Here is a 57,671-nt window from a genome sequence, read left to right as displayed (position 1 = left end):
GAACAAGCAGGAACTAGTCCCATTCTCCGCTATGTGTTTTTGACTGCGATCGTGGTGGTAATTGGTGGAATGGGATGGATGTATACGAGCGCAAAGTCAGAAATTAAGAACACGAATAAGGCATTGGAGCAGGTCAACCTTCAAATTAAAGAAAGTCAAACGAAGATTGCAAGTTCCCCTTCTGCTGGGGCGGTTGCTGATTTCGTTGCTTTACCGAAACAACTCCTCGCAAGCAAGCCTTTAGCGACAGATGTGCTCGATAAACTTTCTGCTCTAATGCCACTTACCTCAAATCTTACCGCTCTCTCCTTCGGAGATGGTAATAAGGTTAAGGTGACAGGGAATTTTGCTACAAGCGAAGATATCATTACATTCATGCAAGCGACGAAAGCTTCCAGCTCGTTTACCTTAATTTCTACCAGTGGGATGAACAAAGTGATAGCGGCACAAGAAGATAAAAATGCTCCGGTTGTTACTGATCCGCCATTGCCTGTCATTCAAGCGACTTTCGAGCTTCAATACAAGTCCGAGCCCAACAAGAAAGGTTGATCGAACGTATGAGCATGCTCAGCAGTAAAAGGAATCAAATCATCGTGGCGTTCATCCTCGCGTTGACGCTTGTGATGGTGTATATCAATTTCATTTCACCACTTCAGAGTGAAAAGGTCTCCAAAGAGAGACTACTTATACAGAAAAAACAAGAGCTAGACGACTTGAATAAACGATCAGCAGGCGGTGGTGCAATTGGGGCTGCGGAACAAGTAAGTCTCTCACAAACACGTTTTCACGTGCCTGAAGAACCGGATGTAGAAGGGCTCATACGTGAGATTCGAATGTTAGAGGTCATTACGAAGATGTCACTGGCCAGTTACAACTTTGAAATTGGCAAGGCGTCCGATGTTGTGAGTAAAGCTCCAACGAGCTCACCAGCCCCTGCGAAAGAAAGTACAACCGTTACACAGGTGGCTCCACCGATGCCATCACTTGCCATTCCGATCAAGCTCAACACAACAGCTAAAGGGGATTATGCGCAGATCCATCGTTTTCTAGATGAACTGCAAACGACCAATCGCTTGATGCAGATTGACAAGTTGACTTTTGCGGTTAAGGGCGGAGCCCCCGTGAAGCTGAATGCTTTGAAAAGAGAAATAACGGTCAATGTTTCCGTAGTTTCCTATTATGCACCAGGGTTACAGAAGTTTTTCAAGAATCCGCTTCAGGTTCCTTATACGAAACCTGCTGGAAAGACGAATCCAGTCTATTAATAAAACCATGTACATATGGGAGGAAATACGATGAGTATGATTTCACCAACGACCTCTGACATCTTATCACTGAAAGATCTGCTGCGTGTTTCTTACGAATCGAAGGCTTCTGACTTGCACATTAATGCAACGACAGAACCACTTATGCGGCTACATGGGAAGTTGATGAAGGTGGTTGATTCCGTTCTTTCTCCTGAGGATACACATCGCATGGCGAAAGAAATATTAACGAAGGAACAATATGAAACATTATCTAAAAAGGGGGAAGTTGACTTTTCGTTCGAGCTGCCAGGTCTTTCTCGTTATCGGGGCAATGTATTTAAGCAAAAACGACATATTAACATGGTGTTTCGTGTCTTGTCGACGACAGTGCCCTCCCTTTTTAGCTTGAATTTGCCTGATTTGGTTCAGGAGTTTGCACACAAGCATCAAGGTCTGGTTCTAGTAACAGGTCCTACAGGCAGCGGTAAGTCAACGACGCTTGCTTCTATCATTGATTTCATTAATGAAACTCAGAAGAAACATATTATTACGTTGGAAGATCCGATCGAGTATATTCATCCAAGTAAAAATTGTCTGGTGGCACAACGTGAAATTGGTATTGATACGTTAACGTTCTCCAATGGTTTGCGTGCTGCATTACGTCAAGATCCTGATGTCATTCTAGTTGGTGAGATGCGGGATTTGGAAACGATCAAGACAGCCATTACAGCAGCGGAAACAGGTCACCTTGTCCTCGCGACACTTCATACCCCGGATGCTCCTCAAACCGTCGATCGGATTATTGATGTATTTCCAACTGAGCAACAACGACAAATACGCGTACAGCTAGCATCCGTACTCATCAGTGTTTTATCCCAACGTTTAGTACCGCGAATGGATGGACGAGGAAGGGCCATGGCGCTGGAAATATTAATCAATACACCCGCTGTAGCCAACTTAATTCGGCAAGAAAAGATTTATCAAATCAAATCGGTCATTCAAACGAATCGACAAATCGGTATGCAAACGATGGTATCCAGCTTGAAGCAATTAGTGGAAGAAGGTATTATCCACCGAGATGCGATCAAAGAATATGAAATGACCTTAGGAGAAGATTAAATGAAAACCAATAAACATGCACTCATTACTGCTCTTCTTGTCGTATCCATTCTCTCACCAACAGCCGTTCTCGCAAGTGAAGCAGCAGTTAATTCAACAGTCAGTGTGCAAGCGAGCAATCCATTCGCCATATTAAAAGGGCTCGATAATGAAGCGCGCAGTCAACAATACGAGAACATGAAGCTTTCACCAGCAGGTTGGCAGGTCGGTATGATTATTTCCAAAGAACCTTATGCAGTTGTTACTAGCGTAGATGCTTCTGGCGCACATGTGAAAATATGGACGGGAGCAATCGCACGAGATTACAATGATTTGCTCGTGTTTTGGGATGAAATCGGTGTAAATGTGTCAGGTAAACTTGATTTCCATGCCACTGACGTCGAAGAGACGACACGTTCGTACTTTGAAAGCGCATCCCAAGAGTCCTATCGTATCAAAGCATACCTTGGCAAAGTGCCTTGGGCGAACATCCCTACGGATGCAGAGACAGCTCGAGATGGCAGTACAAAGGTATCATCGAATGGCTTAATCAACGTGTATGGTATCGTTTTTCAGGATCCTGATCGCGCCGTCGCACCATCACTGGGCTCAGTCAAGAAATTACCTGACATGCCAGATGTTGTACCAACGCTGCGTACATGGAAACAAACGGCCGTAAGCGCAATTCCTAGTGATGCACTAACCCATTGGGCGAAGGATGACATCCTTGATCTAATGCAGAAATCCATTATCGATGGGTATGAGGATCACACCATTCGTCCGAATCGTACGCTTTCGAAAGCAGAGTTTGTCACACTTGTTGTTAAGTCATTAGGGATTGAACCTGTCCAAACACCTGTCAAAGGTTACGAGGATATGGGAAAACATTGGTCAACCAGCATGGTTGCTTCTGCGCAAGCTATGGGTTTGCTGGATTTGAAACCCGTAGATTTGAATTTTTCTCCGGATTTACCCATTACGCGCATTGAAATGGTTGGTCTCGTTGATCGCATTTTGCAAAAATATGCCGTTAAGGGTGGATCTGGCACTGGTGAATTCACAGATATCGCAAGCTTAACTGACGGAAATAAAGCATCTCTTCTAAATGTGATACATGCAGGTATTGTTGGCGGTTATGAAGATGGTTCGTTCAGACCTCAAGGGTCTCTCACTCGTGCTGAAGCTTTCAAAGTCATCTCGAGAATCATTCATTTGGTGTAGAAAGGAGTTCGTAACTATGCATTGGTATCAAAAAGCGAAAAAGAAAAGTGCGATCTTGTTGACGGGTATGTTGCTCACGAGTATGCTTCCTGTCTTCGTTGGAACGAATACCGTATATGGGGCTGAGGTAGACAATGGTTGCTTAGCGATTAGCGGTGTGGGAAATGTACCCGTAACAAGTGTTGAACGGAATCAATTGGTTACTATTAATTACACGCTAGACCCGAGTGGTACACATACAGTGATGCAAACACGGGATGCGGTTGATATTGCTTTTGTAGCTGACGTATCTGGAAGTATGGATTACCATATGAACAAAAATGATAGCAAAACCCCCATTCGTTTGGATATTTTAAAAAGTGCTTCTACTACGTTAACTAATAAGTTTAAAACAGTAAACATGGGTGACCGTCTAGGACTCATTAAATTTAGTTCTGGGGCGTCCAAAGTACTTGATTTGACAACGGATTATGCGAAAGTTCAAACCGAAATTAATAAATTAGTCGCTGATGGCTCTACCAATATTGACGATGGACTTGCGAAGGCAAAGACGATGTTAACGGCGAGTGGAACGAAGCCCGTGAAACAAATAATTTTACTAACAGACGGCAAAGCAACAGTTTGGACGGATGAGAACGACGGTAATAAACAAAAAAGCGGAGAAACAAGTGCTGCGAATGCTGCAAGAGCAGATGCTGATGTACTAGCAGGTCTTGGTATCAAAGTATATACAATTGCTTTGGCTACAGCTGGCTCTGATGAAATTGATCTAGATTTGTTGCAATATATTGCAACAAAGACGGGCGGAACCGCTTATGAAGCGAGTTCTGCGAGCCAACTTTCCGCGATTTTTGACAATATTGCGAAAACAATTGAAGCGCCAGCTCAACTCAAAACCGTGACGCTTCGTCAACCCATCCCAGCTGGGTTCATCTTGGCACCTGGTGAGAATGCCTCGAATGTAAGGTATGAAGCTGCAACACGCGAAGTTGTGGTCAACGTAGGTGACATTAATTTTCCTTTTGACCAAGACAAGATCGATCTAACCATTAAATTAATTCCAGATACAGCAGCAGGTGACTATCCACTGCAAGATGCGAAGGTGACTTACAAAGATGCATGTAATGCTAATCGACAGTTCAATATCAATTTTGGAACGCAACTCTCTGTCAGTGTTCGTGTGGTTGATAAATATGGCAATGTGTATATCGGGAATAGTCAAGGAGAACTGCAACGTCTACGAGCTAGTGATAAACAAAAACAATGGACGATTAATAAGAAGAAGGTAGCCATCTCGGATATTCATTTTATTGATACAGAAATTCATTCCATCGTTCGCATTACTTACAAGGATGGGACGACAGATCAATTTGATTTGAAGCCAACAGCGCCTGGAACCTATGAACTTGTTGATGGGAATGGGAAGCCGATAAGTGAAAATGGTTGGCACAAGGGTCCTGGAAACCTCCGATTGGTATCGGGTTCAAGCACACAACTGCCGAGCACAACTGTGTATGCGAATGATGATTTCCAAGGGGCTTATCTAGCGGGTTATGAGATATCCGTTGATAATGGCAATTGGCAATCACAAACAACAAACGGAGTGGTCATTCCTGATGGTAATAGTGTGAATTTCAAAACGCGTGCGTTCACTAATGCGATAAGTGGTAGTGCTGCGATTCCTATTGCTGGTGCTGTCGCAACCGGAAATGTTTCCTTAGATAGCACAGGGCCTATGATTAGCTGGAGCCATAATATTGTAAATCCAACAGATGACGGCATCATTTATATCACGGCAACCGATAATCTAAGTCCAGTAACGAGTGTGAAAGTATGGTTCGACAACAAATCACTTTCTATTTCTTCTAGCTCATCGAAAATGACGAAGAATGGCAACACCTATGCGTTTCGATTGAGCGATGTGGCAGGTTTCGATACGGCTGAGAAACGGCAAGGCTGGCATCAAATTTATTTTGAAGCCACTTCAATGGGAGGCACAACTACAACAGTTGAAGCACCTGAATATTTTGTGGTTAATCCAGGTTTGGCGGCTACGCTCAAAGGCATGAACTATAATACTGGTGATATTTCAGATAAACCCGTAAGTGTTGCTGTGGTGGACGAGAAGTATCCTGTATCCGATCGTACATTCGGTAGTCACATCGAGCATGGTTTCACGTTGAAAAATATGTATTACGTGATTAAACAGACATCAACGACGCCGGAAGCAAATGGATGGAAACCATTGGCATCGAAGCGATTAACGGTGACAACCAAAACGAACACGACATCCGGAACATATTATGTCTTTTTAAAATTAATCGACAGTTCGAATGTCGAAATGGTTCAGCAGCCACTGATCGTTAAATTCGATACCGAGCAAAACAACAACTAGACTGGCAAATCGGTGAGGTAGTGAGGAGGACTTACGGTGCGCCGCAATGAATGCTTGAAGCAAGTGGGGCCTAATGAAGACGGTATGTCACTCGTGGAAATCTTGATTGCTGTGACGATTATGTCGATTATCAGCGTCACGTTGATGGGGTATTTCACCTCAGCTGTTGATAAATCCGCGCAAGAAAGCCGCAAAATAATCGGTGCCAATTTAGCTCGATTAAAAGCAGCTGAGCTGCGCGATTACTTCAAGAATGGCTATAAAGACGCCATTGTGTCGCAGCTGACAAGCAGTCCCAAATTTTCTGGTGACTTATCGAGTAATGGGTCGGAGTTAATGAAAGGCAGGTTGGCCTCAACGGAGATCAATGGTACAACGTATCGGTATTTGGTTGAACTTGAGAAGAGCTACGCTCGCTGGGAGGCTGCGGATCCGTTTCGTAATGATTCAGATGACTATTTGGCTCAAATGCTCGTTACTGTATATTGGTCGAACGAAGATTCTCTCGATGCACCTTCAGCGAAATCATCAACGACACTCGATACGTATCTTATCAAAAGGTGGTAGCGCCTCATGCAGCGCAATGAGAAAGGGATGACATTAATTGAGCTTCTGGCTGCCTTGCTGATCTTCGGCATGGTAGCCTCCATCCTGTACTCTTTTATGCTAATGGGCGTGTCGATGTATAAACGAGTCACGATGGAAACCCAGATGCGTAATCAAGGAGACGGGTTATACAGCCAGATTATTTCGGAACTGAAAGAAGCGATCTACGTTCAAGATGAAGGGACGGATAAGAAGATTATTCGTTATGCGAAAAAGAATGATGACCCGAACATATATATTGATCTCTATGAAATGGAAGTCATGCCGAATCCAACCGGCGGTGGGAAAATCGAAATTAGGGAAGCTGGAACGAATGTTGTTAAACGTGTTTTCCAATTAGGAAGCAATTTTACAATTCGAGAGGGCAGCTTAAGTGAAGCGAGTCAAAATCATGACCGTGTTCAAGTTACACTTGAGTATGCCAGAATTAATGCGGATCAGTTTAAGTTAGCAGACAACCCGAAACTGATCATTGATTCGCAAATCCCACTATTCCGTAATGATTAAATGTAACGGATTGGAGGAGGCATGTATTGAACGCTATGAATAAAGACAATAACGGCCTCCAACAGAGGATGCATAATGAGGAAGGATCAGCGCTAGTCATCGCTTTACTTGCCGTTGTTTTAATGACCATGATGGGTCTTATCCTTATGAGCGTACTTCGTGGAGGTGCAATTCAAGCAGCCACGACAGAGTCAAGTGTTCAAGCGGAGGCGATTGCACAGAAAGGGCTGGACGATACACTTGCCCAAATCCGCAGAGCCGTCGCCAATGGTGAAACGATTGGTGGGACGAACTATCGGAATCGAGTTCGCAATGTAGAGAATCAACTCTTGTTGATGCTTCCATTTATTGATAAGCATGCAGGAGATTCTCAGAATTCAAATGACAAGAATGGGGTTGTCGTTGAAGCGAAGAAAGGGACATATCAAGTTGATATTGTTCTTGCAGAGCCCACGAATCCAGAATCACCGACGAAAAAGCCTTTGGCAATCCCTGATGCTCCCTACGTTCGCAAATTCACGATAACTTCTCGAGGTATGATGGGGGGCACTCCCACTACGATTGTTACGAAAGAGATGACCGTTTATGTGAGTACGATTAACCCTGTGTTTCGATATCCGGTCTCATCAAGCGGTGATTTGGTACTAAATGGAACACCTTCGATCAAAGGAGACATTTTTGTAGCCAATCATTTGTATGTACGGGATGAGGCTTTATTCACAGGTACAACCAGTGGTGCGAATCGAAGCAAATATGGGATTCAAACAGGACGACCTGAGATTCGCGGTTTCATTCGAGTGGACGGAGACAGCGATACAATAGCGCCAGGGAAATTTAATTTTACCCGGTCGGATGGATTGACTGAATTCCCGCCGCTCACGCAAACAAGTGAATTTGTGCAACCCGATTATTTTAGACCGCAATATTTTCCATTAGAAGATCCAACGCTGGATGCGGACATTGAAGTAGATGTTGAGGGGTATGTCACTAGTAAAACACAGACCGATTTAACAACCAAGTTAGCTGCTTTAGGCGGGTATTCAGCACCGGATCCAGCAATAATTGAGTTGCCGCCATTGTTTCAAAATTTGACGAGTAGTAAGCTGTACAACGATCAATGGGTAACTGTTGATGGTGAGGTGAATGTTTTTGATGAAGCATCAGCCACTAACGAGGCTGATCTGTTCATTAATAATGGTGTGCTTACCATGGCGAACGACGCATCGAAACTCAAACTGAAGAAAGGTTCCCTTTATGTGAAGTCGCCAGATCCTAATTTAGTAGCGACGGATCTTCGCGGCGAACTTTCTGTGGAACCAGGAAAATTCTTAGCCATTGATGGCAACGTGACACTGAATAATGGATTTCGTTTTCCAAATGGCACGATGTATATCAAAGGTGATCTGAAGATCATTGGAAATGTATGGCTGCAAGGTACCGTGTATGTACAGGGTAACGTAGAGTTAAAACAGATGACTTCAATTAATAAAAACACGGAGGAGACCCCAGACCCTTCATTAACACCGCTTATTGTTGTCGCCTCAGGGGAGATCGTGCTGGGTAATAGCACAAACACCGATGATGAGAATGTTCGCGCTTTCTTCTACACGAAGCAAGGAATTCGATTATATGGGGTCATTTCGAAGATGAGACTGACTGGCGGTATACATGGCGGTGCTGGAGGCGTAGAACTCAATGCAGTGAGAGGTGAATTGACTACAGCTGGCAGCTCCGTTTCCAAGTATCAAGGGAGTGCACCATGGACTAGAGAAGTACCTGAAGTGCAATTGGACAATTCCAAACCATCAAGGCTGCAGATTTTCTATGATGATAATCTCTATGATCAACCGCCAGACGGCATCCCAACGACAGACAATTTTAACGTGTTTGTGAAAAACGTCAAATACATCAAGTAACTACAGATTAACCATTCTGGAAGGAGGTACCTTCAATGTCATTCCAAATCCTAGTCGTTGACGATACGAAATTTATGCGGAAAATGTTGACTGATATTTTGAAGCAATATGGTCATGAGGTGGTCGGAGAAGCAGAGAATGGTAGACAGGCTGTGCAAAAGTATGAGGAACTTCAGCCTGATATTGTTCTGATGGACATCACGATGCCCGAAATGGACGGAATTGAAGCGATGAAGGAAATTCGTAAGCTCAATCCATCGGCAGTCGTTCTCATTTGTTCGGCTATGAGTCAGCAGGATCTCATCTCAGATGCATTGAAAGCTGGGGCAAACGGCTATGTGATGAAACCTTTTAAACCAAATCGCGTGAATGAAATTGTTCGAAAATATGGTGTTCCCCGTGTAATAGGCCATCTCATACCGCAAGACATGCAGCGCACGGAAGCTGCAGCCGTAGAAATCGAAGCTGTAGAGGCGACGGTTTTCATTGAGGAAATGGAATTACAGGCTAAGTTAGCCGAAGGTGCTACCGTCCCAACAGCAAGTTTGCATGCCGTTGATCAAGGATATGCTGAGCCGAAGGAGCTACATCTTACGAAGCAAGATGAGGAGATCTTGATAGAAATCTCGTCGAGCAGCGAGTCCAATCAATCCAATCAAGAGATCGTCAGTAAGCTGATTTATGAGGAAGAGCAAATTCCTGAAGTCGTTGAACTCCAACAAAGTAGTGGTGAACCAGAGCCAGTAACGGAAACGGAACCAGAATCTCAGAAGAATTACGTCACGGAGGAAAAGAAAGTTGCAGCCAAACCTGCTCAGGTTGTCAATGCGCTGGAAGTTCTGCTCGCGTTTGCTGAGGTGGAGGAATCTAAGGTTGCTTTGGAGACTTCGGATCACATGCACATGGATGAGACGCCTGAACATTCACAATCAACGGAAGAAGAGGATCGTCTCCTTGAAATGGAGAGGCTGGCCGCTGTGATGCAAGGTGACTTGGAACAGGAATGGCAGCTGGAGCAACAGCAGGTGCTACAACAAATGCAACAGGTAGAAGCAAGCGTTATTGCGTACGAGGATTCTTCGATAACGGTGAACAACCCTATCGCAGAGCAAGAGGTCGAAGCCATTGTAGAAGATATTGATTCGAGCTCAATGGAACTTAGCATAGATGACCTCAATGAGATCACTTTGGAGATGGAATCTTTAGAATCCAGCTATGAAGTGAAAGATCTAGTTAATGAAGTTCCAGTATTCAAAGAAGAAGTTCCCGTAAGCACGTCTTCTAAGTCTCAGGAAGTGGCTGACGTGAATAAAGTTGGCTTTAAAGCTGTGAATGGCGGAAAGATCATTAATTTATTCAGGGGGAATGGACCAATGAAAAATTTCACAAGCAGTGTTATGTGTAACTGGAGCGAGGATTTGAATGGTGAGATGTCACAATACTTGGTTGTATGTACAGAAGCAGAGAATAAGATTGAGATTGATATGACAACGGCAAGCGGGCAAAAGCAATCTATAACTGTTACCATTGAGAGTTTTAATCAATTAGCTGCTTGGCTACAGGTTCAATTGGGGACTGCGCCCGTGAGCAATCGTGAATATGCAAAAAAAGCAGATTTCTAAATAAATATTGCTAAGGTGAGACATCTAGAGGGGGTAAGGCAATGGGGTGGGAAGCATGGAGTTACACAATTCTGTTGTTCATAGTGGGTGCATTGTTCGGTTCATTCTTTAATGTCGTTGGGCTTCGGGTACCGAAAGGTATATCCGTCGTTGCCCCTCGATCTAGCTGTGGAAGTTGTGGGCGCCAGCTTAACGCGATTGATTTAATTCCGATCTTGGGATGGTTTATCCGAAGAGGGAAATGTCACACATGCGGATCATCAATATCCCCTGTGTATATCGTTGGAGAGTTAGCAGGAGGTGTTTTATTTGCCGCTCTTCCTTTCCTAGTCAGCGTAAATGAACTGTGGATTGCTTATCCACTAATATCTGTGCTTCTCATCCTGACAGTGAGTGATCTAGCCTACATGCTCTTGCCCAACAAAATCATTTATCCAGCCATGCTGCTATTTACGGGACTGCGATTGTTCGTGCATCCTCTGCCAATTTGGCACTATGCATTGGGATTCGTAATTGGAGGGGGCACACTGCTCGCAGTGTCTCTTGCTGCAACTTGGATGGGGAAGCCAGCTATGGGCTTTGGAGATATTCGATTGATGGCTTTAGTAGGACTCGTCATGGGAATCAAGCTCGTGCTGTTATGCATTTTTCTGTCGGCGCTGCTCGGCAGCGTCATCGGTGTGGCTCTAATCGCCTCAGGTAAACTGGATCGGCGTTCACCTATTCCCTATGGTCCTTTCATCGCTGTTGCTGGTTTCATCTGTTTTTGTTTCGGAGACCCATTGATGACGTGGTACTTGGACCTCATCGTATGGCAGTAAAACTACATTTTGTAAAAGAGAGGTCGGACTCCTATGAACTGGTTTCTAGCTCAATCGTTTCGTGCTAAGCTTCAGCTCGGTTATTACACTGTTGTTGCCTTTTACACAATTGTTATCCTCATTCTTATGTTAACAGCAGATGTATCCATCATTTTTGCATTATCTTCGTCACTTATTCTCATGGTGTTCAGCTTTCCCTATGTGCGGTTCTTAGAAAAGGCGTTAACAGAACCCATTGATAATGTAACGCGTGTCGCGATGAATATTGCCAAAGGAGACTTCACACAAACCGTGGATGCATCCTCCAAAGATGCGCTAGGAGATATGGGGCGCTCCTTTAATGCCATGATCGTGAAATTGAAGGAACTGCTGAATGAAACGGCTTCGATATCGAAGCATGTCGCAGACTCAAGTCGTGATATTTACCATAAGAATGAAGGTATTAACACGATGATCGTGGAAGCAACAGGCTCGGTCACTTCACTTGCGGAGGGAGCTAATGAGATCTCATCAGGTGTGTTTAAAAGTTTTTCCGTCGTAAAAGAAATCGAAACCAAAATCACGGATTATGTGGATTCTACACATGAAATGAATAATCGTTGCGGGCAAACGCTCGATCTTGTGAAAAAAGGAATGAGAGCGGTAGAAAGTCAATCCGAGAGCGTTTCTCATATCGTACTTGCAACAAGTAATGTTTCGGGGACGATTGATGATCTAGTTAAAGAAGCGGCTGGTATTTCTTCCATTACACGCACAATTTCTGAAATTGCCGAACAAACGAATTTGCTGTCCTTGAATGCTTCCATTGAAGCAGCGCGTGCAGGCGAGCACGGGAGAGGCTTCTCTGTTGTTGCTCAAGAAGTTCGTAAATTAGCTGAAGAGTCATCCAAATCGGCCAAGAGCGTATTCCATATGGTACATAACATTGAGAATAGTATTAAAATGGCCCAGAAAAATATTCAGATCAATGAGGAAATTGCTCGCAGGCAGACAGAGTCCATTGAAGCTACGGAAAAAATATTCGGTGAGATGGTTGAAAGTATTCAATTCATTACGCAGCGTATGAGTGAGTTTACGGGAGAAAGTCAGAAGATGTTGAATGCAGCCCAGTTCATTACGGGCACCATGGAAAATATTTCAGCGATTACCCAGCAATCGGCAGCGGGTACAGAGCAGGTATCTACTTCAATGGTACAACAAACGCGTTCCGTCAAAGCTGTTGTTATTCAGTCCGAACAAATGCTTCGTATGGTGACCCAATTGCAGCGCACGATTCAGATATTCAAGCTTTGAGAGAATGAAGTTGAGATCCAGTAAGCATGCAAGAGGAGAATACCTAAATAAATAACGGTAGAGAGGCGGAACAGATTGTTGATGAGCAGTCGTTTACCTACTTTTGCTGCAATAAAGAAGAGTGAAAGGGGGAGTATGATTTTAATGCCATAGAAGGCAATGTAGCTATGCTCATACAGGAAAGCCATAATCGGATTGGCCTCGCCAATCAATTGTAACCGCAGACCCATATCTGTTAATCCTGCATCCATTAAACTAGCGATACATAGGAAAATAATTAAATTACGACTCAAAGGGACCACTCCTTTTGACAGTGGAGGTTATGCTAACGAATCGTTTGCATAACCTCTTTCATTGTGGAGATAAATGCTTCAGCAGCTTTGGATATATAGCGACCTTTGCGATAAGCAATAACAAGCTTGCGTGTAGGTCTACCCTCTAAGATGACATTTACGGGAGAAAGCTCATGTAAGCTTCTTTTGGAAATCAAGTAGGGTACGAAAGCGATCCCCATGCCAGCAGCAACAAGCGATTGCACGGTTTCCATATTACTCGATTCAAAAACAATATTCGGAGTGAAGCCAGCTTCCTGGCACAGATCGAGGGTCAGCTTTCGGAAGCCTTGTCCTTTTTTCAAGGCGATGAAGGCTTCCTTTTCCAATTGAGAAATTTGAATTGGCTCTTTGCTGGAAGCTAATGGGTGCAGCGGCGGAACGGCTAGGATGATTTCTTCATCTAGCAACGTCTCGTAGACGAGAGATTCTTCACGTAATGGCAAGGATAGAAGAGAAATATCTGTTTGACCATTTACAGTTAAGGTCTCTAGGTTGGAAGAAGTCTCCTCGACGAGTGAAATTTCAATATCCGGATAAGCTGCCTGAAAGACAGGTACCACGTAGGGTAAAATCGTTGATCCTGTTATTGGCATACTGCCGATGACTAGGCGGCCTTTCTTCATTTGAGAAATGTCTTCCATTTCTTTTTTGAGCCCTTCGATCATATCGAGAATCTTCTGTGACTTCTCCACAAACAGAGAACCTGCGTGGGTCAACTCAACTGAATTCGTGCTACGTTGAAACAAAAGGACGCCGAGTTCCTTCTCTAGTTTTGACAATTGTTGGCTGAGTGAAGGTTGGGCTATATGTAACTTCTCCGCTGCGCGTGAGAAATTCCGTTCTATGGCGATCTGGATGGCATACTGTAATTGACGTAATTCCATGCGAAGAAGTGTCTCCTTTATAGATGTCTTGAAGGTTATCATATCAAGCTTTGTGGGGCGAAACAAGCTGGACATAGGAATAAATAACCATAAAGGGCAATGACGACTGGTTTCATCCAGTTTCATAACCCTTTATGGTTATTTTTGGTTACACAACGCTATTTGCGAACAGTACTTCTATACATAAGGAATAATAGATACGGAGCGCCAATGATAGCTACAACGATACCGGAGGGAATCTCTTTGGGTATCAGTATCGTTTTACCAATGATATCAGCACCTGTAAGCAATATGGCGCCGAGAATGGCCGAAAGGACAACTGATTTCTGGTGATGTTGCCCCAAGAATAGGCGTACTGCGTGAGGGGCGAGTAAGCCGATGAAACTGACGGTGCCGACAGATGCAACAGCAATGGCAGCAACTAACACACCGATTATTGCTGAGAGAAGTCTTGTTTTCTGCAACTTAAGGCCTAGTCCAAGTGAAACGTGGTCACCAAAGGCCAACAGATCTACACGTCGACCAAGCAACCATGCACTTGGAAGTAAAATGGCTGTCGTGATCAGGAGTTGGATGCATTCCTTCCATCCCCTAGAGTAAGTACTGCCAGCCAACCATGTAAGGGCAGGGGCAGCACCAAGCTGAGATTTAATAACAAGAAATTGGATGACAGCCGAGCCAAGTGCCGAAACGGCGATCCCAATAAGAATGAGAACTACGGGATTCAGTCCTTTTTTCCAAGCGAAGGCATACACACTTCCTGCAGAGAGGAGTGCGCCAATGATAGCGCCAACGGGGACCCAGGTACCAGGAGCAGATGGCCAAATGGTTAGGACCAATAGGGCGCCCATCCCAGCACCTGAGGTGACACCTACAACGGAAGGATCCGCCAGCGGGTTACGAACCGCACCTTGCATCATGGAGCCTGCGACAGCTAAAGAGGCACCTGCGAGAGCAGCAACGAGAATGCGAGGAAGACGCAAATTCAGAATAACATTGCGAGCCATTTCTTCGCCTTGGCCTGTTAGTACGGCGATAACTTCAGTGAAAGGTATTCGCAGGGCTCCAGCCGTCAACCCGTAAAGCAACAAGAAAACTAAAGCAATGCTCGATACGATAACTAGTATAGGATACGGAATTTTAGTTCCGACATAACCGACACTCATTGAGCTGCTTTCAGCAGAAGATTTCATTCGGGAGCCACGAATGGCTAGCCAGATTAACCATGGAGCACCTAGTAAAGCGGTAACAGAACCCGCGGGCAGCTCTCCGAGTGTACTTCGAAACATTTTGGCAACTAAATCAGCACTAAGTAAGACGACAGCACCCCAAAGAGCACTCCCTGGTATCAATAGTCGGTGACGTTGTAAACCTATTAATCGGACTAAATGCGGTGCGATTAGGCCTATAAAACCTATGGGTCCTACAACGCTAACTGTAACTCCAGCAAGTAGAATGGCAGATATAAGGGCTACCATCCGAACCATATTCACATTTTCACCTAGTGAAACAGCCGTTTCCTCATTTAAGGCAAGCATATCCAGCTTCTGACTGAAAAGAAAAGCTACGACAAGTCCAATGCATACCCAAGGGAGTGCATATTGGACACCTTGCCAATCGTTTTGCCCTAAGGCACCTGATCCCCACATAAATAAGCCATTTGTTTCATTCTCATACATAATTTGCAGACCACTTGTGAAGGCAGATAGTACTAACGTCACGATCATCCCTGCAAGTGCCATGCGAAGCGGTGAACTTTTGCGACCTCCTGACATGAAATAGGCCATGAATGCAGCGCCGCATGCACCTAATAACGCCAGAAGCAAGGAATAATCAGACTTTAGTGCAGGGAAATATACCGCCGCCAAAACGATAATGAAATACGCACCAGCGTTGAGGCCAAGTGTTGATGCGGAGGCTAGGGGGTTCCGGGTGACTGTTTGTAGCAGTGCTCCTGCAACAGCAAGGGCAGCACCAGCAAGCATACCGATGACAGCGCGCGGCATGCGAAGCCCCCGCACCATATGATGGTCGGGGGTATCTTGTGGAGATATCAAAGCTTGGATGACCGTATGAACAGTTATGTTCGCTTCTCCTTGTGTCAAATTGAGGAAAAGGAGAAGGCAGAGTGCAAGCAGTCCGCCGCCAAACACAAGAAGTGATTTCCATTCGATATAAGCGAAACGGTTCGTTTTCGATTTCATCGCGGGTTGGATCATTTGGTTAATGCGGTTGCAGCAAGCTCTGCGAACACTTTAGCTGATAATGGACCACCGAATGTCCAAGTATTGGCTGGCAACTTGAATGTTTTATTTTCTTTTACAAAGGCAAGGCCTTTCCATACAGCATTGTCTTTCAATTGTTTCTCAAATACATTGTCAGTATCTTGAACGATGTAGAAGAAGTTCGCATTTTGAACCGCTGGTAAAGCTTCAACAGAAGCAGTTGAGAACCCGTAAAGTTCAAATTTGCTTGATTTGAAGACATTTTTCAATCCGATACGTTGCAGAATTTGTACAACCATGGAGTTATCTGTGAACATACGCAGATCCGCATTGTTTTGATTACTGAATGCTTGTGTTAAAGCAAATTCAGCGCCATCTTTTTTCGCAGCGGCTAATTTCGCTTTTGTATCCGCTAAGGCTTTGTCAAGATCAGCTATGACTTTGTCTCCTTCAGCTTTCTTACCTATTACATCTGCTATTGTCTTGAATGTCGTTAACATGCCTTCATATTGATCGCCTTTTCCTTCAGCTGGATAGGATTCAAATATGATCGTTGGGGCAATTTTGGAAAGAGCTTCATAATTTTTGCTCGAACGCAAAGTGCTTGTAATAATAAGATCGGGTTTCAAACCTGTAATCGTTTCTAGGTTAGGTTCTTGACGAGTACCTACATCAACAACGGAGGCATCAAGTGCAGGGCTGATATTAACCGATTTAATGTAGCCTTTCGTATCAGCTTGACCAACAGGTTGAACTCCTAGTGCAAGAACATCCTCGGTATAAGCCCATTCTAATGTAACAATGCGTTTCGGTGTACCTTTAATTGTAGTAGTTCCTAGTGGATGTGTAATTGTTTTCACGGCATCTGCAGCAGGTGTAGCGACTGCTGATGCTGCAGGTTGAACAGATGATGCTGGACTTGGTGTAGCAGTTGAAGTTCCGCAAGCTGCGGTAATGAAAAGTAACATGAGTGAAAGTGAAAAAGTAACTGGTTTAATAAAGTTTCGCACAATAAAATCCCCCTGATTGTATGTATTCAAATATTTGGTGAATCGATGGCCAACTCGATGTCGCTAGGAGAATGATAATCATTATCAATATAAATGTCAACCATAATTTTTAATATAGGAATAATCTATCAAGCTTATAGTTATTATATCTTGGAACTATGACGTGATCCGTGCTAAAGTACTATATGAGGGTAAGACATTAGCAAACTAATGCGGATAATGACAAGAGGTGACTGGATATGAGTAAAAAGACAATGTTCGAGAAGATTTGGGATAATCACGTTATTAACCAGGAAGATGGCAAGCCTAGCGTTATTTATATTGATTTGCATCTAGTACATGAAGTAACTTCACCACAAGCATTCGAAGGGCTTCGTTTGTCCGGTCGTAAAGTTCGTCGTCCTGACTTAACTTTCGCAACAATGGACCACAACGTACCAACGAAAGATCGTTTCAATATTACAGATCCAATTTCGAAGCAACAAATCGATACACTTTCACAAAACTGCCGCGATTTCGGCGTTACACTTTTTGACTTGGACAGCCTAGATCAAGGTGTCGTTCACGTTATGGGACCTGAACTGGGTCTTACACACCCTGGTAAAACAATCGTTTGTGGCGACAGCCATACTTCGACACATGGCGCATTCGGCGCACTTGCTTTCGGTATTGGTACAAGTGAAGTTGAACACGTAATGGCAACACAAACTTTGCAACAATCCAGAGCAAAATCCCTTGAAGTTCGTATCACAGGAAACTTAAAACCAGGCGTTACAGCAAAGGATTTGATCCTTGGCGTTATCGCAAAATACGGAACAGACTTCGCAACTGGTTATGTTATTGAGTACACAGGTGAAGCGATCCGTGGTCTTTCCATGGAAGAGCGTATGACTGTGTGTAACATGTCCATTGAAGGTGGAGCTCGTGCTGGTCTAATTGCTCCGGATGCTACTACTTTTAACTACCTGCGTGGTCGTGAGTATGTACCGCAAGGTGCTGATTTCGACGCAGCTGTAGCAGAGTGGACGAATCTTGTTACTGACGAAGGCGCTGCGTATGACTGGGTATTGGAATTCGACGCTGATACATTGATCCCGCAAGTAACCTGGGGTACGAGCCCTGGTATGGGAACAAGCGTTACTTCCTTGGTTCCAGATCCACAAAGCTTCGAAACAGAGAATGAACGTAAAGCTGCTGAAAAAGCGCTTGAATATATGGATTTAACACCAGGAACACCTATGACAGAACTGAAAGTAGATTATGTCTTCATCGGTTCTTGTACCAATGGACGTATCGAAGATCTTCGTGCAGCAGCTAAGATTGCGCAAGGTTACTCCGTAGATCCAAGTGTAACGGCAATCGTTGTTCCAGGTTCTGGACGTGTTAAAATTCAAGCTGAAAAAGAAGGCTTGGATAAAATTTTCTCCGCAGCAGGATTTGAATGGCGCGATGCGGGCTGCAGTATGTGTTTGGCGATGAACCCAGACGTACTTCAACCAGGACAACGTTGTGCTTCCACATCCAACCGTAACTTCGAAGGTCGTCAAGGCCGCGGCGGACGTACACACCTTGTTTCCCCAGCAATGGCTGTTGCTGCAGCAATCAAAGGTCATTTCTATGACGTTCGCGATTGGGAAATTAAAGAATATCAACAAGCTTAATTTCGGCTAATGAATGTAATGTTTAAGATGCTAGTTTTGCTGTAGCAAAACTTTAAGGAGAATGAGAACATGGAAGCTTTCAAACAACATACAGGTCTTGTAGGCCCTGTTGATCGTGTAAACGTAGATACAGATGCAATTATCCCTAAACAATTTCTTAAACGCATTGAGCGTTCAGGCTTCGGACAATTCCTTTTCTTCGAGTGGAGATGGGATGAAGCAGGTAACGTAATCGAGAATTTTCCATTAAATCAAGATCGTTACCAAGGAGCTTCCGTTCTGATTTCCAGAGCGAACTTCGGTTGCGGTTCATCCCGTGAGCACGCACCTTGGGCGATTCAAGATTTCGGATTCCGCGTTATCATCGCGCCTTCCTATGCAGATATTTTCTACAACAACTGTTTCAAAAACAGCATTCTGCCAATCAAATTGTCGGAAGAGCAAGTTGAAGATTTGTTCCAGCGTACTGCGAAGCATGAAGGATACAAATTAAATGTTGATCTAGAAAATAAAAAGCTGACGGATGAGTACGGTCTTGAAATCCAATTTGATTTGGATGAGCACCGTCGTCAATTCTTGCTTCAAGGCTTGGATGACATCGGATTGACACTTCAGCATGAAGCGAAAATCACAGCATATGAGCAAGCACACCAAAAACGTTTAGCTTACAAATAAGCAAATACAAGAAGGCGTATCCCCTAATGGGATACGTCTTTTTTGTTTTTATTTTCAAGTTTAATATATAAATCTTGCAACTTTTGGCAATTTGCTTCGTCTAATAGATTACTAGAATGTCGAAGTAAAGGAGGTTGTGCTGTCAGGTATAGGTTAATTTTGCTATAATATAATGGAAGCTGATAGTTTCGTAGAATTAGCTGATTGGTTGCGTTCCTACATCCCCCCGAATCCCCCAATTCCGACATTACATAGAGGTGAATGATGAAATTTCCTGCATTTTGTTTGTTTTTGCTCGCATGTTTGTTGCTGCTGCCAACTACCGCCTTTGGAGCTGAAGCGCCAAAGCCGATTAAGCTTTATATGAATGAGAAGCAACTTGAAGTCCAAGGTGTTCAGCCGCGAATTGTGAATGATAATACGATTGTTCCCGTTCGAATCATCGTCGAACAAATCGGTGCAAAAGTGAGCTGGGACGAAGCTACAAGTAAAGTTACTATCGTGAAGGACAAAATCAATATCCAACTCGTGATAAACAATGTAACAGCTACCATTAATGGAAAAAAAGAAACGTTAGAAGTAGGACCTAAGATAGAAAATGGCTCAACAATGCTTCCGCTGCGTTTCATCGGTGAAGTATTGGGTATTGAATTTAAGTGGGATGGCGCTACTTCCTCCGTGCATATGTTCAAAGATATTGAAACGGATTCTAAACCAGTTACGGGGCCTGTAGAAGTAGTTCCAGATGGAGGTACAGCTAATCCAGAGACCAAACCTCCAGTAACAAAGCCTTCAACCGGGACAAACACAGGAAACGGTACTGGAACTGGAACTGGAGGTACAGGTACAATCACACCTGACCCGTCTGTTCACGTGATTACTGCGATTTCACTATCCGAAACGGAATTTTCAGTCATTGCAAAGGATGGAAGCCTAACTCCGAAGGTCTTAACTTTATCGAATCCTTCGCGTCTCGTGTTTGATTTCCCGAACACCACATTGGATGAGTCACTGCAGAAGCTACTGGTTAAAAACTCTGGAGAATTGCCATCCAAGCAGCCGTTAGTATCCAAAGTGCGATTTTCAAATTTCAACGATAATCCGGCTACAGTTCGAATTATTCTGGATTTGAACGCGCCAGCGGAGTACCAGACGATTACGTCTAAACTTCCCAATCAATGGAAGGCTTCGATTGGTGAGAGGAAATTAACGGTTGTCATCGATGCTGGTCACGGTGATAACGATCCTGGTGCACTTTCCATTACGGGTAAGCATGAGAAGGAATTTACACTCGCAACAGCGAAGAAGGTAGAGGCACTATTAGCGAAAGATAAGCGGATCCATGTTCTGATGACCCGTTCTGATGATACTTTTATTCCATTAGATGATCGTGTTTCTTTTGCCAATGATATTTCAGCAGACTTATTTTTATCGATCCACGGAAATAGTGCCAAAGCAACTGTATCAGGAACGGAAACATACTATAACAGGCCAGAAAGCTTAGATTTCGCCAACGTAATTCATAAGTACGCTGTTCCAGCTACTGGGTTTGCTGATCGAAAGGTTCGTCAAGCAGATTTCCGCGTTATCACCAAAACTAGTATGCCTGCAGTCTTGCTTGAAGTCGGTTATCTGTCCAATAAAAATGATGAATCTACGATGTACAAAGAGGCATTCCAGGACAAATTAGCTGCTTCACTTGTTGCCGCGATTAAGGAATATTTGAACCTTAAGTAAGCATGTTGACCATCAAGCGGATCAAAATAGGCTAGCCTGTCTAGGCATAACGCTAAGGAGTGAATAAGATGAACAAAACAAGACGCCTAGTTCGAGGAGCGCTCCTTGTAAGTGCCATCACATTGTCTGTTACGGCTTGTGGCCAGAAAATCCAATTATCAGGTGCCGCTACGACAGCGCCGCAAGCAACTTCTACACCAATTGCAACACCTTCCACACCAACGATCACACCAAAACCTACAGTTGCGCCTCAGAAGCAGTTGCAGGTAAAAGCTTATTACAGTGACCAAGATGAAATGAAGCTCGTAGAAAAAGTGGTCACAGTGAGTGTCGAGAAGGACTCTGATGTCTATGAGGCTGCTCTTAAAGCTCTTCAGAAAAGTGATGATCCGAAGGCTATTCCCTTATTCGATGATTTGAAATTCACAAGTGTGAAATTTGATGCTGTCAAAGGTGAAATGAAACTGGATATGTCATTCGGTCCCAAAACGCAATTAGGTGCTCCAGGGGAAGAGTTATTCTTACAAGCACTGAAGAAAACGATTTTTCAATTCCCAGAAGTAAAGACCTTGTATGTACTTAAAGATGGTAAGCAAGTAGATAGTTTGATGGGACATTTGGAGCTTCCTTATCCAATTAAACGACCTAACTAAATAGGAACTGAAGAGGAGTTAACTTTGATTATGAAAAATAAGAAATTGGCGAGTGCTATCGTAAGCTCAATGATCATCACAAGTCTAGCAGGCACGCCAGTCCTTGCAGCACCCGTGAATACTTCAACAACTTCAACGACAACCGCCAACGCGAATGTTCGTTTATCTTTCAACGATGTAAGCAGTAACTATTGGGGGATTCGTCATATTTCCAAGCTTGCTTTGGAAGGCGTGATTGAGGGAGTAGGAGATGGCATCTATTCACCAGAAACTTCAGTAACGCAACAAGATGTTCTCATTATGGCTACACGGATGATGGGTCTGCAATCGGATGTTGATACATTGGCTACTGAAACCGTATTTCCTGATTTCATGTTAGTGGATAAATACGCACGGAACTATGTGGCACTCGCGCTGCAAAAGGGCTTAATTTCGACAGAGCAAGAAAAATTGAGAAGCCAAGGTTCGAAGATTGTCGGCAATTGGGGACAACAAAAAGCAACGAGAGAATGGGTAGCTGAAGTCGTCATTCGCGCCATTGGCAAAGCATCTCTTGCACAAAGCTTTTCCAGCAAGGCAACATCATTCACAGATAATACACAGATCAGCAGCAGTGCATTAGGTTTTATTAATGCAGCCGTTGCACTGAAAATTGTAGATGGTTTTGAGGATGGTTCTTTTCAACCGAAAGGCGCTGTAACTCGTGCGCAAATGGCGGCTTTCCTAAGTCGTTCTCAAAAGGATTCGATTTCTTTGCCAGAGCGTGCCAAGAAGGGCTATTTGAGTAGCCTAACGAGCGACAGTATTGGTCTTATGGATAAAGACGGAAATACAAGTACTTATAAGATTTCGCCGAATACGGTATTTTTCGGAAACCATAATGATCTTGCTATTTCATCGAAAGAATTGCAAGAAACGTATGAAGTATCGATTGTTCAAGTAAACGGAACAGCGTATTATGTTGAAATTATAAGTGATGTACTGCGCATGGACATTCACGAAGGTCAGTTGTTAAAGCTAAATCTAACAACGATGAAAGCTACTCTAGATGATTACGAAAGCTACGATTTGGCGCAGAATGTTGCTGTAACCGATATCGATGGGCGAGGACTTAGCTTAAGTGAGATCGTTTCGGGCAGCACGATTCAAATTCGTAAAAGTCAACTTGTAGACAGTGACAAATATACGTCCATCATTGTGAAGCAAGTTCCAGTGAATAAAACAGCGGTTGGAGATATTCAAACGTTAAATAAAGACGCGATGCAATTGACTTTGCTTGGTTCAGCAACAGGTGAGCCTGAGACATTTGGTTTCTCTAGTAACTTAGTTGCGACACTCGCAGACAACACGTTAATTAGTGTGGATGCCATTCATGTTGGTGATACGGTTGAATACACGGTCAAGAATAGTGAAATTGTTAAGATTGTTGTTAAAAAACAAGCGGATGTTGGAACGAGTGTAGAAGGAACGTTCAAACAATTCACGGACGATCATTCTACGATTTTGATCAATAAAACTTCAGGTAAAACAGTCGATGCCTATGAGTTGAGTAATAATACGAACGTTGTTATTAATGGTTTATCGAACGGCAGTATTTATGATTTGGCTGCAGGAGATCAATTAAAGCTAGACGTGTTGAATAATAAGGTTACAACGATTACAGTAATAAATCGATCCATTGAGAATTTATATTTTGCTAAAATCATTGATTATAAGGACTCATCAAAAATTCTAACAGTTACAGATAATGCTGGAAATCCAAATGCTTATATTTTAAATGATGGTATCTCCATCACGTTTAATGGCAGTAAATTGCCGTTTAGCTCTTTTAATGGTATTTTTACTCCTGGTAAATATGTAGATGTTCTGGTTTCTAATAAAAAAGTGTTGAGCATTCAAATGTCCACTCAGTTAGACGGCGCATTGACACAATTGAATTTACAGACGAATGATGTCACGTTGAAAACAGATAGTGGGCAAAGCTTGACGTTTAAACTGAACTATACACCTATCATTGAAGTTGCAAATAAGCCGAACAGTACGATTTCTGATTTGAAAGTGGGAGATAAGGTAAGTCTTCTGCTTAGTTATGATCAAACGACAGTAACTAAAATTGTCACAACGAACACGACGATATATAAAACCCTTCTAACCAATGCGAACTTGAAACAAGCTACGGTTATAGATGGCACGAATACGAACTATACAATCCCATTAGATGGTGTTTCCCTTGTGAAAGCTGACGGTACAAGTGCAGTGTTCACTGACTTGGCGATTGATGACTATGTGAAATTAACATTCAAAGGATTCGCGATCACGAAGGCAGAGTTAGTAACACCGATTCGTGGTAAAGTAACCGCTGTGAATGCTGCAGGGACAAGCTTGACTGTTCAAGATTTTGCGGGGAAAAGTCAAGTCATTAATGTAGGAAGCAGTTACAGTGTGAAGTTGAATGGTGGTGCGGACTTGAGCTTCTCTTCGATTAAAGTGGGGGATCGCGTTCAATTGATGAAGGATATCAATGATAAATTGCTTATCCAAGTAGCTGTTGCTTCTAAACGTGAGTTTGATCAATATAGCTCTACATTGAACCAAGTGTACATGAAAGCTACTAGTGCAGGTGATCGGACTGCGTTCAATTTGTTCCCGAGAGGCTACTTCCATACGGGTTCCACAGTTGTACCGCTGACCTCCTATGCAGCTGGTGATCAATTGAATTTGTATATCCTTGACAATAAAATTGTTGAGATTGAAAAATAGAAATTTGAACAAAAGTTAGAGGACAACCGTCTGTATTTGAGAAGCTAATCATCTCAAACAGACGGTTTTTTACTAATTTTCAAAAAAAAATGTTTATTTTTTAGAAAATGTTCGCATTTTGACGCTTTCAAGGATTGATTATGACCTTACAATTCGCTAAACTGGAGAATATTACGACCTTAAGGAAGATCAGCTATGACACAGAAGACAGTAAGACACATTCTGGATACAATCGGTGAGCTATATCCAGATGCGCATTGTGAGTTGAACCACAGTAATCCATTTGAATTAACGATTGCTGTATTACTATCGGCTCAGTGTACAGATGAAACCGTGAATAAGGTTACTAAAGACTTGTTTGCGAAGTACAAACGCCCTGAAGACTACTTGGCTGTTCCGTTAGAGGAATTGGAGCAAGATATTCGGAGGATTGGACTATTTCGCAACAAGGCTAGTCATATTCATAAGCTGTGTCAATTGCTACTGGACAAGTTCGGTGGTGAAATTCCTGAGAAGCATGAGCAATTGGTTGAATTGCCAGGTGTTGGACGTAAGACAGCAAATGTCGTTGTATCGAACGCTTTCGGAGTGCCGGCGATTGCGGTTGACACACATGTGGAACGAGTCTCTAAGCGATTAGGACTTGTAGGCTTGGATGATTCCGTGCTGGAAGTTGAAAAGAAGTTAATGAAGAAAGTTCCTCGAGACGAATGGACGCAAACACATCATCGACTCATTTTCTTTGGTCGATATCACTGTAAGGCACAGAACCCCAACTGCACTTTCTGTCCTCTTTTGGACAAATGCCGTGAGGGGAAGAAGCGTATGAAACCACAGCCAACTAGGAAAACTATTACAAACAAATGAAATGCTGACAAAGGATGGGATTGAAATGAAATGCATCGCCGTATATACGAATAGTTTCGAATTGTTCTCCGATATTTATGAGCAAGTTATCAACACACCGTTAGCCGATAATGAGGAAAAAGTCATTGAAGGTGTAACTGTCAGTGAATCAGGTGAGGTTCCTCAGAATTACATAGACAAAATGAAAACAAAATCCGAGGTTGTTGTGATGAAAGTGAAGGATTCGGATATTACGATTCTTCAACATCGTGACGTTTTTGAAATTTTCCTACCGGAAAAAGAAAAAATCGCCCTCACGTAAGTCCAGAATCTCCCTTTGGGAGATTTTTTTTCTGTATAGCTGGTAGGTAGTCATAAAGAACAATTCATAGAGGAGCGGAATGAACGAATGACGCAATTAGTAGCTGGAAGCATCACGGTCATGCCGGATGCACTGAAGAAGATGCAGCACGTGCTGGGGCATGCAGGGGATGGTGATAATGCCACGAAAATGGGGCAATTGCTGGATAAGCTCGATAGTGGACGGATGAATATTGCGTTCTGCGGGCATTTCTCTGCTGGAAAATCAACACTTATTAATCAGCTGTGTGGCCAAGCGTTGTTACCATCAAGTCCAATTCCAACGAGTGCTAATATTGTTAGTATTCGTAATGGGCAGCCAGGTGCGCATGTCACTCATCGCAGCCATGATGGGAAGGTTAATCCACAAGGGCAGACGACAACCATTCCACTAAGCGAGCTAGAGGCCTATTGTGTGAACGGAACGGATATCGAAACGGTTGAGATTACTTACCCTATTCCTTTTCTCGGTGAAGATACAGCCTTGCTTGACACTCCGGGCATTGATTCTACAGATGATGCGCATCATCAATCAACCGAGTCTGCTTTGCATTTAGCTGATGTGGTGTTCTATGTCATGGATTATAACCATGTGCAATCTGAAGTGAATTTAGCGTTCACGAAGAAAATGAAAGAGTGGGGGAAACCGCTCTATCTGGTTGTTAATATGATTGATAAACATAAGGAGTGGGAGCTTCCTTTCGAGCAGTACAAAAGTGGAACGAAGCAAGCCTTCTTAAATTGGGGCATTGAGCCGGATGATTTGTTGTTTGTGACGATGAAGGAGCCAGATCATCCACATAATGAGTATGCTAAGCTGCAGTGGCTGCTGAGCCGTCTTATCGAGCGTGGCGATATCTTGCGTAGTTATAGCATTGATGCTTCAGCACGTTATCTGGCTGCCGAACACAGCAAATGGATGGCGGAGCAACATGAACCGCAGAAGGCGGAGTTGCTGGAATCGATCAACGAGGAAGGCGATGTTGAGGACGTTCAATTATTGGCTGTTACAAAGCAAAATGAGCTAAACAACTTGAATAACTTGCCTGAATTGTTAATTACAGACCTTCGTAAAGATGTTGGCGCCATTATTGAGAATGCGAATATTACGCCTTCGCTAACAAGGGATTATGCGAATGCTTATCTGGATAGCCGTAAGCCCGGATTTAAGGTTGGATTTTTCGGGGGCGCAGCAAAGACCGCTGCAGAGCAAGAGAAACGGCTAAGCGCGTTTCAGGCCGATTTGGCAGAGCAAGTAGAAGCACAGCTGGATTGGCATTTGCGTGATGCGCTGAAAAAGGCCGCAAGCGAGCAAGGTCAACATGATGCTGCGTTAATTGCACAAATTGAAGCGTTGAAGGTTGAAGTTACTGGCGCTTTGATCGGTTCACAAGTGAATACAGGAGCGACGTTTGGCGGCGAGTATACGCTGAACTACATGAAGCAGCTAGCTGGGGAGCTGAAGCTGCAGTACCGCAAACTGGCGTTTGCGGTGATTGACATCATCGCGGCCTCGGTCCGCGATAACTCACGCCCAGCCGCCGCTGCGCTAGCGGCTGAGCTGCAAGCCTTGAGCGGCCGGCTGAGCGCCTGCCGCGAGCTCGCCCGCCTCGAGGAAGCCGAGGCGGCGGCAGAGACCCAGCTGCTGCGCATAGCCAGCTGGGAAAGACCTTCTGCGCCGGCGCTGCCGGATGCGCAGCAGTACACGGCCATGGAGGAGCCGGCAGCAGCCCCGCTGAGCGGGGCTAACCTGCACGTGACCTCCATGGGCACGATCCTGCAAGCCGCGGCGACAGCATCGGCTGCAGCAGGCACGGACGCGGCCGCCACTGTGGCGGCAACGGAGCCGTCCGCAGTGCCGTCATCCGTGTTCACCACGGGTGAACACGGCAGGCGCATGGAGCGCAAGGCCGCTGACTTGCAGGCGGCCTCGAGCCTCATCGACGGGCTGCCGTCGATGCGGTCGCTCGCGCGCTCCATGCGCGAGAAAGCGGATCGTCTGCGCCAGCGGACGTTCACGATTGCGCTGTTCGGCGCGTTCAGCGCTGGTAAGTCTTCGTTCGCCAATGCGTTAATTGGTGAACGGGTGTTGCCAGTGTCGCCAAATCCGACGACGGCGGCGATCAACAAGATCATGCCGCCAACGGAAGGCTGGCCGCATGGCACGGCTAAGGTCAAGATGAAGAAGGCAGACGCCATCTTGGAAGATGTTCTGTACTCGCTTCAAATCCTTGGCGTAGAGGCGACCGATATGACTAGCGCGTTGAAGCGGATTAGTCAGCTTTCACCTGCTGACGTGACAGCCAAAGGAAAACCGCATTTTTCGTTCCTGAAAGCCGTTGAGAAAGGCTGGGAAGCAGCCTCAGGTCATTTGGGGACTGAACTGCGGATCACGAAAGAGGAATTCTCAGGTTATGTGGCGGAAGAACATAAATCCTGCTTTGTAGAATTTATTGAATTATACTACTCCAACCCACTGACGGATCAAGGTATCATTTTCGTGGATACACCAGGGGCAGATTCCATTAACGCTCGACATACGGGTGTCGCTTTTAACTATATTAAAAATGCAGATGCCATCCTATTCGTCACTTATTATAATCATGCTTTTTCCCAGGCGGATCGTGAGTTCCTGCTCCAGCTTGGCCGTGTGAAGGATAGCTTTGAAATGGATAAAATGTTCTTCATCGTGAATGCAGCAGATTTGGCGGCAAGCTCAGAGGAGCTGGCAGGTGTTGTAAAGCATGTGGAAACGAATTTGGTGCAGCATGGTATTCGTCATCCTCGTATTTATCCAATTTCCAGTTATTTAGCAGCTGAAGGAAAAATCAATGGCAACGATAGTTTAGTCGCACAATCGGGCATTCAACCATTCGAACAGCAATTTGTTCAGTTTACGTTGAATGAGCTCAGTGATGTAGCGATTCATTCGGCTAATTTGGAGCTGCACCGAGCCATTGGCACGATGCAGAAGTGGCTGGAGCGAGCACAATCCGGTGAGGAAGAACGTAGACTACAGCTCATTATGCTGGACGAGTCGGAACAGCAGGGCTTAGATCTGCTAGATGACACACGGTATGATGCTGAGCTTAAGGAATTGAAAAAAGAAATTCAAGAATTGATGTATTACGTCAAACAACGAACGATGTATCGGTTTGGCGAGCTCTATAATTTCGCTTTCAATCCATCTACGTTCCGTGATGAGGCCAAAGATCCGAAAGCTGCACTCCAATTTGCATGGAATGAACTGTTGCGAATGATCGGCCATGATTTATCGCAAGAAGTGCTTGCGACTACACTGCGTGTAGAAAATCGCATGAATCTCATCAGCACCAAACGGATGAATCGCTGGGGCGAGGAGCTTAGCTTGCTGTTAGAAGGTTTTGAGAAGGCTGCCTATGAGTCCAATGCGTTTGCGACGCCTGAAGTGACAACGAAGCTTGAAGCTTCGGAAGTGAACTTGAAGTTGCTTCAGAGTTATTTCAAAAATGCCAAGCAATTTTTTGAAGGTGATGGGAAAAGTAAGTTAAAGGCTGAATTGGAAAATCGGATCAATGCGCCGGTTGTTGCTTTTATTGAAAATCAAACATCAGAGCTTGAACAAGCGTATGGCATCCAATTAGAAAATTGGTTAGCCCAGCAGAAATTCATTATGGAACAGCAGGTCAAAGAGCATGCAGAAGGGCTTCGTGATGCACTCCAAATGAAGATTGATTTGGATGAACTCATATCCAAACAGCATCAGTTGAAAGCATTTGTTTAGCCATTTAACAAAAGGGGGACTAGGTTCTGAGGAACTTAGTTGCCCCTTTTTTTGGATTGCTCATGTAAGGGCTTTCAATGGCGGTTATCCCGATGATTTAAAAGAATAGGGGGGATTACTACATGATTTTGTGAATTTATGCCTAATTAAGCGTTTAAATCCGAGTATCCTCGAATTGCTCACATATAGTGATGGTGTTAAGATTCATAAAGTGTTCACACATTATAAGCGTTTCAAATCTATCCTTTTAAGGAGGGCCCAAAGTGGATGTATTCAGGCAACTGAAGCCATATTTTTGGCCAGAGAAAAAACTGTTTTTTGGAGCTATTGCATGTCTTGCAATCGCTACCGCGCTCGGCTTGGTGTACCCCAATTTGCTTCGGTATCTGATTGACGAAGTTATCACCAAGAAGCAATTTGACCTGGTGCCTCGACTGGCACTGATCGTTGTTCTAGTCGTTTCTACGAAAGGGATGTTTCAGTTCTTACATGGTTTATGCGGGGGACGCTTAGGAAACCGTGTTGCATTCCACTTACGGAATGCGCTTTACCAAAAGCTGCAATATTTATCTTTCCAGTATTATGATCAAGCTAGAACAGGAGATCTCATGTCCAGGTTGACAGCTGATCTGGAGGCGATTCGCCAATTTATTGGTTTTGGCTTCGCACAAATGCTGAATGTATTGTTAATGCTCGTTTTCGGCATGGGCATGATGTTCTCTATCAGTTGGAAGTTAGCTTTACTTACGATGATCACAATGCCATTTCTGGCATTTACGGCAGTACGCTTTGAAGGCAAAATTCACCCGGCTTTCCGGATGGTACGTCAGTCCCTAAGCACAATGACGACGGCTGTACAGGAAAATATTACAGGTGTACGGACGGTTAAATCTTTTGCTCGCGAACCTCATGAGGTTGCCAAGTTCTCAGCACGTAATGAAGATTACAAGACCATGAATATTGGATCGTCAGGGATTTGGGCGAAGTATTTTCCGATCATGGAAATTCTAGCGAACTTGAGTGTTGTAATTTTACTCGGCGCTGGCGGCTACATGGTTATTGACGGGACGATTTCACTAGGTGAATTGGTAGCTTGCTTTAGTCTCATTTGGTACATAATCGGTCCTATGTGGGGACTTGGTTTTCAAATTAATAACTATACGCAAACGAAAGCTTCTGGTGAGAAAATTCTAGAAGTACTACATCATTACATGCATGTGAAAGATAGCGAAAATGCTGCAGCTCTTACTAAGGTTGATGGGCATGTGCGATTTGATCATGTAACTTTCGCTTATCCAGAGAAACAGCCGGCTCTATATGATTTTACTTTGGATGCGCCACCAGGCTCTGTTATTGGGCTTTTAGGAAGCACAGGGTCTGGAAAGACGACCGTGATTTCGCTACTCATGAGAGCTTATAACGTGAAAGAAGGTAAGGTCATGCTGGATGGGAAGGACATTCGTTCCTTACAACTTGAAAGCTACCGCAGCCAAATTTCAACGGTTTTCCAAGAAACGTTCTTATTTTCATCTACAATTCGTAACAATATCGCTTATGGTCGCAAGGATGTAACGATGGATGAGATTATCCGCGCAGCTAAGCTTGCGAAAGCGCATGATTTTATTTCAGAGTTACCAGAGGGATATGACACGCTAGTTGGTGAACGAGGTCTTGGCCTTTCGGGTGGTCAGAAGCAACGGATTGCTATCGCAAGAGCCTTGATCAAAGATCCGAAAATTCTCGTTCTAGACGATGCTACGAGTGCGGTTGATATGGAAACTGAGCATGAGATTCAAGCTGGTTTCGGTGAAGTTATGGCAGGTCGTACGACGTTTATTATCGCTCATCGAATCTCTTCGTTGAAGCACGCGGATGAAATCATTGTGCTTGATAAGGGGCGGGTCATCCAACGAGGTACGCATCAAGAACTTTTACAGCAAGATGGCCTATACCGTCAAACGTATGACATTCAGTACGCGGATGGACCGCAAAATCAAACGGCACAGAACCAAGCTGCTGTTGCCCGTGAAGAAGGTAGTTCTCAGGAATCGGTTGAAGCCAAAATAAATCCAATCGCTAAGCCAGAAAGAAGGTTGGCAAATTGAGTACTACATCGAAGCAAGCTGATGCAGCTTCAACCAATCCAGATTCTCAAACAGGGCATCGCTTCGTTTATCAAGATGATGAACTGATCGAAAAGCCTTTTGACTGGGGCCAATTAAAACGCTTGTTTGGTTATATGAAGCCTTATCGTAAACAAATGCTCCCGATTATCATCATCATGATGCTACTGGGCGCGATTACCAAATTGACAGTTCCACTTCTCATCAGTAAAGCGATTGACAATGCCATTATACCCAAAGATAAGAACCTACTCGTCCTGATCGTTGGTATTATGCTCAGTGTTTATCTCATTCAATGGATTGCTAACACCTTCCGCATCAAATATACGAACATGATAGGGCAACGCGTAATCTACGACCTCCGTCATGACCTTTTTAGCCATATTCAAAAGCTTTCATTCCGGTTCTTCGATACAAGACCAGCTGGATCCGTACTTGTTCGTGTAACGAACTATGTCAATTCGTTACAAGATTTATTTACGAACGGTGTCGTCAACTTATTGATCGATATTGTACAACTGGTAGGAATCATCATCATTTTGTTATCTTTTAACTTTAAACTAGGTGCTTCGATCATCGTTACAGTTCCGATTATGTTTTTCATATCGACGAAGCTTAGGACCAAAATTCGCCGTTCCTGGCAGGACGTTACGATGAAGCAATCCCGCTTAAATGCCCATTTAAATGAGTGTATTCAAGGAATTCGTGTCACACAGGCGTACACACAGGAGAAAGAGAACATTCAATTTTTCACGAAAATGAATATGACCAACCGGTTATCCTGGAACCGCGCATCCATGTTGAATCAATCTTTTGGGCCACTCATTGAAATAACAGGCGCGATAGGGTATTGCATCTTGTTCTGGTTAGGTGCTCATTTGGTTCAAACGGGGGAAATTTCCATTGGTTTGCTTGTTGCTTTTGCAACGTACATTGGGTACTTCTGGGAGCCAATTACGAGACTCGGGCAGATGTACTCACAATTATTAATTGCGATGGCTTCTGCAGAGCGGATTTTTGAATTTATCGATGAGAAACCAACTGTTTCCGAAATCGAAGGTGCCAAGGATTTACCTCATGTACAAGGAAATGTGAAGTTCAAAGATCTCGTGTTTGAGTATGAGCCAGGACGTCCTGCGCTGAACAGGATCAATTTGGATGTAACCGCTGGACAATCTATCGCACTAGTGGGACATACAGGTTCAGGAAAAAGTACGATCATGAACTTGCTTTGCCGGTTCTATGACCCGAATGAGGGCGTTGTAGAAGTTGATGGTCACGACATCCGTCAAGTGACGATTCATAGTCTTCGCTCCCAAATTGGTGTCGTGCTCCAAGATACGTTTATTTTCTCGGGCACGATCCGCGATAACATTCGCTTTGGCCGTCTAGACGCCACAAACGATGAGATCGAGCAGGTAGCGAAAGCGGTTCATGCGCATGATTTTATTAGTAAGTTGCCCAATGGGTACGATACAGAGGTGCAAGAACGCGGTAACGTTCTATCGATGGGGCAGCGCCAATTGATTTCATTCGCGAGAGCGCTGCTTGCTAATCCGCGTGTGCTCATTTTGGATGAAGCGACAGCAAGTATTGACACAGATACGGAGCTCAAAATCCAAGAGGCACTGAAGACTCTCTTAGCAGGTCGTACGTCCTTTATCGTGGCACATCGTCTATCAACGATTCGTAATGCGGACAAAATCGTCGTGCTTGATCACGGACGCATGATGGAAATTGGTAATCATGACGAGCTCATGAAGGAACAGAAGATCTACTACGGTTTGATCCAAGCTCAGTATAAATTTTTGCAGGATGCTGTGTAAACATAAAGAAGAGGAGCTGCTTAGCCACTTGAATGTGGTTGGGCAGCTTTTTTATGCGATGCGGAGGAAAGTTCATATAGACATTGAGAATGGTTATCATTTAAAATGAGTAGAATGACTTATTCAGCATGGTGGTGCATACGAGGAAATGGAAGACTTAGAGGTGAAGAAAGCTCGCTATAAGGAGCTCGATAGGCTGTGGCTTAAGCTGCGAGAAGTAGAGTGCCTAGATCAGAAGAATTGGCGCCTCCAACTTGACTACATGAAACATCATGTACTTATGATTTCTATTAGTTCGAAGGTGAAAATCGTTGTGGACGGGAACATGTCCACCTTAATACCCGGGCACGCCTATGTGTTTTTACCAGGCCAGCTTATGCAGGCAGCTATCGCAGCCGCACATCCTAAGGGATTGTATGTCTTTCAATTCGATGCGATAGACGAAATAGGCTACAGGGAGTCAATACTAGAAATTACAAGAGCGAGAAGCAATTTCCCGCTGTACGGTGAGATTGGGCTAACCGATGCATCAGCAATAAGCGAACTATGTTATATGATCTGGGTACATTGGCAATCTGTTGAGGCATTAGGTAGAATGCGTTCACAAGCGGCCTTTCAAGACCTGTTATGCCGTATGCTGGAGGATGGACAAGCATCTGACCCAGAAGAGGATCGTCATCAATCGGTGAAGCGCACCATGGACTATTTGGAGCAATTCTCTCATCTTCCAATGACTATTGAGGAATTAGCCGAGATGGCTGGCATGAGTCGATATTATTACATGCGCAGCTTCAAGCAATTGAATGGACGAAGTGTCATGGATTATTTGTCAGATCTTAGAATTAACCAGGCAAAAGTGCTAATGGAAAATCCTAAATTGAAGCTGCGTGATATTGCAAAGCAGGTTGGCTATCAAGACGAATATTACTTTATTCGAAAATTCAAACAGCAAGTAGGTATTCCACCGGCTACATATATGAAAAATAAACAACGCAAAGTAGCCGCGTACAGTTTTCCGAACCTTGGTCAACTACTGGCTTTGAAAATTGTTCCTTATGCAGCACCGATGGATCATTACTGGACGGATCTGTATCGCAGGAAATATCAATATGATGTTATTACGCCGTTGAGTCATGATTATGACTTCAATCGGCAAGCGCTTCAAGCATCGAAGCCAGATTACATCTTAGGTATTGATCATTTCATCCCCGTGAAGGAACAGGAGAAATTGAAGGAAGTGGCGCCGGCTTTTTTCGTACCATGGCTATCGAATGATTGGCGAACACACTTGCGATTAATCGCACAGTTTCTAGGGATTGAAGATGTTGCTGAGATTTGGCTCGAAGACTATGCGCGTAAAGCGGCCAAGGTCAAAGATCTTGTGAATGATGTGTTCAAGGATGACGCTGTCCTTATTGTTCACATTTCGGAGGAGCACATCTATGTATATGGTGAGAGATCGATCGCTAGCGTGTTGTATCAAGATTTAGACATTCGAATGCCCAAGGGGATTGGAGCAAAGACTTCGCATACGCTTGTTACACTGGAGCAATTAGCAGATTATGATGCCGAAAGACTGATGGTCATGTTCACGAACGGGCTCAGCACACAAGAGAATTGGGACCTACTTAAGAAGAAGAACGCTTGGAATGAAATCAAAGCGGTTCGAAATCAGGCTGTCACAAGTATCTCTCCTTGGCTATGGTTTGAGTATTCTGCTTACACGCAAGAACGGTTCCTGAATGAAGTTGCAACGATTGTGAAGGCATAATAGTACATGAAAATAAAGCACGATTGTCTATTTCAAGTTAGGCTACTTATCGGTTATACTCCTTTTAATGATAATGAGAATCATTATTACAAAAAAAGAGGCGGACACAAGGGGTCGCATTCCTAGGAGGCTTTACCGATGTTTACTAAGAAATTCATCTTCACTGTATTAGGATCATTACTGTTGTTTTCATCCATTTTAACAGCTTGTGGGGCTAAAAAAGAAGAATCTATTGCGAGTACTCCTGCAGCGGTTGCTGCAAGTACTGTGAAACCGAATGCTTCAGCGCCAGCAACCCGTGTATACAAAGATAAATTGGGACATGAAGTGACGATCCCTACACATCCGAAACGCATTGTTGTGGATCAATTCATGGGGCATTTACTTGCACTTGGCGTAAAACCAGTAGGGGCTGCATCCTATCAGTTTGACGCTGCATTCTTGAAAGAGCTTGCTGTTGGAGTTGAAAACGTAGGAAGCCCGATTTCCAAGGAAAAAGTTCTAACGCTAAATCCGGATTTGATTATATTGCAAGATGGCGGCGCTGCAGCCAAAATCTATGATGAAATCGCGAAAATTGCACCTACCATTGTATTGGCTTATGGAGATGCAGATTCGAAGGATGTACTTGGCCAATTACGGGATATTGGGGATGTTGTAGGGAAAAAAGAAGAAGCAGAGCAATGGATCAGCAAATATAATGCGAAAGCAACGCAATACCGTGAACAGATTTCGAAAGTCATAGGTCCGGATAAAACATTCTCCATTATGGAGCTGTGGGCGAAACAAACCGTTGTATATGGTAAAAACTTCGGTAGAGGCGGCTACAATTTGTACGAAGCACTTAAGTTATCGCCGCCGAAATCGGTTAAAACAGAGATGTTTGACAAAAATGAAAGTTTTCTAGAAATCTCGTTAGAAACGCTGCCGAATTATGCGGGAGACTATATTTTCTTGACGGCTAACGCAGGTGAGAATAGCTCAGCTCGATTGAAGGAATTGACGGATAACCCGGTTTGGAAGAGCTTGCCTGCTGTTAAAAATAATCATGTTTACCAATTGAATACGAGTGAGATCTTCCCTGGTGACCCTGTTTCCATTGATAAACAGCTCGATATTCAATCTAAATTATTGTTAAACCTTGAAAGTAAATAAAAGCATAAGAAGCGGCCAACCTCTTGAAGGGTTAGGCTGCTTTTTTGCCTTATCAACTGTCATTAAAGTTCGTGGGCTGATTTACTGAATTAAAAATGCTAGCTTTGATAGCATAATCGAGCACCTTGGGCACAATAGCTGGGAAAACATACATCTAATTTAGCGTGTATCATCGAAAAAATTCGAACAGATGTATAAAGCTCCAAGGCCCCTCATTCGCCCTGAACCCCACAGACATGCGTCTAAAGCTCATGTCACATCCTGTAAAACCGACGAATCTGTACAATGTTTGCAAATTTTGACGAGAAGCTATACTCTTAAATTGGAAATATGCCAATTATTCGCAGGAGGGGACAGCATTGAAATCATCTCGCTTCATCTGGGGTGCCATTGGTTTAACCGCGTCAATTTCTACGATTGTTTTCGCTGTTGGCTTTGCGTACGCAGCGAATCAAATATGGTTTCCTAAAGCGTCTGGAGATTTGCAACTTGCTACTCCAGCACCTACGAAACCATCGATTATTGAAAGCAGCAGCAAGCTGCAAATTGTCGCTCTGGGGGATTCACTCACTGCTGGAACTGGCGACAATACGGGCAAAGGCTATGTCGGACGCGTCCGTGAAAAGCTGGAAAAAGCAGTCGGTAAACCCGTCTTTGTGCTTAATAACCTCGCAATTCCTGGCTACAAAAGCGATCAGCTTCTTGCTGATTTAGCATTGAAGAAAACACAAGATGCACTAGCGCAAGCAGATATCATTTTGCTTACGATCGGTGGAAATGATATTTTTGCTGGAGGGGATGGGCTCTTCAAAGGAGATAATCAGACCGAATTTAATCCTGAAGCAGCAGAAAAACGAGTAGACCCAGCACTAGCCAAAATGGAAAAAATCATCTCGTCCATCAATCAAGCGAACCCGAAAGCAACGCTCTTATATATCGGTTTGTATCACCCTTTTCTTGATCTAGATCCATCGAGACAGGGTTCCTTAACCGTGCAACGCTGGAATAATGGCGTGTTTAAACTGACAAATCAATATCCACAGATGCTCATCGTTCCTACTTACGACCTATTTGAGCAAAATTTGATTAAATATTTATCATCTGCCGATCATTTTCATCCGAATGGGGATGGGTATGAGCGAATTGCGGATCGGATCGTCCAAATTTTAAAATAGGGAGGACATGCTATGGCTATAGCAGCAACGCCTAAAATCGTTTTATCTGTCAATAATCTTAAAAAAAGCATCAAAAACAAAGAGATCATTAAAGGCATTTCTTTCGATGTCTATGCTGGCGAAATATTTGGTTTTCTTGGGCCTAATGGATCAGGCAAAACAACGACAATTCGTATGCTCGTGGATTTGATTCGTCCTACGGAAGGGACTATTCAAATTTGTGGGTTTGATGTACATAAAGAGCATGACGAAGCGATGAGAAAAGTGGGCTGTATTGTTGAAAATCCAGAGCTTTATTCCTATCTGACAGGTTGGGAAAATCTCGAGCATTTTGCCCGCATGCTGCCTGATGTCGATGATAACCGGATTAAGGAAGTCGTGGAAATTGTCTCGATGGATCAGCGGATTCATGATAAAGTACGTACCTATTCACTTGGCATGCGCCAACGCTTAGGGATTGCACAAGCTTTATTAGGTCGACCTAGTTTACTGATTCTGGACGAGCCTACAAATGGACTTGACCCCCAGGGGATCAAAGAAATGAGGGAGTTTATACAACGATTAGCTGCAGATGGACTTAGTTTATTCGTCTCCAGCCACTTGCTAAGCGAACTTCAGCAAATGTGTCACCGTGTAGCGATTATTAGTCATGGTGAAGTGATTCAAGTTGGTGCTGTTGATGAACTCATTGCGCAAGGCGGCAGGGTGGTATGGACGGTTTCACCTAGTGAACAAGCGCAGCGCATCTTGCAATCTTCGGAGTTTGTGAGTTCTGCCATTGCGGTAGACACGGATAACCTATCTAACTTGCCAACAACGGTTAGGCAGATTTCAACACAAATGAATCAAGAAGACATTCCCAAGCTAAGTCATCTCCTTATCGAACAAGGAATTAGTTTATATGCTGTAGAAATCAAAAATCCAACACTTGAAGATTTGTTCTTGCGTCTAACCGAAGGGGAACGAATCGAGTAGGAGAAGGTGAATGAATTGACAGGACTCTATGCTTTAGTTAAAAATGAAATGATCAAAATGATTAAGAAAAAGCGATTTTATGTCATTCTACTTATTCTTCTTGCTTTAATTCCCATGTTCACTTATGCTCAAATGCGAGTTGCTCAACATACACAGAAGCAATTTGGTACTTCGGATTGGAAGGCAGATCAGCGTCAGAAAGTGACTGACTGGGAAAAACGTCTTAGCTCCGCTCGAACGCCAGATGAGTGGAAGCAGCAACTTCGCGTTCAAATTCAGATTGCAAACTACTATCTGGATCAAGATGTGAATCCAAGTTCGCCGAATGCGGTTACATTTACACGTGAATTTGTGAAAAATGCCGTAGGTTTATTTATTCCATTGATTATTATGGTCATTTCAGCAGATATCGTATCATCCGAGCATTCTACGGGGACTATTAAATTATTGTTGACAAGACCGGTCAGGCGTTGGAAAATCCTATTGAGTAAATTAATTACCGTTATCTTCTTCACCTCACTGACTGTTTTGTCGACGGGATTGATTTGTTACTTGATTTCTGGCGTTGTTTTTGGTTACAACGGATGGCACATGCCGATCTTCACAGGCATACAGTTGACAGGGGCAGATGTCGATTTTAGTCGTGTTCGCGCCGTGGATCAATGGTTCTTTCTCTTGATGGAATTCGGCTTAGTATGGTTTACAGCAATCGTAGTAGCGATCATGTCGCTGATGCTTTCTGTACTAATTCGATCAACCGCAGCAGGTATGGGGGTCATGCTTGCCGTATTAATATCAGGAACCATTTTATCGAACATGGTTTCCTCGTGGGAAACGGCTAAATATTTGTTTATGGTCAATTTGGACCTGACAAAGTATTTAACTGGAGGGATCCCACCTATTCAAGGTATGGATTTAGGGTTCTCGCTTAGTGTTCTAAGCGTATGGACTGTAGTAGCGCTTATCGTCTCGTTTACGGTATTTTCGCGCAAAGATATATTAAATTAGAGATTAAATAGATAAAGGAGGGCTCCAATGGCTGAGCAGCTAGAATTTGCGAAAGGGAAAGCCCCGACACCCACGACAGATTACGAAGCAGACGATATTCAAGTCCTGGAAGGGCTTGTTGCTGTTCGTAAAAGACCAGGGATGTACATTGGCAGTACCAGTTCTTCAGGTCTTCATCATCTGATCTGGGAAATCGTAGATAATGCAGTCGATGAGCATCTGGCTAAGCATTGTTCCAAAATTAATGTCACGATACATAAAGATCAATCGGTTACCGTCCATGATAATGGCCGCGGTATTCCAACTGGCATGCATAAGACTGGTGTTCCTACGCCACAAGTCGTATTTACCATCCTCCACGCAGGCGGTAAATTCGGTGGTTCGGGCTATAAGAAATCTGGAGGCTTGCATGGTGTTGGTGCTTCGGTAACTAACGCGCTTTCAGAGTGGTTGGAAGTAGAAATTAATCGCGATGGCAAAGTGCATAAGATGCGTTTTGAATATTGGGTTGATGATAAAGGCATTGAACATGTTGGTGAACCTGTAACAGGACTTGAGGTTATCGGCAACACCAATCGCACGGGGACGAAAGTAACATTCAAACCAGATAAGCGCGTCTTTCAAGGTGGAACGACGATCAATTACGATACACTAGCTGAGCGTTTGCAGGAAATTGCATTCCTTAACTCGGGTCTTCAAGTCAATTTGAAAGACGAACGCACTGATAAAGTGGATTCGTTTCAGTATGAAGGCGGTGCGAGCCAGTTTGTAGCCTTCCTGAACGAAGAGAAGACCGTTCTGCATCCTGTGATTCATTTTGCCTCGGAGAAGGATGAAATTGAAGTTGAAGTCGCTCTGCAATACAATGATGGCTATACGGAGACGATTGCATCCTTCGTTAACTCGATTCCTACTCGCGGCGGCGGAACCCATGAGACGGGTTTTAAGACTGCTTATACGCGTGTGATGAATGAATATGCCCGTAAAGGGGGCATTCTCAAGGAAAAGGATAAAAACCTCGATGGGACAGATCTCAGAGAAGGTATGATGGTTGTCATCAATATCAAAATGGGCGATGTCGAATTCGTAGGTCAAACCAAGGACCAACTAGGAAGTGCTATTGCACGTAGTGCAGTGGACGCCGTTGTATCCGATAAAATGACGGTTTTCCTCGAAGAGAACCCTCAAATCGCGCAAATGATGCTGAAAAAGGCCGTACAAGCATCCAGAGCGAGAGAAGCTGCCCGTAAAGCACGCGAAGAGATTCGCAGCGGCAAGAAAGGGAAGAGCGAGAGCTCGAACCTGAATGGGAAGCTTACACCTGCGCAATCGAAGGATTTGCAACGGAATGAGCTATTCATCGTGGAAGGTGATTCTGCTGGTGGATCAGCGAAGCAAGGTCGAGATTCAAAGCATCAAGCGATTTTGCCGCTCAAAGGTAAGCCGATGAATCCCGAGAAAGCCAAACTGTTGGATATTATGAAAAATGAAGAATATAAAGCCATTATTGCTGCGATCGGTGCAGGCGTCGGTTCTGAATTTGAATCAGAAGAGACGAATTACGGCAAGATTATTATTATGACGGATGCCGATACGGACGGAGCACACATTCAGGTCCTTCTGTTGACCTTCTTCTATCGCTATATGAAGCCGTTGATTGATGCGGGGAAAGTCTACATCGCTCAACCTCCTCTTTATAAAGTGACTAGGAAAGGGAAGGGCGGAGGTCACAAATATGCATGGACGGACGATCAATTAAACGTTGTAGTCAAAGAACTCGGCAAAAATACCGAGCTACAGCGCTATAAAGGATTAGGCGAGATGAATCCGGATCAGCTATGGGAAACAACGATGAATCCTGAAAGCCGGACGTTGCTGCAAGTACAGATTGAAGATGCCGCGAAAGCAGAACGACGTGTGACCACGTTGATGGGCGATAAAGTAGATCCACGTAAGCGTTGGATTATCGAGAATGTTGATTTTACGGAATATGTTGAGTAGACCAAAAAGAGTGGTGACGTGAAATTGGGTATTTTAGAAGAGTTTTTACCAGCCTATTTGGAGGAGATCGTGGGTGATCGCTTCGGTAGGTATTCCAAATATATTATTCAGGATCGCGCGATTCCCGACGTTCGAGACGGCTTGAAGCCTGTTCAACGTCGTGTTCTGTACGCCATGTACGACTCAGGCAACACACCTGATAAGCCTTACCGGAAGTCTGCAAAAACCGTAGGGGACGTCATGGGGAATTATCATCCGCACGGAGACGCGTCCATTTATGACGGTATGGTTCGTATGGCGCAGCCATGGAAAATGGGGCATACGCTCGTGGATGGTCACGGAAACTGGGGTTCATTAGACGATGATCCACCTGCGGCTATGCGTTACACTGAAGCACGTTTATCTGAAATCGCGATGGAATTACTCCGTGATATCGAGAAACGTACGGTTATGTTTAAAGATAACTTTGATAATTCCACTAAAGAGCCTACTGTCTTGCCTGCCAGATATCCGAATCTGCTTGTAAATGGGGTTAGTGGTATCTCGGCGGGGTTTGCGACGGAAATTCCGCCACATAATTTGCGTGAAATTATTGACGCTTGTACAGCCATGATCGATAAACCTGACGTTACACTAGATGAATTAATGGCGATTGTAAAAGGACCGGATTTCCCTACTTCAGGCATCATCATGGGTGAAGAAGGTATCCGTGATGCGTATCGGACAGGTAAAGGCCGTATTTATATCCGCTCCAAAACCGCGATTGAAGAAATGCGCGGAGGCAGACAGCAGATAGTAATTACGGAAATTCCGTATCAAGTGGTGAAATCTCGTTTAGTAACCGCGATGGAGAACATCCGTCTGGAGAAGAAAATCGAGGGAATCGCGGAAGTTCGGGATGAAAGTGGAAGAAATGGACTTCGTATCGTAGTGGAGCTCAAGAAGGAAGCGGATGCACAAGGGATTTTGGCCTATTTGCTGAAAAAGACCGACCTGCAAGTGACGTATAACTTCAACATGGTGGCCATTGTGAACAAAGCACCTCGTCAACTCGGTATTCGCGAGATTCTGGAAGCTTATATTGAGCACCAGAAAGAAGTGGTGACATTCCGCTCACAGTATGAGCTGGAGAAGGCAGAAGATCGCGCACACGTCCTTGAAGGGCTCGTAAAAGCCTTAAATATTTTGGACGAGGTTATTGCGACGATTAAAGCTTCGAAAAATCGGCAGGACGCACAAAATAATCTCGTAGCGAAGTTTCAATTCTCGGAACGCCAAGCTGATGCGATCCTTGTCCTGCAATTATACCGTTTAACGAATTTGGAAATCACAACGCTGGAGAAGGAATTGAAAGATGTTGAGAAAACAATTGCGTACTTGCGCGGGATTCTTGGCAGCTTGAAGAAACTACTAGGCGTTATTAAAGATGAGATGGGCGAGATTCGCAAGAAATATGGGATCGATCGCCGCTCCGAGATTCAAGGAGAAGTCGATGAACTGAAAGTTAATCTAGAAGTTCTTGTAACGGCGGAAGATGTGCTTGTCACCTTGTCCAATGAAGGCTACTTGAAGCGTACAAGCAAGCTTTCCTTCACACGTTCAGGTGGTGAGCTTGAGAATACTGGCTTGAAGGATGGCGATTACCTTCGATTCTTGCTGGATGTCAATACGATCGAGAGCTTGCTGATCTTCACGAAGAAGGGGCAATACTACTTATTGCCTGTCCATCAAATTCCAGAGTATAAGTGGAAAGAGAATGGAACAGCGATCGTGAATGTCATCCCGATTGCGAAGGAAGATCGCATCGTGAATGTCATTCCTGTGAAGGGCTTCGAGGATCCGACGAAGTCACTCGTATTCGTTACACGAAAAGGTCAAGTGAAACGGACAGAGCTGAAGGAATATATGACGAATCGCTCTAATGCGATCGTTGCGTGTAAACTTGGTGAGCAAGATGAAGTGCTTCATGTTCAAATGAGTGACAATACGAAGGAAATTCTTCTCGTCACGAAGCAGGGCATGAGCATTCGTTTCCGTGAGGAAGAAGTAAACCCGATGGGCCGTGCAGCCGCGGGTGTACGCGGCATCCAGCTCAAGGAGGACGATGAAGTCGTATCAGCTGAGTGGATCTATGGGGATGAAGGGGAAGTACTGGTGATCTCGGACCTCGGGTATGCGAAGCGATCTCTCGTTGTAGACTATCCAATTCAAGGTCGCGGCGGGAAGGGGATTATTACCTTCGAATTCAAAGAAGGTAAGCGTGTCAGACCTAACGGTTCAGCTTTAATCCGGACATTTATTGTGAAAATGGATTACTTGATTACAGCTGTGATGAGTAATGGCGAGAAGCTGCGATTCTCAACAGAAACAGCTCCGTTAGAAGATCGCAAAGCCCAAGGCAAATCACTAATTCCTGTGACGAAAACAGAATCGATTGTTGAGATTTTACGCTTTCCTCAATCGTAACTAACCGTTGGTGGATCCAATCTTTCAATTAATGCAAAAGCTAACTCTAATAAGACCCACAGAGGCATCGGTTCATCTAATCGATCCAGCCACTGTGGGTCTTTTAGCATACCGGCTTCCAGCGCTTTTTTGCCTAGCTCCACTTTCCAAGCTTCCAATCCAATCACTCCTTGAAAGTAAGTTTACAGCCTTGCACGGTCACGTTTCTCCGAAAGTATAGGGACTCGTTGTTGATTACAAGGGTGCATGACACCTTCGATCAGTATATGTAAGTACTGGGCAACTTGTTAAAAGAAGTCGATTCGCTTGACATTCCACACATGACTAGACAAACTCTGTGATGGCTCGACATCAGGTATCAGCAAACCACAGCAAGTCTATGAATCTCGCAATTTTTGTAAGAAAATATTAATGGCATTAATCTTTAAAGTAGAGAAAAGGCATGCTATACTTGCTGTAAATAGGTGAAAATGGAAGCGAGTTGATGAGGATGTATTCCGATGAATTCGGAAAGCTATGGCTAAAATTATCGAAGGAATTGAAAAATCAGATGGAGGTAGGCTTAGCCCCTACGATTACGGAAGGACAACTGAATGTGCTTGAATTGCTCCTAGTCCATGAACGTATGAAGCCTTCGGATTTAATCGAGTATTTATCCACGACACCTGCTGCCGTTACAACCTTATTAGACCGGATGGAAAAAGCGGAGTTGATAACCCGTGTGCGAGATGAGAAGGATCGCCGAATTGTGTGGATCCATGTGACGGATAAAGGAAAAGCGGAATGCGAGAGAGGCCGTGGAATCCGTGAAGAACTGTTGGATTCGTACCTGAATCGCGTTTCCGCTCATAATCAGAAATTGCTTATTTATTTATTGGGCAAGGTTGCGAATTAAATGGCCTTCATCCCCTCATAGCTCGGGGATGGTAAATTCGTTCCAAGGCCGCTGCACAGGTGGCAGCGACCGGAAGTGCATCTGCTCTCCCCGCACAGGATGCTCAAAGGCAAGGGCCGTGGCCCACAGCGCGAGCTGTTGGCCTGGTTTGTTGACAGCGCTGCCGTAGCGCTGGTCCCCGTACAGCGTGCAGCCAATGGCGGCCAGCTGCACGCGGATCTGATGCGGCCGCCCGGTGTGCAGCTTGATCTGGATCAAGCTGAGCCCGTCTTGGCTGCCGAGCAGCTTATAGTCCAGCACCGCCTCCTTGGCGTCCTGCTGGCCTGCCTTGACCACGCTGACGGTATTCGTCCGCGTATCCTTCCACAGCCAGTGGCGCAGCGTAGCGGCTGGCTGGGAGGGTTTACCGTGCACGACAGCGACGTACGTCTTGTCGAGCTGCCTAGTTCGTACCGCGTCCGATAATCGGGACGCGGCTTTTGACGTTTTGGCGAAGACCATCACGCCGCCAACGGGACGATCCAAGCGATGGACAAGCCCGAGGTAAACATTGCCGGGCTTGTTGTAGCGCTCCTTGATGTCCGTTTTCAAGGCGTTCAGCAAGTCAAGATCACGTGACTCGTCTTCCTGCGTAGGCATGTTGACGGGCTTCTCAACCACGAGTATGTGGTTGTCTTCGAAAATAATCGGTATCTGCGATGCACCGTAATCATCCTTCAATGCCACCGTTTACGCCTCCCAGCGTCCCAGAATACCGCAAGGGAGCATAAGGCCGGAGTGGGTGATCGGAAGGCCGATTTCACCGCTGGAGATCGTACCGCCATGCTTGTCTTTCATCGCCATTGTCAAAATGTTCTGAAGCACAGTTGCCGAGATGCCTGTCGTATAGGAATTGATTAACAGGAACAAGGGGTTGTCCGTCAAAATGGATTGGCAAGTCTGGATGAAAGGGAAGAGGTCATCCTCCAATTTCCAGGTTTCACCGTTAGGCCCACGTCCGTAGGATGGTGGATCCATAATAATCGCATCATACTTGCTGCCGCGGCGTTGTTCTCTTTGTACGAATTTGAAAACATCATCCGTAATGAATCGAACAGGTCTAGAACCCATGCCGCTCAGATGCAAATTCTCCTTCGCCCATTGTACGACCCCTTTAGAAGCATCCACATGGCATACTTCCGCACCAGCATGCGCACACGCAAGTGTTGCTCCTCCTGTGTATGCGAAGAGGTTGAGTACTTTGATCGGACGACCAGCACCCTTAATCTTGTCCATCATCCATTTCCAATTGACCGCTTGCTCAGGGAAAAGACCCGTATGCTTAAAGCTAGTAGGCTTAATATAAAAGGTCAGTTTCTGATCATACGTAATCGTCCAACGCTCGGGGAGCTCTGCATTTTGTTGCCATTGGCCGCCGCCGCTGGAGCTGCGGTGATAATGCGCATCAGCTTGACGCCAAGCAGGCGTTTCTTTCTGTAGTGGCCAAATAATCTGCGGGTCAGGTCTGCGAAGAACAATCGTCCCCCAGCGCTCTAGCTTTTCGCCGCCCCCTGTATCGAGCAGTTCATAATCGACCCAATCTTTTGCATAAAACATGTTGTAATCCATCCTTCAACTTGTAAACTTTTCTAAACATCCATTGTACACCATTTATATAAGTTGTTCAAAAAGTCGTCTTTTGATCACGAAGCAACCCAAGAAGTGTATTCGACATCGAATCTTGCGCTCACCTTCGAAGTCCGGTACTCATGTAGTTAGCCTACACTCCGCTCCTCCTTCTTCAGGTTCTCGCAACCTTCTTGGTGCTGAAAATCCGACTTTTTGAACTCTCATTTATTGACCTAAATCGATCTTTTCAATCAGACCAGGCAGTTCTTTTTCAGTAAATTGTTGGAATTGCGCCTGCTCAAGTGAAGCACGCAGTGATTCTTTTACTGCAGCAAAAGGTTTAACAGAACGAGAGTCAACTTTGATCACGTGGTAGCCAAACTCGGTTTCAACGGGATCACCAATCGTGCCAACCGCTTGAGAGATCGCTGCTTTTTTGAATCCTTCAACCCACTGGCTCACATCGGCATCAGCATAAAGACCACCATTATCCTTTGAACCAGGATCTTCGGAGTATTGCTTAGCAAGCGCTACGAAGTCTCCGCCATTTTTGAGCTTCGTTTGAATATCCTTGGCAAGTGTAAGTGCTTCTGCTTTTGTACGAAGGGTTTTGCCTTCGGCGTCGTTAAGTCCGATCAAAATATGACGTACGGAAGCGATCGTAAACGCATCTTTATTCGCTGCAAGTGCAGCATCGTATTGTGCTTTCAACTGAACGTCTGTAATACTCGATTTCACATAGTTAATCCCTGTCATGCTGCCAACGAGGTAATATTGAAGATTAAGTTCCGTTGAATTCGCTGATTGCAAGTCTGCTTTAAATTTATCTTCCCCAAACTGTTGCTTCCAAGCTGCTACTTGTGCAGCTGCGGCTGTTTTTGCTGCAGCCTGATCTGCTTCGGATGAGCGACTATAGAGAATTCGGTTCGTCACTAATTCTTTAAGAACACTAGTCTGATACTCAAGATTATCCTTCGAAGCAGCATGCGAACCATTGAACAAAGCCTTAAGGTTAAAGAAAGCATCGAATTCTGCCTTCGTCACCGTTCCGCCTGTGTATGTTGCAACGACTTGATTCGGATTGTTTCCAACCCATATTGTGCTTGTTGCATCATCCCACGTAACTTTCTTGCCAAGTGCGTCGCTCATAAAGCGCAGGGGTACATAGGTATCCCCTTCATAAATGAAACCTTTACCAGCCGTTGGTGTTTTTTCGACACCATCAAACATATACGTCAGATTACGGAAAGCTACTTCGATTTGTGTACCAGCTGCCAATGCTACAGTTCCACTTAGAACAGAACCAATGGTTAAACCTACGATAAGTCCTTTTACTTTATCTTTCATTATGAGTGATCCACCTTTCATTTCTTGTCCTATCAATAATTCACCGAAGGTTGAGAGATTTCCTTTTTTTTATTCGTATCGAATTGAAGGAATTCCTTACCTGTTTGTTGTATTTGTAGAGGTAGAGCCGAATTGATACACACATCTTAGTTCAAAGACATGTCGAAATAGGGGGGATAATGTGGGAGCAAATGTTGGTATACCCAGCTCCGAGGATTTGTTTCTGCTTCATGAAGGATCCCTTTTCCACAGCTATCGAATCTTAGGGGCACATGTTAGCAAAGAAAAAGGTCATGAAGGTGTTCGATTCGCCGTATGGGCACCGCATGCGAGAACCGTGTTTGTACTTGGAGATTTCAATGATTGGCTATCCGGCGAGCATAGGATGGAAAAAATTAGTTCATTAGGACTCTGGATGATCTTCATTCCAGAAGCACGTGAAGGCGACTACTACAAGTTTGAAATTCATAGTCAGACAGGACAGATTTTGTTAAAAGCGGATCCCTATGCTTTCTATTCTGAATTAAGGCCCGGTACGGCATCGCGGGTGGTTGATTTAGAAGGGTATGATTGGCAGGATCAAGCCTGGCAGCAGCAGAAGAAAGAAGTCCCCGCTTATAACAAGCCGCTGTCCATTTACGAAGTACATTTAGGCACTTGGCGTAAAAAAGATCGTACAAGCGAGGAGCAGTACACGTACGAACAATTAACGACTGAATTGGTGGATTATGCGGCTGATATGGGGTATACGCATATTGAAGTCATGCCGCTAGCGGAGCATCCTTTCGATCGTTCGTGGGGTTATCAAGCAACAGGGTACTTTTCGGTAACTAGTCGGCACGGTGCCCCTAAGGATTTCATGCGATTCGTAGATCGCTGTCATCAGAAGGGAATTGGGGTCATTATGGACTGGGTCCCAGGTCATTTTTGCAAGGACAGTCACGGTCTTCGTCAGTTTGATGGCAAGCCTTTGTATGAATATGAAGACCCGCGCAAAGCAGAGAAGCTGGAGTGGGGGACACTTACCTTCGATTTCGGCAGGCCGGAGGTTCAGAGTTTCTTAATCTCAAATGCCTTATTTTGGATGGACATGTATCATATGGATGGGATCAGAGTAGATGCTGTTGCTTCTATGCTGCACCTTAATTTCGGCAGATGGAATGAGGAGCCCATTCGAAATCAACTCGGTGGCGAGGAGAATTTGGAGGCAGTTGCGTTCATCCGCAAGCTGAATCAAGTTGTATTCTCCTATTATCCAGACGCGCTGATGATGGCGGAAGATTCGACGGATTGGCCGCTTGTTACGGCACCTGTGCACGAAGGTGGACTTGGATTTAACTACAAGTGGAATATGGGCTGGATGAACGATATGCTAAAATATATGAAACTGGATCCCATCCACCGCAGATATAATCATAAGTTGATTACCTTCTCGTTCATGTATGCATGGAGCGAAAATTATGTACTGCCTTTGTCACATGACGAGGTCGTGCATGGTAAGCGTTCACTCCTGCATAAGATGCCAGGAGACTATTGGCAGAAATTTGCTAATCTTCGTGTATTATATGGCTATATGTCGGGGCATCCAGGGAAAAAACTGCTCTTCATGGGAAGTGAATTCGGTCAATTCGATGAATGGAAGGATCTCGAAGAGCTGGATTGGTTTCTGTTAGACGGTTACGAGAAGCATGAGCAGATGCATCACTACGTGAAGTCGCTCAATCAATTTTATTTGAACGAATCCGCCTTGTGGCAGCTGGATCATGATCCAGAAGGCTTTGCATGGATTAATCCCCATGACGAGAGCCAAAGTGTTGTCACTTATATGCGAAAAGGGAAATCGCCGGAGGATGAACTTATTCTTGTGTGTAATTTCACACCTGTTGTTCATCCGGATTATCGGATCGGCGTTCCGAAATTAGGTCTCTACGAAGTTGTATTTAATAGCGATGCTACAGAATTTGGTGGTTCCGGACAAGGAAATACGCTGCCAATCACAAGCAAGGCAAGTCCCATGCATGGTATGCCATACAGTTTATCGTTATGTATTCCGCCGCTTGCGGCTGTCTATATCAAGTGTGTGAGTGAATTCCAATCAGAGATTGATGAAGGTGAAGGGGGAAATCAAATATGCGCAGTAAAGAATGTGTTGCTATGCTCCTCGCTGGAGGAGAAGGGCGAAGATTAGGCGTACTGACGAACAATTTAGCTAAGCCAGCTGTTCACTTTGGCGGCAAATATCGCATCATTGATTTTACACTCAGCAATTGTACGAATTCAGGGATTGATACCGTAGGCGTTCTTACACAGTATCAGCCTCTTGTTCTCAATACGTACATTGGTATTGGAAGCTCTTGGGATCTTGACCGCAAGCATGGCGGTGTAACTGTACTGCCACCGTTCATGGAGCAAAAAGGCGGAGATTGGTACAAAGGAACTGCAAACGCGATTTATCGCAACATCGGCTTTATCGAACAGTATGATCCAGAATACGTCTTGGTCATCTCGGGTGACCATATTTATAAAATGGATTACGATCTCATGCTTTCTTATCACAAAGAGAAAAAAGCGGACGCAACGATCGCTGTAATCGAAGTGAAATGGGAAGAGACTAGCCGATTCGGCATCATGAGCGTAAATGAGAAGCAGGAGATTACTGAATTCGCTGAAAAGCCGAAGGAAGCAAACTCCAACCTGGCTTCTATGGGGATTTACATTTTTAACTGGAAAGCATTGAAATCGTATTTGCTTGAGGATGAAGCGAATCCTGAGTCTAGTAAAGACTTTGGGAAAGATATCATTCCGATGATGCTGAAGGATGAAGCGAGAATGTTAGCTTATCCATTCGAAGGCTATTGGAAGGACGTCGGAACCATTGATAGTCTATGGGAAGCGAATATGGACCTTTTAGATGACAATAATGAGTTAAACTTAAATGATAAAGACTGGCGTGTATATTCACAGAATCCGTACCAACCTGCACAATACGTAGCGCCTACGGCAAATATTAAACGTTCATTGGTGAATGAGGGCTGTGCGATTTTTGGAGATGTCGATCATTCCGTTCTCTTTTTCGGTGTTCAAGTTGGTGAAGGCAGCCATATTAAAGATTCAGTCATTATGCCGAATGCTAAGATTGGTAATAACGTAACGATTATCAAAGCGATTATTGGTGAGAATACGGTCGTTGAAGATGGTGCGGTTGTTGATGGCAATGGTGAAATTGTACTTATTGGCGGTAACGAACGGGTAACAGGCTACGCTAATCAGAAGGGATGATGTCAGATGAAACATGTGATGGGAGTCATTAATTTAGTCAATGAACCGGATGATTTGGAGGAACTGACTTATTTCCGCTGCCCGGCATCTGTGCCTTTTGGTGGTCGTTATCGGTTAATCGATTTTGCACTCTCGAATATGGTGAATTCAGGGATTGACAATGTAGCTGTATTCACACAACACAAATATCGTTCGCTCATGGATCATCTGGGATCTGGAAAAGAGTGGGATTTGGATCGTAAGCGTGGGGGACTTTTCGTCCTACCTTCCGTACTGGATGAACCGACGGGCATCTCGCGCGGTGATTTGTATCAGTTCTATAGTCATCGTGACTATTTCTACCGCGGTAAAGAAGAGTTCGTCATTATTTCCCGCAGCCATATGGTGTGCAATCTGGATTTGAACGATGCAGTGCGTTATCACGAAGATATGCAAGCGGATATTACCGTGATTTATAAGCAAACCGATGAAGAAGTCCATGGGAAATTCCGTCGGATGGCTGTGAAAGACACCGGTCAAGTTACTTTGATGGAAGATCACACGGGCCGACTGCGGACGAATAACATTTCCATGGAAATGTATATTATGAGCAAGGCTTTACTGCTGGATATGGTCGAATCCTGCTTAGCGCAAGGATATGATCATTTGGTGCGTGACGGCATTATGAAAAACATTGATAAGCTTAGCGTGTATGGCTATAAGTTTGAAGGGCATCTGGGAATTGTGAACTCGATCCAAGGCTACTACAAACACAGCATGCAGCTGCTGAATCCAGCGATTTGGCGCGAGCTGTTCTTCCAGAAGAATAATCTGATCTATACCAAGGTTAAGGATGAGCCGCCTGCCAAATATTTGGACTCCGCTTCCGCTAAGAACGCACTTATCGCAAATGGTTGCCAGATTGAAGGAAAAGTGGAGAACAGCATTCTGTTCCGCGGGGTGAAGATCCGTAAAGGCGCCTACGTGAAAAACAGTATCATTTTGCAAAACTGCGAGATTGAGGAAAACGTAATTATCGAGAATGCGATTCTGGATAAGGATGTCTTCATTAGCCGCGGGCGGGTATTAACTGGTGACAATAAAGCACCATTCATTGCAGCGAAAACCAAAGTGATCTAATCGCAAGTTCGTGTGATAGATCAGGTTATAGCAAAGTTGGAGGAGTGGCAAGATGAAAATACTGTTCGCGGCTTCGGAGGCCGTTCCTTTTATAAAGACAGGCGGATTGGCGGATGTGATTGGCTCCTTACCTAAGGAGCTGACGCGTCAGGGACTTGATGTACGTGTTATTTTGCCCAAATATGGTGATATCCCGGCTAAGTTTAGAGATCTGATGACACACGTGACGTCATTTGATGTGCAGTTGGGCTGGCGCAAGCAATATATCGGAATTGATATGTTGGTGCATGAAGAGGTTACCTATTATTTCGTCGATAATGAGTTTTATTACAAGCGATCTGGTATTTATGGCTTTGGAGATGAATCGGAGCGATTTGGCTTCTTTTGTCGAGGTGTCATTGAGGCCCTGCCGTATCTGGATTTCCAGCCGGATGTGATTCATTGTCACGATTGGCAAGCAGGTATGATTCCTGTGTTACTGAAGGCTCATTATCAGCACTTGCCTTTCTTTAGCGAGATCAAGACGATGACGACCGTTCATAATTTGAAATACCAAGGTGTATTTGGCCAACAAGTGTTCAAGGATTTGTTCGGTTTGTCGGATGACCACTTCTCTGGAACAGCGCTAGAGCTTCATGGTGGTGCAAGCTTCCTGAAGGGTGGACTGTTGTATTCAGATCAGATAACAACGGTTAGTCAGACGTATGCGGAGGAGATTCAAACTCCTTATTATGGTGAATTCTTGGACAGCCTGTTGCGTCACCGCAAGGATCAATTAACGGGCATCGTGAACGGGATTGATTACGACGTGTTCGACCCTATGACGGATAAGAATCTGGTTGTAAATTATCGGGATTCTTTACCGAAGAAGACGCAGAATAAAACGGCACTTCAGGAGCGTCTAGGACTTCCTGTGAACGGAGATATCCCGATGATTGTACTGGTAACTCGTCTTGTACAGCAGAAGGGTCTAGATCTGATTCAGCATGTGCTTCGCGAAATCTTAAGCTTGGACATCCAGCTTGTTGTTCTTGGTACAGGCGAGCCTGTCTATGAGCAAATGTTTCGGAACGCTGCAGTCACACATCCGACCAAAGTGTCGGCGCACATTTACTTTGATGAAGCGTTAGCACACCAGTTCTACGCAGCTTCAGATCTTTTCTTAATGCCATCACAGTTTGAGCCATGTGGGATTGGGCAGTTGATTGCGCTACGCTATCGTTCCGTACCGATCGTTCGTGAAACGGGCGGTCTGAAGGATACGGTGCAGCCATATAATGAGTTTACAGGAGAGGGCACAGGTTTCTCCTTCACGCATTACAATGCTCATGATATGCTTCACATCATCAGGCGAGCGGTTTTCTTTTATAAGAATGACCGTGACAGTTGGATGAAGATTCAGCAAAATATGAAAAAAGGTGACTTTAGCTGGCGCAAATCTGCGCAGCAATATATCACACTTTACAATGAAATGACCTCTTAAATACAGGATGAAAGCCTCTTGATTCGAAAGAATGAGGGGGCTTTTTTCGTTATTATGAAAATTCAGGTATAATAGATACAGATGAGTAAAGAGGGTTGGAGTGGTACAATGGGCATGGATTGGATTTCTCATATGTTGACCGTGTTGTTTGTCGTAAATATTTTATTGGCGCTCACGGTGGTTTTTTTAGAAAGGCGGAATGTGGCTGCTACGTGGTCATGGTTAATGGTGCTGCTATTCATTCCGATTCTAGGCTTTCTATTGTACGTGATGCTGGGTCAAAACTTGAGCCGGCGAAAGCTGTACAAATGGAATAAGCGCATGCAGGAGCGGATGCAGACTGTGATTGGTGAGCAGCGGCAGCAGCTTATGGATGGGACTTTTCCCTATATCGATCCGATGGTAATGGAGTATCGTTATTTAATTTATTTGAACGTAGCTACGAATGATTCATTTTTGTCGCAGGACAACGACGTACATATTTTCACAGATGGGGTCGAGAAGTTTAATGATTTGATTAGTCGAATTGAAGCTGCCGAGCACCATATCCACATGCAATATTATATTGTCAAAAATGATACCTTGGGTCAGCGGATCATGGAAGTGCTCACACGGAAAGCGAAGCAAGGGGTGACGGTTCGTTTTCTATACGATGATATCGGCTCGCGTACGTTGAAAGATTCATTTTTCAAAGATTTTTTATTGGCAGGTGGACACAAAGCGGCATTCTTTCCATCTCGTATTCCTTTTCTTAATTATCGTGTTAACTATCGGAATCATCGCAAGCTCGTGATTATTGACGGGCAGATTGGCTATATTGGCGGATTTAATATTGGAAATGAATATCTAGGACTAAATCCGAAATTTGGTTACTGGCGGGATACACATCTTCGATTGACTGGCAGCGTCGTGCGAGCGTTGCAATCTCGTTTCATACTGGATTGGAATCTTGCATCAACATCAACAGAATCATTGGAAGTAGATGTGACGTATTTTCCAGCCATTTTGGAGAATGCCGTACAAGGTAGGGTCCCGATGCAAATTGTCGCAAGTGGCCCGAATGAAACTTGGCCGCATTTCGTGTATACGTTTCTGAAGCTAATTCATTTGGCCAAAAGCCGAATCTTGTTGCAAACCCCCTATTTTATACCTGAAGAAAGTATGCTGAATGCTTTGCGAATTGCGGCGCTATCGGGGATTGATGTAAGGATTATGATACCTGAGAAGGCGGATCATTTATTCGTCCATTGGGCTTCGTTGTATTATGTAGGCGAACTGCTGCGTGCAGGTGTGAAATGCTATCTGTATGATTACGGCTTCCTACATGCCAAAACAATTATCGTAGACGGCAAAGTGGCCTCAGTGGGTACCGCGAATTTCGATATTCGCAGCCTACGGCTTAACTTTGAGACGAATGCGCTGATGTTTCATGAAGAGACAGCAGCAAAGCTGGAAAACACCTTCTGGAAGGATATGGATGGGTGTATGGAGTTGACGCTGGAGGAATATGAGAAGCGCTCGCTTCGCATCCGTTTCCTAGAGTCGATTTCGAAGCTGATTTCACCAATCTTATAGTGTATATAAAAAGGATTCCGTAAACTCACTTGAAGGAAGTGAGCTTTGGAATCCTTTTTCATTTTAGAAAGCTAAGTGTAGTTCTAGAAACTTTCACCACTATCAAGATTGAACTGCCAAAGAATGCCGAACTTGTCCTCAACTTGACCGTACAATTTACTCCAGTCCGTTGCTTGAAGTTCCATGGCAATTTTTCCGCCTTCTTTGAGCTTATGGAAAGCATTTTGGATTTCATCGGCGTTTGCGCTAACGTAGGAAAGACTGATGTTGTTTCCTACAACGTAAGGCATACCTGGGAATACATCGGAGAACATAAGCGGGCTTCCGTTAATATCTAGACGAGCGTGCATAACGCCATTTTTGGCTTCTTCAGGAAGCGGATAGTCAGGGTGAGCTGGCATGTCGCCAAATGTAATGATTTTGGGAGTGGGCAGATTAAATACTTCTGCATAGAAAGTCACAACTTCGCGAGTGTTTCCTTGGAAATTTAAATAAGCATTAATTGACATGACCATTCTCCTCTAAGTGTGAAATTGGGACAATCTCCTATATTCTACCACTGGTTACATACAAAATCCACCAGCCCTATAAGCTGAATAACAAGGACTGTAGTTGACTTCTGCCTTCAGCGGATAAGGAGTGGAGTACCTGATCAGAGGCTTCGCTCATCGCAGCACGAGCTTTCGCAATTAAGGGAGGTGCTTCATCCGTCAACTGGAGAAAGGTTGCTCGGCGGTCTTCAGGATCCGTCGTACGATGGATGAGCGCCTCTTGTTCAAGTGCGTCAACGAATTGAGTGACCGTGCGCGCTTTGATACCTAATTTGGCCGCGAGATCTGACATTCGAATTCGGCCTTCTTCCTCAATCGCAACGAGGACTCGCACGCGAGGCCCCGTTAAATAAGCTGGGATGCCTAACATCGCTAAGTGCTCCTCAAATTGCGTATGCAAACGATGAGTCGTACGTATCAATAGTTGTAAAATATCTCCTGCCGTTGGCGTGGATGGAGAAAGGCTGGAATCCTTGGATGGTGCCAGTTGATCAGGTGTATTGGTTTGAGTTGGCTTCATAGTCCTCCTTGACATCCGAGAAATTACTGAGTATACTCAGTTTAAATTCAATTGCTGAGTATACACATTAAATATAGCATACAAACGGAGAAAAGAGGAGAGATCCAAGATGAGTGATCCTAAGGACAAGCTAGACGTTAAGTTGATGCGTGCTGTGCGTTACCATGCTTTTGGTGAAGCTGAGGTGCTGCAAGTGGAAACAGTTCCTATTCCGCAGCCACAAGAAGGCGAAGTGCTTGTTCGCATCTATGCCGCTGGCGTTCTACCCGTGGATTGGAAAATACGCCGTGGATTGTTCCCGATGCCGGTTCAATTCCCACATATTCCGGGAACAGCTTTCGCGGGTGTCGTTGAGGCAGTTGGCGCAGGGGTGTCTACCTGGCAGCTTGGAGATCCTGTATTCGGCCGCAGTACGAAAGGCACTTATGCAGCGTACACGACTGCGCATGAGGATGCGATTGCCCGTAAGCCAGCTTCGATATCCTACGAAGAAGCTGCGATATTATCAGGAGGAGCCACAACTGCGTGGCGTGCCATTGTTTCAGAAGGCCAAGTGAAGCCGAATGAGCGTGTTCTGATTCACGGCGCAGCGGGCGGGGTTGGTATGTTCGCGGTGCAGTTCGCGAAGTGGATCGGTGCAGAAGTTATAGGTACGGCAGGGCCGACGAATGTTTCCTATGTGGCTTCCTTAGGGGCAGACAAGGTGATTGACTACACGTCTGAACGATTCGAAGAAATCGTACAAGATGTCGATTTCGTAATGGATACGGTGAGTGGTGACACACTTACACGCACATGGTCTGTTATGAAGCAAGGAGGCAGATTGGCTTCAATCGCGGGCCAACCGCCGTTGGAGAAAGCGAAGCAACACGGCATCGGTTTGATTCGTCCTGGCATCGCGACGAAGGAAGATTTGATTGCCATTGCTGGTCTAATCGATCAGGGAAAGCTAACAATTCACATCGAGCAAAGTTTTGCAATGGAAGATGTGCGCCTAGCACACGAGAAGAGCGAAACGGGGCACGGACGAGGTCGAATTGTGCTGCGGATGATTGATTGAGCTCTTTACATGAAATGCGTAACAAAGTACCTGCCGTCAAACCCTAACGACCTCACTAATACGCCTCTTTATCGAACTAGAAGAGCTCAGCTATAGGTT

At 44.5% G+C, this 57,671-nt stretch carries 44 protein-coding genes and 1 pseudogene (1 of these 45 running past the window's edge); 35 read left to right on the top strand and 10 right to left on the bottom strand.

Annotated elements, in window-relative coordinates:
- The 11 genes and pseudogenes from GC096_RS02670 to GC096_RS02620 all read left to right on the top strand — a co-directional run.
- Window positions 1-549: the 3' portion of a PilN domain-containing protein gene (locus tag GC096_RS02670; RefSeq protein WP_171628764.1), read on the top strand. The gene continues 63 nt to the left of window position 1, outside the view; the window shows 549 of its 612 coding nt (coding positions 64-612); its start codon lies beyond the left edge, outside the window; its stop codon occupies window positions 547-549.
- A gap of 8 nt (window positions 550-557) precedes the next feature.
- Window positions 558-1,265, top strand: coding sequence for a hypothetical protein (locus tag GC096_RS02665; RefSeq protein ID WP_171628763.1), 708 nt, complete (start codon window positions 558-560; stop codon window positions 1,263-1,265).
- 30 nt (window positions 1,266-1,295) lie between these two features.
- Window positions 1,296-2,366 carry a type IV pilus twitching motility protein PilT gene (locus GC096_RS02660; RefSeq protein WP_281366716.1) on the top strand — a complete coding sequence of 357 codons (1,071 nt, stop codon included), beginning with the start codon at window positions 1,296-1,298 and terminating at the stop codon, window positions 2,364-2,366.
- Window positions 2,367-3,566, top strand: coding sequence for an S-layer homology domain-containing protein (locus GC096_RS02655; protein WP_171628762.1), 1,200 nt, complete (start codon window positions 2,367-2,369; stop codon window positions 3,564-3,566).
- Window positions 3,567-3,582: 16 nt separating this feature from the next.
- Complete coding sequence (locus GC096_RS02650; protein WP_171628761.1) at window positions 3,583-5,961, top strand: vWA domain-containing protein; 2,379 nt, start codon at window positions 3,583-3,585, stop codon at window positions 5,959-5,961.
- A 36-nt stretch (window positions 5,962-5,997) separates the two neighbouring features.
- Window positions 5,998-6,528 carry a type IV pilus modification PilV family protein gene (locus GC096_RS02645; protein ID WP_171628760.1) on the top strand — a complete coding sequence of 177 codons (531 nt, stop codon included), beginning with the start codon at window positions 5,998-6,000 and terminating at the stop codon, window positions 6,526-6,528.
- Window positions 6,529-6,534: 6 nt separating this feature from the next.
- Window positions 6,535-7,074: a prepilin-type N-terminal cleavage/methylation domain-containing protein gene (locus GC096_RS02640; protein ID WP_171628759.1), complete on the top strand. Its 540-nt coding sequence runs from the start codon at window positions 6,535-6,537 to the stop codon at window positions 7,072-7,074.
- Window positions 7,075-7,100: 26 nt separating this feature from the next.
- Window positions 7,101-8,990: a hypothetical protein gene (locus GC096_RS02635; RefSeq protein WP_171628758.1), complete on the top strand. Its 1,890-nt coding sequence runs from the start codon at window positions 7,101-7,103 to the stop codon at window positions 8,988-8,990.
- A 35-nt stretch (window positions 8,991-9,025) separates the two neighbouring features.
- Window positions 9,026-9,376, top strand: a pseudogene (locus GC096_RS38575) (response regulator); the annotation flags it as partial.
- Between the two features lie 1,277 nt (window positions 9,377-10,653).
- On the top strand, window positions 10,654-11,433 hold the full coding sequence (locus GC096_RS02625) for a prepilin peptidase (protein ID WP_171628756.1): 780 nt from the start codon (window positions 10,654-10,656) through the stop codon (window positions 11,431-11,433).
- Window positions 11,434-11,466: 33 nt separating this feature from the next.
- Complete coding sequence (locus GC096_RS02620) at window positions 11,467-12,726, top strand: methyl-accepting chemotaxis protein (RefSeq protein WP_171628755.1); 1,260 nt, start codon at window positions 11,467-11,469, stop codon at window positions 12,724-12,726.
- Here the strand turns inward: GC096_RS02620 and GC096_RS02615 are convergent.
- From GC096_RS02615 to GC096_RS02600, 4 genes are all read right to left on the bottom strand, one after another.
- Entirely contained in the window at window positions 12,708-13,019 is a 312-nt protein-coding gene (locus tag GC096_RS02615; RefSeq protein ID WP_171628754.1) for a DUF5658 family protein, read from the bottom strand. The genes GC096_RS02620 and GC096_RS02615 overlap by 19 nt on opposite strands.
- Before the next feature lie 32 nt (window positions 13,020-13,051).
- Window positions 13,052-13,945: a LysR family transcriptional regulator gene (locus GC096_RS02610; protein WP_171628753.1), complete on the bottom strand. Its 894-nt coding sequence runs from the start codon at window positions 13,943-13,945 to the stop codon at window positions 13,052-13,054.
- A gap of 158 nt (window positions 13,946-14,103) precedes the next feature.
- Complete coding sequence (gene fhuB, locus GC096_RS02605; RefSeq protein WP_171628752.1) at window positions 14,104-16,149, bottom strand: Fe(3+)-hydroxamate ABC transporter permease FhuB; 2,046 nt, start codon at window positions 16,147-16,149, stop codon at window positions 14,104-14,106.
- Between the two features lie 11 nt (window positions 16,150-16,160).
- On the bottom strand, window positions 16,161-17,180 hold the full coding sequence (locus GC096_RS02600; protein ID WP_312886169.1) for an ABC transporter substrate-binding protein: 1,020 nt from the start codon (window positions 17,178-17,180) through the stop codon (window positions 16,161-16,163).
- Between the two features lie 239 nt (window positions 17,181-17,419).
- Here GC096_RS02600 and leuC point away from each other — a divergent pair, with 239 nt between their 5' ends.
- The 17 genes from leuC to gyrA all read left to right on the top strand — a co-directional run bounded on the left by leuC (window position 17,420) and on the right by gyrA (window position 44,135).
- A complete protein-coding gene (leuC, locus tag GC096_RS02595) occupies window positions 17,420-18,841 on the top strand; it encodes a 3-isopropylmalate dehydratase large subunit (protein WP_171628751.1) in 1,422 nt (473 codons plus the stop codon).
- Between the two features lie 69 nt (window positions 18,842-18,910).
- Window positions 18,911-19,516 (top strand): 3-isopropylmalate dehydratase small subunit, encoded by a 606-nt coding sequence (leuD, locus tag GC096_RS02590; protein WP_028554372.1) that lies wholly within the window; start codon window positions 18,911-18,913, stop codon window positions 19,514-19,516.
- A gap of 261 nt (window positions 19,517-19,777) precedes the next feature.
- Window positions 19,778-21,253: an N-acetylmuramoyl-L-alanine amidase family protein gene (locus GC096_RS02585; protein ID WP_171628750.1), complete on the top strand. Its 1,476-nt coding sequence runs from the start codon at window positions 19,778-19,780 to the stop codon at window positions 21,251-21,253.
- Between the two features lie 68 nt (window positions 21,254-21,321).
- The gene (locus GC096_RS02580; RefSeq protein ID WP_171628749.1) at window positions 21,322-21,906 is read left to right on the top strand and encodes a GerMN domain-containing protein; all 585 of its coding nucleotides are present in this window, start codon (window positions 21,322-21,324) and stop codon (window positions 21,904-21,906) included.
- 30 nt (window positions 21,907-21,936) lie between these two features.
- A complete protein-coding gene (locus tag GC096_RS02575; protein ID WP_171628748.1) occupies window positions 21,937-24,666 on the top strand; it encodes an S-layer homology domain-containing protein in 2,730 nt (909 codons plus the stop codon).
- Between the two features lie 195 nt (window positions 24,667-24,861).
- On the top strand, window positions 24,862-25,533 hold the full coding sequence (nth, locus tag GC096_RS02570; protein ID WP_171628747.1) for an endonuclease III: 672 nt from the start codon (window positions 24,862-24,864) through the stop codon (window positions 25,531-25,533).
- A gap of 25 nt (window positions 25,534-25,558) precedes the next feature.
- A complete protein-coding gene (locus GC096_RS02565; RefSeq protein ID WP_028554377.1) occupies window positions 25,559-25,834 on the top strand; it encodes a hypothetical protein in 276 nt (91 codons plus the stop codon).
- An 87-nt stretch (window positions 25,835-25,921) separates the two neighbouring features.
- Window positions 25,922-29,635 carry a dynamin family protein gene (locus GC096_RS02560; protein ID WP_171628746.1) on the top strand — a complete coding sequence of 1,238 codons (3,714 nt, stop codon included), beginning with the start codon at window positions 25,922-25,924 and terminating at the stop codon, window positions 29,633-29,635.
- A gap of 263 nt (window positions 29,636-29,898) precedes the next feature.
- On the top strand, window positions 29,899-31,740 hold the full coding sequence (locus tag GC096_RS02555; protein WP_171628745.1) for an ABC transporter ATP-binding protein: 1,842 nt from the start codon (window positions 29,899-29,901) through the stop codon (window positions 31,738-31,740).
- Window positions 31,737-33,584: an ABC transporter ATP-binding protein gene (locus GC096_RS02550; protein WP_246302538.1), complete on the top strand. Its 1,848-nt coding sequence runs from the start codon at window positions 31,737-31,739 to the stop codon at window positions 33,582-33,584. The genes GC096_RS02555 and GC096_RS02550 overlap by 4 nt, the downstream gene beginning before the upstream one ends.
- A gap of 148 nt (window positions 33,585-33,732) precedes the next feature.
- Window positions 33,733-35,355, top strand: coding sequence for an AraC family transcriptional regulator (locus tag GC096_RS02545; RefSeq protein WP_171628744.1), 1,623 nt, complete (start codon window positions 33,733-33,735; stop codon window positions 35,353-35,355).
- Window positions 35,356-35,493: 138 nt separating this feature from the next.
- Entirely contained in the window at window positions 35,494-36,510 is a 1,017-nt protein-coding gene (locus GC096_RS02540) for an iron-hydroxamate ABC transporter substrate-binding protein (protein ID WP_171628743.1), read from the top strand.
- A 359-nt stretch (window positions 36,511-36,869) separates the two neighbouring features.
- A complete protein-coding gene (locus GC096_RS02535; RefSeq protein WP_171628742.1) occupies window positions 36,870-37,685 on the top strand; it encodes a GDSL-type esterase/lipase family protein in 816 nt (271 codons plus the stop codon).
- A 12-nt stretch (window positions 37,686-37,697) separates the two neighbouring features.
- Complete coding sequence (locus tag GC096_RS02530; RefSeq protein ID WP_171628741.1) at window positions 37,698-38,660, top strand: ABC transporter ATP-binding protein; 963 nt, start codon at window positions 37,698-37,700, stop codon at window positions 38,658-38,660.
- Window positions 38,661-38,675: 15 nt separating this feature from the next.
- Window positions 38,676-39,668 carry a DUF2705 family protein gene (locus GC096_RS02525; RefSeq protein ID WP_171628870.1) on the top strand — a complete coding sequence of 331 codons (993 nt, stop codon included), beginning with the start codon at window positions 38,676-38,678 and terminating at the stop codon, window positions 39,666-39,668.
- Between the two features lie 27 nt (window positions 39,669-39,695).
- The gene (gene parE / locus GC096_RS02520; protein ID WP_171628740.1) at window positions 39,696-41,669 is read left to right on the top strand and encodes a DNA topoisomerase IV subunit B; all 1,974 of its coding nucleotides are present in this window, start codon (window positions 39,696-39,698) and stop codon (window positions 41,667-41,669) included.
- A gap of 24 nt (window positions 41,670-41,693) precedes the next feature.
- The gene (gyrA, locus tag GC096_RS02515) at window positions 41,694-44,135 is read left to right on the top strand and encodes a DNA gyrase subunit A (protein WP_171628869.1); all 2,442 of its coding nucleotides are present in this window, start codon (window positions 41,694-41,696) and stop codon (window positions 44,133-44,135) included.
- Here the strand turns inward: gyrA and GC096_RS02510 are convergent.
- On the bottom strand, window positions 44,126-44,293 hold the full coding sequence (locus GC096_RS02510; RefSeq protein ID WP_171628731.1) for a hypothetical protein: 168 nt from the start codon (window positions 44,291-44,293) through the stop codon (window positions 44,126-44,128). The two genes, gyrA and GC096_RS02510, sit on opposite strands and share 10 nt — an antisense overlap.
- A 332-nt stretch (window positions 44,294-44,625) precedes the next feature.
- On the opposite strand from GC096_RS02510, the gene GC096_RS02505 reads away from it, so the two are divergent.
- Window positions 44,626-45,030, top strand: coding sequence for a MarR family winged helix-turn-helix transcriptional regulator (locus tag GC096_RS02505; RefSeq protein ID WP_056621812.1), 405 nt, complete (start codon window positions 44,626-44,628; stop codon window positions 45,028-45,030).
- Window positions 45,031-45,045: 15 nt separating this feature from the next.
- Here the strand turns inward: GC096_RS02505 and GC096_RS02500 are convergent, their stop codons facing one another.
- From GC096_RS02500 to GC096_RS02490, 3 genes are all read right to left on the bottom strand, one after another.
- Window positions 45,046-45,756, bottom strand: coding sequence for an RluA family pseudouridine synthase (locus GC096_RS02500; protein WP_312886168.1), 711 nt, complete (start codon window positions 45,754-45,756; stop codon window positions 45,046-45,048).
- A gap of 3 nt (window positions 45,757-45,759) precedes the next feature.
- Window positions 45,760-46,626, bottom strand: coding sequence for a class I SAM-dependent methyltransferase (locus tag GC096_RS02495; protein WP_056620772.1), 867 nt, complete (start codon window positions 46,624-46,626; stop codon window positions 45,760-45,762).
- Window positions 46,627-46,863: 237 nt separating this feature from the next.
- Complete coding sequence (locus GC096_RS02490) at window positions 46,864-47,985, bottom strand: peptidylprolyl isomerase (protein ID WP_171628739.1); 1,122 nt, start codon at window positions 47,983-47,985, stop codon at window positions 46,864-46,866.
- A gap of 181 nt (window positions 47,986-48,166) precedes the next feature.
- On the opposite strand from GC096_RS02490, the gene glgB reads away from it, so the two are divergent.
- The 5 genes from glgB (at window position 48,167) to cls (ending at window position 55,441) form a co-directional block, all read left to right on the top strand.
- Window positions 48,167-50,173 (top strand): 1,4-alpha-glucan branching protein GlgB, encoded by a 2,007-nt coding sequence (gene glgB / locus GC096_RS02485; protein ID WP_171628738.1) that lies wholly within the window; start codon window positions 48,167-48,169, stop codon window positions 50,171-50,173.
- The gene (locus GC096_RS02480) at window positions 50,116-51,264 is read left to right on the top strand and encodes a glucose-1-phosphate adenylyltransferase (RefSeq protein ID WP_171628737.1); all 1,149 of its coding nucleotides are present in this window, start codon (window positions 50,116-50,118) and stop codon (window positions 51,262-51,264) included. Before glgB ends, GC096_RS02480 begins: the two co-directional genes overlap by 58 nt.
- A gap of 6 nt (window positions 51,265-51,270) precedes the next feature.
- Window positions 51,271-52,383 (top strand): glucose-1-phosphate adenylyltransferase subunit GlgD, encoded by a 1,113-nt coding sequence (gene glgD / locus GC096_RS02475; RefSeq protein ID WP_171628736.1) that lies wholly within the window; start codon window positions 51,271-51,273, stop codon window positions 52,381-52,383.
- 52 nt (window positions 52,384-52,435) lie between these two features.
- Window positions 52,436-53,866 (top strand): glycogen synthase GlgA, encoded by a 1,431-nt coding sequence (gene glgA, locus GC096_RS02470; protein ID WP_171628735.1) that lies wholly within the window; start codon window positions 52,436-52,438, stop codon window positions 53,864-53,866.
- A gap of 114 nt (window positions 53,867-53,980) precedes the next feature.
- Entirely contained in the window at window positions 53,981-55,441 is a 1,461-nt protein-coding gene (gene cls / locus GC096_RS02465) for a cardiolipin synthase (protein WP_171628867.1), read from the top strand.
- Between the two features lie 83 nt (window positions 55,442-55,524).
- Here the strand turns inward: cls and GC096_RS02460 are convergent, their stop codons facing one another.
- Complete coding sequence (locus GC096_RS02460; protein ID WP_171628734.1) at window positions 55,525-55,950, bottom strand: VOC family protein; 426 nt, start codon at window positions 55,948-55,950, stop codon at window positions 55,525-55,527.
- 76 nt (window positions 55,951-56,026) lie between these two features.
- The gene (locus tag GC096_RS02455; RefSeq protein ID WP_171628733.1) at window positions 56,027-56,512 is read right to left on the bottom strand and encodes a MarR family winged helix-turn-helix transcriptional regulator; all 486 of its coding nucleotides are present in this window, start codon (window positions 56,510-56,512) and stop codon (window positions 56,027-56,029) included.
- A 109-nt stretch (window positions 56,513-56,621) separates the two neighbouring features.
- Here GC096_RS02455 and GC096_RS02450 point away from each other — a divergent pair, with 109 nt between their 5' ends.
- On the top strand, window positions 56,622-57,572 hold the full coding sequence (locus GC096_RS02450; protein WP_171628732.1) for an NADP-dependent oxidoreductase: 951 nt from the start codon (window positions 56,622-56,624) through the stop codon (window positions 57,570-57,572).
- Window positions 57,573-57,671: the final 99 nt, after the last annotated feature.

Origin of the sequence: Paenibacillus plantarum, from assembly GCF_013141695.1 — a bacterium.
GTDB classification, from domain to species: domain Bacteria; phylum Bacillota; class Bacilli; order Paenibacillales; family NBRC-103111; genus Paenibacillus_E; species Paenibacillus_E plantarum.
This window is presented reverse-complemented; position numbering and strand designations above follow the sequence as displayed.

Bases quoted from the DNA above. Each gene is read 5' to 3' on its own strand.
- glgD (WP_171628736.1), top strand. From the start codon at position 51,271: ATGAAACATGTGATGGGAGTCATTAATTTAGTCAATGAACCGGATGAT.
- GC096_RS02575 (WP_171628748.1), top strand. From the start codon at position 21,937: ATGAAAAATAAGAAATTGGCGAGTGCTATCGTAAGCTCAATGATCATC.
- GC096_RS02655 (WP_171628762.1), top strand. From the start codon at position 2,367: ATGAAAACCAATAAACATGCACTCATTACTGCTCTTCTTGTCGTATCC.
- GC096_RS02460 (WP_171628734.1), bottom strand. From the start codon at position 55,950: ATGTCAATTAATGCTTATTTAAATTTCCAAGGAAACACTCGCGAAGTT.
- fhuB (WP_171628752.1), bottom strand. From the start codon at position 16,149: ATGAAATCGAAAACGAACCGTTTCGCTTATATCGAATGGAAATCACTT.
- GC096_RS02505 (WP_056621812.1), top strand. From the start codon at position 44,626: ATGTATTCCGATGAATTCGGAAAGCTATGGCTAAAATTATCGAAGGAA.
- GC096_RS02660 (WP_281366716.1), top strand. From the start codon at position 1,296: ATGAGTATGATTTCACCAACGACCTCTGACATCTTATCACTGAAAGAT.
- GC096_RS02610 (WP_171628753.1), bottom strand. From the start codon at position 13,945: ATGGAATTACGTCAATTACAGTATGCCATCCAGATCGCCATAGAACGG.
- GC096_RS02480 (WP_171628737.1), top strand. From the start codon at position 50,116: ATGCGCAGTAAAGAATGTGTTGCTATGCTCCTCGCTGGAGGAGAAGGG.
- GC096_RS02495 (WP_056620772.1), bottom strand. From the start codon at position 46,626: ATGTTTTATGCAAAAGATTGGGTCGATTATGAACTGCTCGATACAGGG.
- GC096_RS02580 (WP_171628749.1), top strand. From the start codon at position 21,322: ATGAACAAAACAAGACGCCTAGTTCGAGGAGCGCTCCTTGTAAGTGCC.
- leuD (WP_028554372.1), top strand. From the start codon at position 18,911: ATGGAAGCTTTCAAACAACATACAGGTCTTGTAGGCCCTGTTGATCGT.
- GC096_RS02665 (WP_171628763.1), top strand. From the start codon at position 558: ATGAGCATGCTCAGCAGTAAAAGGAATCAAATCATCGTGGCGTTCATC.
- parE (WP_171628740.1), top strand. From the start codon at position 39,696: ATGGCTGAGCAGCTAGAATTTGCGAAAGGGAAAGCCCCGACACCCACG.
- nth (WP_171628747.1), top strand. From the start codon at position 24,862: ATGACACAGAAGACAGTAAGACACATTCTGGATACAATCGGTGAGCTA.
- GC096_RS02490 (WP_171628739.1), bottom strand. From the start codon at position 47,985: ATGAAAGATAAAGTAAAAGGACTTATCGTAGGTTTAACCATTGGTTCT.
- glgA (WP_171628735.1), top strand. From the start codon at position 52,436: ATGAAAATACTGTTCGCGGCTTCGGAGGCCGTTCCTTTTATAAAGACA.
- cls (WP_171628867.1), top strand. From the start codon at position 53,981: ATGGATTGGATTTCTCATATGTTGACCGTGTTGTTTGTCGTAAATATT.
- GC096_RS02625 (WP_171628756.1), top strand. From the start codon at position 10,654: ATGGGGTGGGAAGCATGGAGTTACACAATTCTGTTGTTCATAGTGGGT.
- GC096_RS02585 (WP_171628750.1), top strand. From the start codon at position 19,778: ATGATGAAATTTCCTGCATTTTGTTTGTTTTTGCTCGCATGTTTGTTG.
- GC096_RS02565 (WP_028554377.1), top strand. From the start codon at position 25,559: ATGAAATGCATCGCCGTATATACGAATAGTTTCGAATTGTTCTCCGAT.
- leuC (WP_171628751.1), top strand. From the start codon at position 17,420: ATGAGTAAAAAGACAATGTTCGAGAAGATTTGGGATAATCACGTTATT.
- GC096_RS02540 (WP_171628743.1), top strand. From the start codon at position 35,494: ATGTTTACTAAGAAATTCATCTTCACTGTATTAGGATCATTACTGTTG.
- GC096_RS02530 (WP_171628741.1), top strand. From the start codon at position 37,698: ATGGCTATAGCAGCAACGCCTAAAATCGTTTTATCTGTCAATAATCTT.
- GC096_RS02620 (WP_171628755.1), top strand. From the start codon at position 11,467: ATGAACTGGTTTCTAGCTCAATCGTTTCGTGCTAAGCTTCAGCTCGGT.
- GC096_RS02545 (WP_171628744.1), top strand. From the start codon at position 33,733: ATGGAAGACTTAGAGGTGAAGAAAGCTCGCTATAAGGAGCTCGATAGG.
- GC096_RS02650 (WP_171628761.1), top strand. From the start codon at position 3,583: ATGCATTGGTATCAAAAAGCGAAAAAGAAAAGTGCGATCTTGTTGACG.
- GC096_RS02640 (WP_171628759.1), top strand. From the start codon at position 6,535: ATGCAGCGCAATGAGAAAGGGATGACATTAATTGAGCTTCTGGCTGCC.
- GC096_RS02560 (WP_171628746.1), top strand. From the start codon at position 25,922: ATGACGCAATTAGTAGCTGGAAGCATCACGGTCATGCCGGATGCACTG.
- GC096_RS02455 (WP_171628733.1), bottom strand. From the start codon at position 56,512: ATGAAGCCAACTCAAACCAATACACCTGATCAACTGGCACCATCCAAG.
- GC096_RS02450 (WP_171628732.1), top strand. From the start codon at position 56,622: ATGAGTGATCCTAAGGACAAGCTAGACGTTAAGTTGATGCGTGCTGTG.